Annotated in this window: 57 protein-coding genes, 1 tRNA gene, 1 pseudogene and 1 other annotated feature (1 of these 60 running past the window's edge); of the genes and pseudogenes, 36 read left to right on the top strand and 23 right to left on the bottom strand. The window is 41.0% G+C overall.

Going from position 1 to position 57,671, the window contains the following annotated elements; all coding sequences use genetic code 11:
- Positions 1-144: 144 nt before the first annotated feature.
- Positions 145-1,500 (bottom strand): MATE family efflux transporter, encoded by a 1,356-nt coding sequence (locus B5F08_RS01195; protein ID WP_087376008.1) that lies wholly within the window; start codon positions 1,498-1,500, stop codon positions 145-147.
- Positions 1,501-1,619: 119 nt separating this feature from the next.
- On the opposite strand from B5F08_RS01195, the gene B5F08_RS01200 reads away from it, so the two are divergent.
- Complete coding sequence (locus B5F08_RS01200) at positions 1,620-2,510, top strand: LysR family transcriptional regulator (RefSeq protein WP_087376009.1); 891 nt, start codon at positions 1,620-1,622, stop codon at positions 2,508-2,510.
- Here B5F08_RS01200 and bioA read toward each other — a convergent pair.
- From bioA to B5F08_RS01220, 4 genes are read right to left on the bottom strand one after another with little or no spacing between them, the layout of a single operon-like run.
- Positions 2,507-3,850: an adenosylmethionine--8-amino-7-oxononanoate transaminase gene (gene bioA, locus B5F08_RS01205; RefSeq protein ID WP_087376010.1), complete on the bottom strand. Its 1,344-nt coding sequence runs from the start codon at positions 3,848-3,850 to the stop codon at positions 2,507-2,509. The genes B5F08_RS01200 and bioA overlap by 4 nt on opposite strands.
- Position 3,851: 1 nt before the next feature.
- The gene (bioD, locus tag B5F08_RS01210; RefSeq protein ID WP_087376011.1) at positions 3,852-4,529 is read right to left on the bottom strand and encodes a dethiobiotin synthase; all 678 of its coding nucleotides are present in this window, start codon (positions 4,527-4,529) and stop codon (positions 3,852-3,854) included.
- On the bottom strand, positions 4,522-5,493 hold the full coding sequence (bioB, locus tag B5F08_RS01215) for a biotin synthase BioB (protein ID WP_087376012.1): 972 nt from the start codon (positions 5,491-5,493) through the stop codon (positions 4,522-4,524). The genes bioD and bioB overlap by 8 nt, the downstream gene beginning before the upstream one ends.
- Positions 5,494-5,498: 5 nt before the next feature.
- Entirely contained in the window at positions 5,499-6,059 is a 561-nt protein-coding gene (locus B5F08_RS01220) for a biotin transporter BioY (RefSeq protein WP_087376013.1), read from the bottom strand.
- A 225-nt stretch (positions 6,060-6,284) separates the two neighbouring features.
- On the opposite strand from B5F08_RS01220, the gene B5F08_RS01225 reads away from it, so the two are divergent.
- Positions 6,285-6,599, top strand: a complete 315-nt coding sequence (locus tag B5F08_RS01225; RefSeq protein ID WP_087376014.1) for a hypothetical protein — start codon at positions 6,285-6,287, stop codon at positions 6,597-6,599.
- Positions 6,499-6,984, top strand: a complete 486-nt coding sequence (locus tag B5F08_RS01230; RefSeq protein ID WP_442856046.1) for a hypothetical protein — start codon at positions 6,499-6,501, stop codon at positions 6,982-6,984. The genes B5F08_RS01225 and B5F08_RS01230 overlap by 101 nt, the downstream gene beginning before the upstream one ends.
- A 47-nt stretch (positions 6,985-7,031) precedes the next feature.
- Here the strand turns inward: B5F08_RS01230 and B5F08_RS01235 are convergent, their stop codons facing one another.
- Entirely contained in the window at positions 7,032-7,781 is a 750-nt protein-coding gene (locus B5F08_RS01235; protein ID WP_087376016.1) for an EFR1 family ferrodoxin, read from the bottom strand.
- 159 nt (positions 7,782-7,940) lie between these two features.
- Between B5F08_RS01235 and B5F08_RS01240 the strand changes: the two genes are divergently transcribed.
- The 5 genes from B5F08_RS01240 (at position 7,941) to B5F08_RS01260 (ending at position 13,452) form a co-directional block, all read left to right on the top strand.
- Entirely contained in the window at positions 7,941-8,828 is an 888-nt protein-coding gene (locus tag B5F08_RS01240; protein ID WP_087376017.1) for a YihY/virulence factor BrkB family protein, read from the top strand.
- A gap of 125 nt (positions 8,829-8,953) precedes the next feature.
- Positions 8,954-9,739, top strand: a complete 786-nt coding sequence (locus tag B5F08_RS01245; protein ID WP_087376018.1) for a Cof-type HAD-IIB family hydrolase — start codon at positions 8,954-8,956, stop codon at positions 9,737-9,739.
- A 105-nt stretch (positions 9,740-9,844) separates the two neighbouring features.
- Positions 9,845-10,090: a binding site (T-box leader), on the top strand.
- Positions 10,091-10,145: 55 nt separating this feature from the next.
- Positions 10,146-11,813: a biosynthetic-type acetolactate synthase large subunit gene (gene ilvB, locus B5F08_RS01250; RefSeq protein ID WP_087376019.1), complete on the top strand. Its 1,668-nt coding sequence runs from the start codon at positions 10,146-10,148 to the stop codon at positions 11,811-11,813.
- A 36-nt stretch (positions 11,814-11,849) separates the two neighbouring features.
- The gene (gene ilvA / locus B5F08_RS01255) at positions 11,850-13,055 is read left to right on the top strand and encodes a threonine ammonia-lyase (RefSeq protein ID WP_087376020.1); all 1,206 of its coding nucleotides are present in this window, start codon (positions 11,850-11,852) and stop codon (positions 13,053-13,055) included.
- 13 nt (positions 13,056-13,068) lie between these two features.
- Complete coding sequence (locus B5F08_RS01260) at positions 13,069-13,452, top strand: RidA family protein (protein WP_442856047.1); 384 nt, start codon at positions 13,069-13,071, stop codon at positions 13,450-13,452.
- A gap of 123 nt (positions 13,453-13,575) precedes the next feature.
- On the opposite strand, the gene B5F08_RS01265 is transcribed toward B5F08_RS01260, so the two are convergent.
- The 5 genes from B5F08_RS01265 to B5F08_RS01285 form a co-directional block, all read right to left on the bottom strand.
- Complete coding sequence (locus tag B5F08_RS01265; protein ID WP_087376022.1) at positions 13,576-14,088, bottom strand: CarD family transcriptional regulator; 513 nt, start codon at positions 14,086-14,088, stop codon at positions 13,576-13,578.
- Positions 14,089-14,304: 216 nt separating this feature from the next.
- A complete protein-coding gene (gene nadE, locus B5F08_RS01270) occupies positions 14,305-15,051 on the bottom strand; it encodes an NAD(+) synthase (protein ID WP_087376023.1) in 747 nt (248 codons plus the stop codon).
- 62 nt (positions 15,052-15,113) lie between these two features.
- Positions 15,114-16,556: an amidophosphoribosyltransferase gene (gene purF, locus B5F08_RS01275; protein ID WP_087376024.1), complete on the bottom strand. Its 1,443-nt coding sequence runs from the start codon at positions 16,554-16,556 to the stop codon at positions 15,114-15,116.
- A 20-nt stretch (positions 16,557-16,576) separates the two neighbouring features.
- Positions 16,577-17,167 (bottom strand): ANTAR domain-containing response regulator, encoded by a 591-nt coding sequence (locus B5F08_RS01280; protein ID WP_087376025.1) that lies wholly within the window; start codon positions 17,165-17,167, stop codon positions 16,577-16,579.
- Positions 17,168-17,209: 42 nt separating this feature from the next.
- Positions 17,210-18,415: a glutamine synthetase family protein gene (locus B5F08_RS01285; RefSeq protein WP_087376026.1), complete on the bottom strand. Its 1,206-nt coding sequence runs from the start codon at positions 18,413-18,415 to the stop codon at positions 17,210-17,212.
- Between the two features lie 406 nt (positions 18,416-18,821).
- Between B5F08_RS01285 and gltB the strand changes: the two genes are divergently transcribed.
- The 6 genes from gltB (at position 18,822) to B5F08_RS01315 (ending at position 30,161) form a co-directional block, all read left to right on the top strand.
- Positions 18,822-23,345 carry a glutamate synthase large subunit gene (gltB, locus tag B5F08_RS01290; protein WP_087376027.1) on the top strand — a complete coding sequence of 1,508 codons (4,524 nt, stop codon included), beginning with the start codon at positions 18,822-18,824 and terminating at the stop codon, positions 23,343-23,345.
- A gap of 11 nt (positions 23,346-23,356) precedes the next feature.
- The gene (locus tag B5F08_RS01295) at positions 23,357-24,844 is read left to right on the top strand and encodes a glutamate synthase subunit beta (protein ID WP_087376028.1); all 1,488 of its coding nucleotides are present in this window, start codon (positions 23,357-23,359) and stop codon (positions 24,842-24,844) included.
- Between the two features lie 117 nt (positions 24,845-24,961).
- Complete coding sequence (locus B5F08_RS01300) at positions 24,962-25,399, top strand: potassium channel family protein (protein ID WP_087376029.1); 438 nt, start codon at positions 24,962-24,964, stop codon at positions 25,397-25,399.
- Positions 25,400-25,537: 138 nt separating this feature from the next.
- Positions 25,538-27,439 (top strand): ribosomal protection-like ABC-F family protein, encoded by a 1,902-nt coding sequence (gene abc-f, locus B5F08_RS01305; protein ID WP_087376030.1) that lies wholly within the window; start codon positions 25,538-25,540, stop codon positions 27,437-27,439.
- A 235-nt stretch (positions 27,440-27,674) separates the two neighbouring features.
- A complete protein-coding gene (locus B5F08_RS01310; RefSeq protein ID WP_087376031.1) occupies positions 27,675-29,963 on the top strand; it encodes a hypothetical protein in 2,289 nt (762 codons plus the stop codon).
- Positions 29,964-30,085: 122 nt separating this feature from the next.
- Positions 30,086-30,161: transfer RNA gene (locus tag B5F08_RS01315), tRNA-Ala, on the top strand.
- Positions 30,162-30,199: 38 nt separating this feature from the next.
- Here the strand turns inward: B5F08_RS01315 and B5F08_RS01320 are convergent.
- Positions 30,200-31,528 carry an MATE family efflux transporter gene (locus tag B5F08_RS01320; protein ID WP_087376032.1) on the bottom strand — a complete coding sequence of 443 codons (1,329 nt, stop codon included), beginning with the start codon at positions 31,526-31,528 and terminating at the stop codon, positions 30,200-30,202.
- An 88-nt stretch (positions 31,529-31,616) separates the two neighbouring features.
- On the opposite strand from B5F08_RS01320, the gene B5F08_RS01325 reads away from it, so the two are divergent.
- Both B5F08_RS01325 and B5F08_RS01330 read left to right on the top strand, forming a co-directional pair.
- On the top strand, positions 31,617-32,438 hold the full coding sequence (locus tag B5F08_RS01325; RefSeq protein ID WP_087376033.1) for a MerR family transcriptional regulator: 822 nt from the start codon (positions 31,617-31,619) through the stop codon (positions 32,436-32,438).
- Between the two features lie 75 nt (positions 32,439-32,513).
- Positions 32,514-32,888 (top strand): PH domain-containing protein, encoded by a 375-nt coding sequence (locus B5F08_RS01330; RefSeq protein WP_087376034.1) that lies wholly within the window; start codon positions 32,514-32,516, stop codon positions 32,886-32,888.
- A gap of 94 nt (positions 32,889-32,982) precedes the next feature.
- On the opposite strand, the gene B5F08_RS01335 is transcribed toward B5F08_RS01330, so the two are convergent.
- Positions 32,983-33,528, bottom strand: coding sequence for a hypothetical protein (locus B5F08_RS01335; RefSeq protein ID WP_087376035.1), 546 nt, complete (start codon positions 33,526-33,528; stop codon positions 32,983-32,985).
- A gap of 299 nt (positions 33,529-33,827) precedes the next feature.
- Between B5F08_RS01335 and bcp the strand changes: the two genes are divergently transcribed.
- The 5 genes from bcp (at position 33,828) to B5F08_RS01360 (ending at position 41,918) form a co-directional block, all read left to right on the top strand.
- On the top strand, positions 33,828-34,289 hold the full coding sequence (gene bcp / locus B5F08_RS01340) for a thioredoxin-dependent thiol peroxidase (protein WP_087376036.1): 462 nt from the start codon (positions 33,828-33,830) through the stop codon (positions 34,287-34,289).
- A gap of 53 nt (positions 34,290-34,342) precedes the next feature.
- Complete coding sequence (locus B5F08_RS01345; protein ID WP_204245146.1) at positions 34,343-35,272, top strand: alpha/beta hydrolase; 930 nt, start codon at positions 34,343-34,345, stop codon at positions 35,270-35,272.
- A gap of 11 nt (positions 35,273-35,283) precedes the next feature.
- Entirely contained in the window at positions 35,284-35,868 is a 585-nt protein-coding gene (locus B5F08_RS01350) for a sugar O-acetyltransferase (RefSeq protein ID WP_087376037.1), read from the top strand.
- A 189-nt stretch (positions 35,869-36,057) separates the two neighbouring features.
- Positions 36,058-37,146: a SpoIVB peptidase gene (gene spoIVB, locus B5F08_RS01355; RefSeq protein ID WP_087376038.1), complete on the top strand. Its 1,089-nt coding sequence runs from the start codon at positions 36,058-36,060 to the stop codon at positions 37,144-37,146.
- Between the two features lie 170 nt (positions 37,147-37,316).
- Positions 37,317-41,918, top strand: coding sequence for a lamin tail domain-containing protein (locus B5F08_RS01360; protein WP_158096174.1), 4,602 nt, complete (start codon positions 37,317-37,319; stop codon positions 41,916-41,918).
- Between the two features lie 90 nt (positions 41,919-42,008).
- On the opposite strand, the gene yaaA is transcribed toward B5F08_RS01360, so the two are convergent.
- Both yaaA and B5F08_RS01370 read right to left on the bottom strand, forming a co-directional pair.
- Positions 42,009-42,752, bottom strand: a complete 744-nt coding sequence (yaaA, locus tag B5F08_RS01365) for a peroxide stress protein YaaA (protein ID WP_087376040.1) — start codon at positions 42,750-42,752, stop codon at positions 42,009-42,011.
- Positions 42,753-42,761: 9 nt separating this feature from the next.
- Positions 42,762-43,172, bottom strand: a complete 411-nt coding sequence (locus B5F08_RS01370) for a peptide deformylase (protein ID WP_087376041.1) — start codon at positions 43,170-43,172, stop codon at positions 42,762-42,764.
- A gap of 192 nt (positions 43,173-43,364) precedes the next feature.
- Here B5F08_RS01370 and B5F08_RS01375 point away from each other — a divergent pair, with 192 nt between their 5' ends.
- The 3 genes from B5F08_RS01375 to B5F08_RS01385 all read left to right on the top strand — a co-directional run bounded on the left by B5F08_RS01375 (position 43,365) and on the right by B5F08_RS01385 (position 45,741).
- Entirely contained in the window at positions 43,365-43,739 is a 375-nt protein-coding gene (locus B5F08_RS01375; RefSeq protein WP_087376042.1) for a YccF domain-containing protein, read from the top strand.
- Between the two features lie 31 nt (positions 43,740-43,770).
- Positions 43,771-44,859, top strand: a complete 1,089-nt coding sequence (locus tag B5F08_RS01380) for a DUF5131 family protein (RefSeq protein ID WP_158096175.1) — start codon at positions 43,771-43,773, stop codon at positions 44,857-44,859.
- Positions 44,860-44,997: 138 nt separating this feature from the next.
- Entirely contained in the window at positions 44,998-45,741 is a 744-nt protein-coding gene (locus B5F08_RS01385; RefSeq protein WP_087376043.1) for a transglycosylase domain-containing protein, read from the top strand.
- 43 nt (positions 45,742-45,784) lie between these two features.
- Here B5F08_RS01385 and B5F08_RS01390 read toward each other — a convergent pair whose 3' ends face one another.
- From B5F08_RS01390 to B5F08_RS01415, 6 genes are all read right to left on the bottom strand, one after another.
- Positions 45,785-46,174 carry an arsenate reductase/protein-tyrosine-phosphatase family protein gene (locus B5F08_RS01390; RefSeq protein WP_087376044.1) on the bottom strand — a complete coding sequence of 130 codons (390 nt, stop codon included), beginning with the start codon at positions 46,172-46,174 and terminating at the stop codon, positions 45,785-45,787.
- A 1-nt stretch (position 46,175) separates the two neighbouring features.
- Entirely contained in the window at positions 46,176-46,496 is a 321-nt protein-coding gene (locus B5F08_RS01395) for a thioredoxin family protein (protein ID WP_087376045.1), read from the bottom strand.
- Positions 46,497-46,516: 20 nt separating this feature from the next.
- Positions 46,517-47,479 carry a permease gene (locus tag B5F08_RS01400; RefSeq protein WP_087376174.1) on the bottom strand — a complete coding sequence of 321 codons (963 nt, stop codon included), beginning with the start codon at positions 47,477-47,479 and terminating at the stop codon, positions 46,517-46,519.
- Positions 47,480-47,606: 127 nt separating this feature from the next.
- The gene (locus tag B5F08_RS01405) at positions 47,607-47,891 is read right to left on the bottom strand and encodes an ArsR/SmtB family transcription factor (RefSeq protein ID WP_087376175.1); all 285 of its coding nucleotides are present in this window, start codon (positions 47,889-47,891) and stop codon (positions 47,607-47,609) included.
- Positions 47,892-47,988: 97 nt separating this feature from the next.
- Positions 47,989-48,894 (bottom strand): DNA/RNA non-specific endonuclease, encoded by a 906-nt coding sequence (locus tag B5F08_RS01410; protein ID WP_087376046.1) that lies wholly within the window; start codon positions 48,892-48,894, stop codon positions 47,989-47,991.
- Positions 48,891-49,301, bottom strand: coding sequence for a hypothetical protein (locus B5F08_RS01415; protein ID WP_087376047.1), 411 nt, complete (start codon positions 49,299-49,301; stop codon positions 48,891-48,893). The genes B5F08_RS01410 and B5F08_RS01415 overlap by 4 nt, the downstream gene beginning before the upstream one ends.
- 125 nt (positions 49,302-49,426) lie before the next feature.
- Here B5F08_RS01415 and B5F08_RS01420 point away from each other — a divergent pair.
- The 3 genes and pseudogenes from B5F08_RS01420 to B5F08_RS01430 all read left to right on the top strand — a co-directional run.
- Positions 49,427-49,927: pseudogene (locus tag B5F08_RS01420) on the top strand (NAD(P)H-dependent oxidoreductase); the annotation flags it as partial.
- 27 nt (positions 49,928-49,954) lie between these two features.
- Positions 49,955-50,698, top strand: a complete 744-nt coding sequence (locus B5F08_RS01425) for an NAD-dependent protein deacylase (RefSeq protein WP_242968165.1) — start codon at positions 49,955-49,957, stop codon at positions 50,696-50,698.
- A 23-nt stretch (positions 50,699-50,721) separates the two neighbouring features.
- Positions 50,722-51,834 (top strand): SLC13 family permease, encoded by a 1,113-nt coding sequence (locus B5F08_RS01430; RefSeq protein WP_087376049.1) that lies wholly within the window; start codon positions 50,722-50,724, stop codon positions 51,832-51,834.
- Positions 51,835-51,882: 48 nt separating this feature from the next.
- Here B5F08_RS01430 and B5F08_RS13725 read toward each other — a convergent pair whose 3' ends face one another.
- Positions 51,883-52,266, bottom strand: a complete 384-nt coding sequence (locus B5F08_RS13725; protein ID WP_442856048.1) for a hypothetical protein — start codon at positions 52,264-52,266, stop codon at positions 51,883-51,885.
- Positions 52,260-52,778, bottom strand: a complete 519-nt coding sequence (locus B5F08_RS13730) for a LysR family transcriptional regulator (RefSeq protein ID WP_442856049.1) — start codon at positions 52,776-52,778, stop codon at positions 52,260-52,262. Before B5F08_RS13730 ends, B5F08_RS13725 begins: the two co-directional genes overlap by 7 nt.
- Positions 52,779-52,895: 117 nt before the next feature.
- Between B5F08_RS13730 and B5F08_RS01440 the strand changes: the two genes are divergently transcribed.
- The 9 genes from B5F08_RS01440 to B5F08_RS01475 all read left to right on the top strand — a co-directional run.
- Positions 52,896-53,207, top strand: a complete 312-nt coding sequence (locus tag B5F08_RS01440) for a flavodoxin (RefSeq protein ID WP_442856050.1) — start codon at positions 52,896-52,898, stop codon at positions 53,205-53,207.
- Positions 53,208-53,367: 160 nt separating this feature from the next.
- Positions 53,368-53,730 (top strand): hypothetical protein, encoded by a 363-nt coding sequence (locus B5F08_RS01445; RefSeq protein WP_087376050.1) that lies wholly within the window; start codon positions 53,368-53,370, stop codon positions 53,728-53,730.
- 3 nt (positions 53,731-53,733) lie between these two features.
- A complete protein-coding gene (locus B5F08_RS01450) occupies positions 53,734-54,030 on the top strand; it encodes a DUF4314 domain-containing protein (protein WP_087376051.1) in 297 nt (98 codons plus the stop codon).
- A 12-nt stretch (positions 54,031-54,042) separates the two neighbouring features.
- Complete coding sequence (locus B5F08_RS13195) at positions 54,043-54,183, top strand: hypothetical protein (protein WP_158096176.1); 141 nt, start codon at positions 54,043-54,045, stop codon at positions 54,181-54,183.
- Positions 54,173-54,874: a hypothetical protein gene (locus tag B5F08_RS13360; RefSeq protein ID WP_204245147.1), complete on the top strand. Its 702-nt coding sequence runs from the start codon at positions 54,173-54,175 to the stop codon at positions 54,872-54,874. The genes B5F08_RS13195 and B5F08_RS13360 overlap by 11 nt, the downstream gene beginning before the upstream one ends.
- A gap of 14 nt (positions 54,875-54,888) precedes the next feature.
- Positions 54,889-55,545: a hypothetical protein gene (locus B5F08_RS01460; RefSeq protein WP_087376052.1), complete on the top strand. Its 657-nt coding sequence runs from the start codon at positions 54,889-54,891 to the stop codon at positions 55,543-55,545.
- Between the two features lie 61 nt (positions 55,546-55,606).
- A complete protein-coding gene (locus tag B5F08_RS01465) occupies positions 55,607-56,230 on the top strand; it encodes a hypothetical protein (RefSeq protein WP_143256341.1) in 624 nt (207 codons plus the stop codon).
- The gene (locus B5F08_RS01470; protein ID WP_087376054.1) at positions 56,227-56,943 is read left to right on the top strand and encodes an Imm51 family immunity protein; all 717 of its coding nucleotides are present in this window, start codon (positions 56,227-56,229) and stop codon (positions 56,941-56,943) included. The genes B5F08_RS01465 and B5F08_RS01470 overlap by 4 nt, the downstream gene beginning before the upstream one ends.
- 24 nt (positions 56,944-56,967) lie before the next feature.
- Positions 56,968-57,671, top strand: partial view of an LPD28 domain-containing protein gene (locus tag B5F08_RS01475; protein WP_087376055.1) — the 5' end (the start) only. 886 nt of this gene lie beyond the right edge of the window; the window shows 704 of its 1,590 coding nt (coding positions 1-704); it begins with the start codon at positions 56,968-56,970; its stop codon lies beyond the right edge, outside the window.

Genomic DNA, 57,671 nt, shown 5'->3' on the forward strand with positions numbered 1-57,671 from the left:
TCTGTTTTTTCTGTTTTTCTCTATCATTTTTATCACCTGCTTCTATTTTACCACTTTTATCGAAAAAAGCCCAGCGAAAGCTGAGCTTTTTCGACAGGCTGAAGCTTCGCAGTTTTATTTCTGCGAAGCTTTTTTATCTGTAATTTAATTGGTTTCTTTGTGTAGGTGAGAGCTTTTATGCTTGTACCAAATTCCTGAATAGTAGAAGAATGCGCTCATTGCGGTGGAGATTATCCAGCCAACAGGCCATGAAAGCCACAAGCCCTCAACTCCGATTATTGCGTTAAAGATATAGCAGAGGATAACTCTTATGAGCAGGTCTGCGAAAGTTGCCGCCATAAACGGTATCATACTTTCCGTACCTCTCAGAACTGCGTCGAACATGAGTTTTGATCCCACAACCACATAGAATGGAGCTACAATGGTTAAAAAGTTACTGCCTGTGCTCAAAGCCATTGGACTTAAATCCTGAGCGAAAATCTTGAGAGCAGGTTCCTGGAAGAACACATAAAGCAACGAAAAGGGAATTGCAACTGTCAATACCATGAAAATTCCGGAAGTCATACCTTTTTTGATTCTGCCAATTTCTCCTGCACCCATGTTTTGCGCCGCAAAGCTTGAAAGTGCTCCTGCAACTGTTGTCAGTGTTGTGACAACAAAGGTGTTAAGCTTGATAGCTGAAGTATATCCTGCGATTACCTGAGAGCCGTAGCTGTTTACAAGACCCTGGATGAAGAGATTGCCTACAGAAACAAAGCTCTGCTGTAAAACGCTTGGGATTGCCACAACGCACATTTGAACAAGAAGAACCTTTGAAAAGAATTTAGCTGTTCCCTCAAATGTAAGCTTTTTAATTGCATGAAACAATCTAAATATGCAGAGTATAGCGGCAATGCCCTGTGCTATAAATGTCGCCCAGGCAAGGCCGGCAACACCCATGTTAAAACAGATAACAAAAACAAGGTCAAGGGCGATGTTTCCCAGACTGGAAGCAATCAAAAAGTACAGCGGTGTTTTTGAGTCACCCAAAGCTGAGAAAATACCTGTGCATACATTATAGAGAAGAACAAAGAGGAAACCTCCGATGTATATATAAAGATATGCAAGGGCGTCATCAAAAATATTTGCAGGTGTCTGCAAAACATTCATAATTGGAACGCTGATGAGAATTCCCACTATTGTGAGGAAAATTCCGACTGCTGAAATTGCTGTGAGAATTGTAGTTACACATTCTCTAACTTCTTTGTAATGCTTGGCGCCGAAGTGTCTTGAGATTACAACAGAACAACCTAAGTTGCATCCCAAAGCCACAGCCATGAAAATCATGGTTATAGGATAGGAAGAACCTACCGCCGAAAGGGCGTCCTCACCGATAAACTGACCGGCTATTACTGTATCCGCCATATTGTACATTTGCTGGAATATTACACTGCCCAGCAGGGGAAGAGCAAAGAGCCACAAAATTTTTCCTGTACTGCCTTTTGTCAAATCCTTGACCATTTCCAAACCTCCATTGACTTTTAATCCGTTGTCTATTATACTACAGTTATGGCTATCTGTTTTATATGTATTTTAAAAATTTGTTATATGATAATTAGATAATAAAAGGACGATATAAAATGAATATAGAGCACATGAAAAATTTTTTGATAATGGCGGACAGCGACAGTATTTCCCATGCTTCCAGAAGACTTTTTATAGCTCAGTCAGCACTGAGCAATCAGCTTAAAACCCTTGAAAAAGAGGTGGGAGCCCAGCTTATAAAAAGGGACTATCACAGCTATGAGCTTACGGAAAGCGGAAAGACGTTTTTAAAGTATGCCAGAAAAATTGTTGAAACAATGGAACAGGCAGAACTTGCAGTATCCGACTTGCAGGACGGAACAACAGGAACCCTGAGAATATCCTCTACACCGTCAGTGGCAACAGGTTTTCTCATGGAATACATAAGCGAAAATACAAAAAAATACCCCCGGGTAAAGCTCAGAATAAACGAGTGCAATACACCGGAGGTTATTGAAAAGATAAAGGACGGAATTTCGGAGGTGGGATTTATAAGAACACCTTTCGGAAATCACGGAGAATTTGTTACAAAATTTCTTGTAGCAGACCAAATGGCTGCGGTTTATAAAAAGGGCAGTTATAGTTTTGAGGACAATTTCAGTTTGGACCTTTTGCAAAACATGCCGCTTATATCAATTTACAGATATACAGAACTGCTGGACGCAATAGCAGAACACAGAAATTACAGAATATACTATGCCGCCCAATGTACAGAGGTTTCCACAGCCCTTTCCTTGGCTCAGTTAGGTATAGGTATTGCCCTGGTTCCTTATTCCGCATATAAAAATAATATGGGACTTTTTACAGGATTGGAAGCAAAAATTATCGGCGACAGTGAATGCGGAACAAAATGTCTTATGATTTATCTTAAAAACCGTTCTCTTTCAGCCACCGCTCAAAACTTTATAAAGCTTATAGAAAATATAATTGAAAGCAAAGAAATTTAATTTCCGAAATATTCCTCAATGGAGCTTACACACCTGTCAACGGCGCAGTCGATTTCCTCTTTTGTTATTATAAGGGGAGGATTGAAGTAAAGCACATTTCCCAAGGGACGCAGAAGCAGTCCCTTTTTTAATGCAATTTTGTAGATCTCATATCCCACACGCTTTTCGCTTTCAAAGCCCTCCTTGGTTTCCTTGTCTTTCACAAGCTCAATTCCGTTTATAAGTCCTATGTGTCGGATTTCACCCACGTAAGGCTTTTGCAAAAGCTTTTCCGTAAGCTTTTGGTGGAGATATTTTCCGGTTTCTGCGGCGTTTTCCAAGATATTATCTTCTCTCAATATTTTTTGAACGGCTAAAGCAGCGGCACAGCCTAAAGGATTTCCGCTGTAGGTGTGGCTGTGCATAAATGCCTTGCCTTTGTTGTAGTCGTCGTAGAAAGCGTCGTAAATTTCCTGGGTGGTTATGGTTATAGCCATTGGCATGTAGCCGCCGGTAAGTCCTTTGGAGATGCACATAATGTCCGGTGATATGCCGGCGTGGTCGCAGGCAAACATTTTTCCAGTTCGTCCGAAACCGGTAGCGATTTCATCTGCAATAAGTAAAACATCGTACTTATCGCAAAGCTCTCTAAGCTTTTTAAGATATACAGGAGGATAAATTCTCATGCCTGCGCTGCCCTGAAGCAAAGGCTCCACAATAAGTGCACAGCATTCCTGGGCATGTTCCGCAAAGGCTTTTTCCGCATGACAGATACATTCGCCGCCGCAGCTGTCTCTGTTTTTTCCTAAAGGACAGCGGTAGCAGTCCGGAGATTCAATGTGAATTGTGTCCATAAGCATTGGACGGTAGATTTTAGCGTACAAATCCATGCTTCCCACTGATAAAGCGCCGATTGTCTCACCGTGATAACCCTCTGTAAGGCACATGAATTTTGTTTTTTCGGCTTTGCCCCTTTGGTATTGATATTGAAAAGCCATTTTCAAGGCACATTCAACAGCGGCAGAACCGTTGTCGGAAAAATTAAATTTGCAAAGACCTTTAGGAATAATCTCCATAAGCTGCTGACAAAGCTCTATTGCCGGCTTGTGGGAGAAATTCGCAAAAATAACATGTTCCAGTTTATCAAGCTGATTTTTAATAGCTTCGTTGATTTTGGGATTGCAGTGTCCCAAAAGATTGCACCACCAGGAGCTTACAACGTCTATGTACTCGTTTCCGTGTATGTCGTAAAGATGAACGCCTTCGCCGTGGTCGATAATAATGGGGGGCAGTTCCTCATAATCCTTCATCTGTGAACAGGGGTGCCATATATATTTTAAATCAAGCTCTTCCAAAGTCATTTCATTCATCTCCAAAATATAATTTTATAGGGTCGCAAAGATAGTCTATATTTTCAGCATTGCTTGAAACAGTGCCTATAACCTTTACATCTGTGAGCTTTTCAATCATAAAAAGATTGTCTTTGTGCATAAGGCTGTTTTCATTGTAATTGTTGAGAATAATTCCTCTTACCTTTATGCCTTTTTCACGGAGATAAGAAACGGTGAGAACAACGGCGTTGATTGTTCCCAAGCCTGCGTCTGCCACTATAAGTGTGTCAAGCTCTAAAGATTTTACTATGTCCTCAAGCATAATAAAGCATTTTTCATCAAGTCTAATGGGACAGACAATTCCTCCGCTGCCCTCAACAAAAACATATTCATGGGATTTTAAAACAGTTTCAAAATCCTTTTTGACTTCCTCAAGCTCCACAGGATTTCCCTCTATCCTTGCGGAAAGATGAGGGGAAAGGGGGTTTTTGTAGAGATAGGATAAAAGTGTTTCGGTTTCCTGATTTATTCCGGAAATCTTTTTAACATAGCCTGCGTCGCTTTCCTCAATGGACTCTGCGCCGCTTATGGCGGCCTTGTAGTAGCCTGCGTTTATTCCCTTTTGTACCAAGCTTTTTGCCAAAAGGGCGGTAACGTAGGTTTTTCCTATGTCAGTTCCGGTTCCGGTGATAAAAATTCCCTTAGCCATTGCATAACCCCCTTTCATAGCCCAAAGCTTCAATAGTTTCAATGTCCTTTTTTATGGTAATTCCGGCAGTTGTCAGCATATCTCCGGAAATTGTGGCGTTTGCGCCTGATTTAAAGCAATCATATCCTTTATGCTCCATAAGTCCTCTGCCTCCAGCAAGTCTTATGGAAGCGTCGGGGAGAATAAATCTGTACACAGCGGCAATTCTTCTCATGTCGTCTTCCGTAAGGGGTGAAAGATTTTCATAGGGAGTGCCCTTAATCGGGTTTAACATGTTGATTGGAATAGATTTAATTCCCAGTTCCTTTAATGAAAATGCCATGTCGATTCTGTCCTCAGGGGTTTCGCCGATTCCCATAATACCGCCGCTGCACACGGAAAGACCTGATGACTGCGCCGCTTTTATTGCATTGACCTTATCTTGAAAGCTGTGGGTTGTGCATACATTGCTGAAATTCTTTTCTGAGGTTTCAAGGTTGTTGTGCACTCTTGAAGCGCCAGCCTCTTTCAGCTTTGAGAATTGTTCTTTATTCAAAAGTCCGCAGGATATGCAGACCTTAATATCACATTCATTTTTTATGGCTTTTATAATTTCGCAGACCTTTTCAACTTCGCTGTCGCTGAGTTTTTTTCCTGATGTGACGATAGAAAATCTCAGCACACCTCTTTCAAAATTTTCTTTAGCCTGTTTTGCTACCTCCTGGGGTGAAAGCAGTGGGTATTCCTGAACACAGGTGCTGTAAAAGGATGATTGGGCACAGTATTTGCAGTTTTCCGAGCATTTGCCGCTTTTTGCATTTATAATTGTGCAGATATCAAATTTGTTGGAGCAAAAATGATTTCTTATTTCATCGGCACATTGGCACAGTTCATCTAAAGGTGAATTGTAAAGATTTAAAGCATCCTCTTTTGTTATAGCTTTACCGGAGAGGATTTTTTCCATATAGTCACGGGGACTTGTCATTTTAATCAGACCTTTCTTTTGTTAAAAACAGGAATAAGACGTTTTCCAAGCATTGCCGCAAAGAAGCACATAACAATATCGCCTGGAACAACCAAAAGGAAGCAGTAAAGAAACAGCGGCCAAAGTCCTATTCCGGTTCCCAAATAAAAGTTGCTTATTATGTAGTAGTAAATCATTCCGAAAAGATAAACCATAGCAAGTCCTGCAAAACAGGCGAATAACAGTTTACAGTAGGAGGGATTTGCTTTCTTGTGGGCTATTGTTCCGGTGAGAAGAGCTCCCACGGCAAAGCCTATTATATAACCGAAGCTTGGCTGGAAAATATATCCGGGACCGCCGCCGGAAGCAAATATAGGAAGTCCTATCAAGCCCAGTACCATGTAAACACAGACACAGAGAAAACCTTTTTTGCCGCCTAAAAACAATCCGGCAAGGGTTGTGAAAAGTGTTTGCAGAGTAAAGGGAACAAAAGGAACGGGAACTTTTATAAAAGCGCCGATTGCGATAAGAGCCACAAAAAGTCCGCATATAACAATGTCGTTGATTTTAAGGGTATTTTTTGTCATAAGCCACCTCTTAGAATTTATTTCATATGAAAGTATAACAGACTAAAAGAAGATTGTAAACCTAATTTTAAAATAAAGTTTACAATAGCGTATAATTGTTGAATTAGAAAAATATCGTGGTATAATAAAAAATAAATTCTTCAAAGTGAAAGGAAACGACCTTCTAAATCGTATTGTATATGAAAGGACGTTGATAAGTCCTGAAAATACAAGGAGGTTTTTATTATGAAGAAAAAGATTATGGTTATTATAGCTGCTTTATTTGTGATTACAGCGGCAGTTGCAACAGTAGGAGCGGCAGGAAGAGGAAAGGTTGGCAATCCTTCAGCGGCTGTATCCGGTATATGCGACGGAGTACCGGCACAGGACGGAACAGGAATGCAGTACGGTAAAAATGAAAACGCAAGTCAGGGAAATGGAACAGGCGACTGTATCTATAATGAGGAATGCCCAAACGATGGAGTGCCTGCCCAGGACGGAACAGGTATGCAGTACGGTAAAAATCAAAACGGTGGAAACGGCAAAGGTAACAGTGGATAATCAGGAAGAAATTATCACAGGAATAGAAAACACACAGTGTTATCAAAAGTACGGCTCAGCCTGCGTGGGCGCCGGATATGAAACAAGGGAAGAAGCCCGGGAATACGGAATGTCCTTCGGAAAATACAAAGCCTATCAGGAGCTTTTAAAATATTATCCCGACATAACACCTGAGGAATGTAACGAGCTTTCCATGAACGAGATAAAAAATCTTATTTTGGAAAACGGCGGAGAATGGATTGGAAATTCACAAAATAATTCCCGGTGTACAAACTCAACCGACGAAACAAAAGGACAAAACAGCGGAAATTCCGGTAAAGGAGAAAATTCCGGAAACGGAAAAGGAAACGGCAATAAAGGCGGAAATCAAAAAGGCAAAAACTAAAAGAAAAAGCGTATTACTGACTGAACTCTAGTAATACGCTTTTTGCTTTATTTATAAAAATATCTTCCGGAAGTTTTGCTCTTTTTTCCGTACTGTATTGCCTCTTTAGGACAGCGGTGCAGGCATCCAAGGCAGATGTTGCACTGCTTTTTTACCCATACAGGTTTGCCCTTTTCGATTTTTATAGCTTCCGACGGACAGATTTTTTCACATAATCCACAGCCGATACAGCTGTCCTCAACATAGAACTTTTTTGTAAAACGTCTGTGCTTGTAAAAAGGATAGGAGAAAAAGGTTACTGTTTTCGGGAAATGACCGGGATTTTTATTTTGATTTCCCGAAATCTTTTCATCAATAGCCTTTTTAATTTTTTCAAGCTCACGGTCAGCCTTGCTGTTTATTTTTTCCTGTTCAGCCTTATCTGCTATCTTAAATAAAGGCACATATGTGTCCACCATTTTTACAGAATAAACTGCATTTACGGAAATCCCCTTTTTTTCAAGGGCTTCTTTTACAAATTTATCTGCATTGGCGGTAGAAGCTCCGCAGGTCATCAGTATATACACATAGGTTTTTTCTTTAAGATTTATAACTGCGCTGTTGATAAAATCCATTACAGCCTGAGGCACTCCGAAAAAATAGACCGGAAAAACAATTCCAAGCTTTCCGTCGTGAATATTAAATTCTGTGTTTTTTGTTTTTAAAGCTTCAGAAATCGAAACAATATTTTCGTTGATATCCGCTGTTTTATGGGCGGCGTGTCTGCTGTTTCCTGTGGCGGAAAAGTAAAAAATCATTTATATCACCTGATTTTAAATAATTTTACACATAGAGTATAAAATATATTAGCGGTACAGTCAATAGATAAAAATGGTTAAAGATAGCTCTTTGATGTTGTTTTATGGCCGTTATTGTGGTAAAATTTATTTATATTTGAGAAAAGCGGGCGGTGATGTATGAAAAATAAATTTTTATTATTTTTTATAGAAGTAAAGGAATTTATAGACATCTTTTTCGGCTATAAGGTTATGAGGGCAGCCGCCGCAATTTCATATTATCTTACCCTTTCGTTTTTCCCATTTCTTATCTGTCTTAACTGGCTGATAGCCACAATAGGAATTGACATGGGAACAATAGTGAGCCTTACGGAAGGTTTTATTCCTCAGCCGGCTATGGACTCTTTAAACCAGTATTTGGAGTATATTGTGAACCAGCAGTCGCCAATATTGCTGATAACGGGAATTACATTCCTTGTAACCAGTGCCTCGGCGGCGTTTAGAAACCTTGTAACAATTATGGGAGAAATCCACGGCAAACAGAGATTTAACGGCATAATAAAATATATTCTAAGCTTTGCAGGTTCTACGCTTTTTCTTTTTGCAATCTACTTTTTTATGCTTATTTCGGTTATTGCAAAGTCGATTATTTCCATAATTGACCAGTGGCTAAACACAAATCTTTCTATTTTATTTCAGTTTGAGTGGATGCATTCATTTTTGATATTGATATTCCTTACAGTTATGCTTTACGCATTGTACAGAACCTATAATATCAAAGGCAGAGCCTTTAAAGCTCTTATTTTCTCATCGGTGGGAGCTGCTTTTCTCCTTGTTGCAGTGAGTTATGTTTTTTCTGAAATAATGAAATTTTCGGCAAAATATTCACTGGTTTACGGTTCCCTTACTTCCGTAATCTGTCTTATGATGTGGATTTTTATCTGCGCCAATATAATAATCGGCGGAAGCGTTTTGGGAAGAGTAATAGGTTATCACTGTGAGGACGAATCAGAGGAAGAAAAAAAGTATGAAAACGCAAGAAAAAAGAAAAAACTAAAAAAGAAATAATTTTACGGGACAGGATTGTTAACAACCTGTCCCTAATTTTTTTCACAACGGATATTGACAAATTGCAGTTTTACATGTTTAATTAGGTTGGGAGAAATCCTAAAAGAGCAGGGAGGAATTTCAAAATGATTAAAGCTGTATTTTTTGATATTGACGGAACTCTCGTACCATTCGGCGAAAAAAGAATGCCGAAAAGTACCGTTGAAGGTCTTGACAAGCTTAAAAGCAACGGTGTTAAGGTGTTTATTGCCACAGGAAGATCTCCTGGAAATTTAAAATATCTGCAATCAATACTGGATTATGATTTTGACGGTTTTATTGCAATGAACGGACAGTATTGTTTTACAAAAGATTTGGTTATACGTGAAAAGTGTTTTGATACGGAAAGTTTTCCAATGCTGTTAGAATATCTTGAAGAAAACGATGTTTCCTGTAGTTTTGTGGAGCTAAACTATGTTTACATAAACAGAATAAGCGAAAGGGTTATGAATATTAGAAGGTCTTTGGGCGCTTCTGTAATTTACGAACCAATAGATAAACCGGAACGTGCATTGACCCATAAAATATACCAGCTCAGCGCATATACAGACAAAGAGCAGGAAAAGGAACTTGTAAAACATTTTCCGGGTTCCAAGGCTGTGCGCTGGTCTCCGGTTTTCGCCGATATAATCCCCGAGGACGGCGGAAAAGATGTGGGAATAAGCAAGGTTATCGAGCATTTTGGAATTAAAAGAGAGGAAACAATGGCTTTCGGCGACGGCGGAAACGACATGGATATGCTGAAATACTGCAACATAGGCGTCGCTATGGGCAATGCCGGAGATGAGGTAAAAGCCATTGCAAACCATGTTACAGACAACACAGATAAGGACGGAATTTACAAGGCATTAAAGTATTTTGAACTTATATAAAATATATGGAATGTATAAATGTGAATATTTAGTGAATAAAAAATGTAAAAAAATTCACTTGACAAAGAGAAAACTTTGTATTATTATATGTTGCAAAGAAATAAAACAAATGCTTTGACAGGGACAGCTGATACATAAAGCGATTTCAGAGAGTCGTCGGTTGGTGCGAGACGATAGGCAGTGTTGATAGAATCACCCTCGAGCAGACTGGTGAAATTTTCTTTTTGGAAAAACTAATCAGTTCCGGAAGCTCACCGTTATCATGGGGCGCACGTTGTTAGACGTGGCAGAGTGGCCGTTTTTCGGCAATTAGAGTGGTACCACGGAGTATATTTATACCTCGTCTCTTTTTTGGAGACGAGGTTTTCTTTTTATATTTGACTTAATTGAATGGAGGCTTTTTATTATGAAATTGACAGGAGCGCAGATAATAATGGAATGTTTGCTGGAACAGGGGGTTGACACTGTTTTCGGTTATCCGGGCGGAGCGGTTTTGAATATATACGACGCTTTGTATGAATATAAGGATAAGATAAGACATATAACCACTTCCCACGAGCAGGCGGCTTCCCATGCTGCTGACGGATATGCAAGATCAAGCGGAAAGACAGGCGTATGTATTGCAACATCAGGCCCGGGAGCCACAAACCTTGTTACAGGTATCGCTACAGCCTATATGGATTCAATCCCAATGGTTGCAATTACAGGAAACGTAAACAGAAACCTTTTGGGAAAAAGCAGTTTCCAGGAAGTTGACATTGCCGCAATCACAGCGCCGGTTACAAAGAAAAGTCTTATTGTAATGGATATTGCAGACCTGGCAGACGCAATCAGAGACGCTTTTTATGTTGCAAATAAGGGAAGAAAGGGCCCGGTTCTCATAGATATTCCAAAGGATATCACAGCTTTGACCTACGATTTCGAAAGAAAGCCATTAAAGGAGCAGAAACACAACTTTGACCACAATGAAAAGCAGTTTAAGAAAGCAGTAGAGCTTCTGCTTAAATCCGAAAGACCATTCCTCTATGCAGGCGGCGGAGTTGTGGCTTCGGAGGCGGAAAAGGAATTTGCAGATTTTGCAGAGAAGTTTGACGCTCCTGTTTCAGCTTCACTTATGTGTCAGGGCGCATACGACCAGAAGCTTCCAAGATATCTGGGAATGCTCGGTATGCACGGAACAAAGGTTTCCTCAATGGCATTAAAGGAATGTGATTTGTTTATCGCAGTCGGTTCAAGATTTTCCGACAGAGTTACCTGTGATACCGGTGTTTTTGCAAGAAACTGTCCGGTAATTCATATTGACATAGACGCAAAGGAATTCAACAAGAACATCAAAGCCGCAGCAGCATTGAGAGGAAACGCAAAGGATGTGCTTGAAGAGCTCAGCAGAAGAATTCCTCAGCAGAACCACAGCGAGTGGATGAATAAAATTTACGGCTGGAAAGAAAAAAATCCTTTCCTTAAAAAAGACGACGGAATGTATGTGACACCTCAGTATGTTATGGAAACACTGGGACGTCTTACAGACAATAAGGCTATGATTACCACAGAGGTTGGACAGCACCAGATGTGGGCGGCACAGTATTTCTATTACCGTTATCCACGCCAGCTCTGCACATCAGGCGGTTTGGGAACAATGGGATACGGTCTTGGAGCGGCAATAGGCGCAAAGCTTGCAAATCCCGACAAAACGGTTGTAAACATTGCAGGCGACGGAAGCTTCCACATGAATTGCAGTGAGCTTTCCACACTTTCAAAATACAACATTCCTGTTATAGAGCTTCTCTTTAACAACGAGGTTTTGGGAATGGTAAGACAGTGGCAGAAGCTTTTCTACGGCGGAAGATTTTCCGAAACAGACCTTGATAAGGTTACAAATTATGAAAAGCTTTCAGAAGCATTCGGTGTAAAAGCCTATACAATCAGCAAGAGCAGTGATGTTGAAAAGGTTCTCAAAGAGGCAATCGAGTCCGGAAAGCCTGCATTTATCAACTGCATCATCAATAGAGATATGAATGTTCTGCCGATGGTTCCGGCAAACGGAGCAGTAACAGACCCGATAATGGAAATGTAAAGAAATTTGTAATATAAACAGGAAGGATGAAAAAAGATGTTGACCCTTGATAAAATCTACCACGCTTCATATGTGCTTAAAAATGTTGTGAGATGTACAGACCTTATTCATGCGCCACTTATCAATCCTGAGGCACAGGTATTTTTAAAGGCTGAAAACCTCCAGATTACAGGTTCATTTAAGGTGAGAGGTGCTTACTATAAAATATCCCAGCTTTCCGACGAAGAAAAGGAAAGAGGTGTTATCGCATGTTCAGCAGGAAACCATGCACAGGGCGTGGCTTTGGCTGCTACTAAAAACGGCATTAAATCACTTATCTGTCTGCCTGACGGAGCTCCTATTTCAAAGGTTGAAGCTGCTAAAAGATACGGCGCAGATGTGTGCCTTGTTAAGGGTGTTTACGACGATGCATATAACATGGCTGTAGAGCTTCAAAAGGAAAGCGGCGCAACATTTATTCATCCTTTCGACGATGAAGAGGTTATTGCCGGACAGGGTACAATCGGTCTTGAGCTGCTGGAGCAGCTTCCGGAAATGGACGCGGTTATCGTTCCAATCGGAGGCGGCGGACTTATCTCCGGTATCGCATATGCGGTTAAATCCCTTAATCCAAGATGTAAGGTGTACGGTGTACAGGCACAGGGCGCACCGTCCATGTATAATTCCGTAAAGCACCACTGCAACGAAACACTGGACAGCGTTTCAACCATTGCAGATGGTATCGCAGTTAAGAAACCGGGCGATATCACATATGATATCTGCTGTAAATATGTTGACGACATCGCAACAGTTACAGACGACGAGATTTCCTGTGCAATTCTTTCCCTCATGGAGAAGCATAAGCTTGTTGCAGAGGGCGCAGGTGCGGTATCCGTTGCGGCGGCAATGTTCAATAAATTCGACATCAAGGGCAAAAAGGTAGCCTGCATAGTTTCCGGCGGAAATATCGACGTTACAATTCTTTCAAGAGTTATCACAAGAGGACTTCTCAAGGGCGGAAGAAGCGCAGATATCACTGTTGCTTTACAGGATAAGCCGGGACAGCTCAAGGAAATTTCTGCAATTATTGCTGACCTGGGCGGAAACGTAACATCAGTACAGCACAACAGAGCCAACGAGGGAATGGATGTAACAGGATGCTTTTTGCATATTGTTATGGAAACCAGAGATTATAACCATATAGAAGAGATTAGAAAAGCGTTAACAAACGCAGGATTTAAGATAGTTAGGTCTATGAATTGAGATATAGGAGGAAATGAAAATGAAATATGTAAAGACAGATAAAGCACCGGCAGCTATCGGCCCGTATTCCCAGGGAGTGGTAGCAGGAGGATTTGTATATGTATCAGGTCAGATTCCACTTGACCCTGCAACAGGAGAGCTTGTTGGAGGAAGCATAGAGGAGCAGACAGAAAGAGTTATCGCAAACCTCAAGGCAATTCTTGAGGCTGCGGGAACAGATATTTCCAAGGTGGTTAAAACCACATGTTTCTTGAAAGATATGGGAGATTTTTCAAGATTTAACAGTGTTTACGAGAAGCATTTTGTTTCAAAGCCGGCAAGAGCCTGCGTTTCTGCGGCGCTTCCTAAGGATGCGGCTGTAGAGGTTGAGGTTATCGCTTTGGCTCAGGATGCGTAAGATTTGATAAAAAGCCTTCAAAATTATTATTCTGCAAAACAAAAAACACCACGGTATAAACTGTGGTGTTTTTTGTTTATCTTAGTCTTTTTCAGAAAAATAAAATCATCATACTTTTTTAGATTATGCGCAGAAAATACGGCTTTCAACCTTTTTTCTGACTTCTTCCTTTGAAATGTGCAAAACAACTGCAAATTCACCGTATACAATATTTTCCGCATTTCGAAGAAAGTCCATGTCCATCTGACTGAATTTTTTATGATTTTCTTTTGCGTCCTCAAATTTGCCGTTAAGTGATTTAATAAGCAAAAGTATATTTATGCAGTTGCATGACTTGATAATTGCTTTATACTTTTCGGCAAGCTCTCTTTTGTTTCTGCAATTAAGTCCCTCTGTCTTTTTATGAGAAACGGTTTCTATGCAGTCTTCAACTTCACTTGGAGAAATAAGATTGCGTATAAACACATTTGTATCAACAGGGGAATAGATTTTCTCGCCCTCTTTTCCAAAGAGAGGTGAGAGTGTGTAATAAAGCTTGTCTGTAGCAAGACCGTCTGATACCGATAAATGCCCTACACTTTCAACACGGCAAACGCCTTTTGTTCCGTAAATAATGATATCTCCCGCACTGTACATTTTTATCGCCTCCAATTACTTTGATTTAGAGAGAGCAATAAATTTTAATTTTAAAATATTGTTCTTTCATATCTCTATATTAGTATTTTAACATATTTAAAAGAAAAAAGTCAAAGGCAAAAGTACACAAATTGTAAATTTGTGTACTTTTGCGCAGGCGATAGGGGAGATTTTTGAAATTTTTATATAGTTATAAATTTTTAGAAGTAAAAAAGATTATTTTAAATCTTCTTCAAAGCAGGCGTAAACCTCAGGCATTTTTCTTTTGTGAAGATTTCTCAGATGATATCTGTTTATAGTTTCCACATCCTCGGGTTCTCCTTTGCCTTCGGTGATGTATTTGTCAATGGCTTTGTAGGTGACGCCCATTTCTTTTTCGTCTGTCTGACCCTCAAAAAGACCTGCTGAAGGTGCTTTTTCGATGATTGAAGAAGGAGCGTTCAGGTATCTTAAAAACTCAAAAACTTCTGTTGCAGTCAAATCTGCGATAGGGTTAAAGTCGTATGCGCCGTCGCCCCATTTTGTAAAATAGCCCATGTAAGCTTCGCTTCTGTTGCCGGTTCCGGCAACAATTCTGTTTTCAGAGGCGGCAATGGTGTAGAGAGTTATCATTCTAAGGCGAGGAGCTATGTTTGCTGAAGCGGCGTCGGTAATGGTTGTTACATTTTCCAAAACCCCAAGCTCTTTGTTTTTAACATCGGTAAGGTCAACAACCCTTGTTTCTATGTTGAACTGCTGGCTCAGCTCTTTGCCGTCGTCCATGTCTTCGCCGAAGTTTCTCTGTGAACAGCAGGGCATGATAATTCCAACTGTGTTTTCACAGGCGGCTTTGCAGAGGATGCCCACAAGTGCGCTGTCCTTGCCTCCGCTGTTTCCGAAAACAATACCTGTTGCCTTTGTTTTTTCAAGCATATTTTTGATAAATTCAACTCTGTTTTTAAATTCAAGTTCATAGTTACGCATAATAATACCTCCCGTTTGACTGTATAATTGACAGTACTTTATTTGTTTAAACATAAATGTTTTTATATGCGCTCACTGAGTTTTTTGGAATAGTCAGAAACCGCTTTGTATTCGTCCTTTGTCTTTGTGGGATATTTTCCGCCGAAACAGGCTGTGCAGTAGCAGTTTGTGTTTTTGCTTCCGTTAAGATAGGTGACATATTCCGGATTTAAAAAACCGAGGCTGTCTGCACCAATCATTTTGGCTATTTCCTCAACTGTGTGATGGTTGGCAATAAGGTTTTCCTTTGAGTCCACATCGGTTCCGTAATAGCATGGATTTATGAAAGGCGGTGCGGAAACTCGCATGTGAATTTCCAATGCGCCGGCTTCACGGAGAAGCTCAACAATCCTGCGTGATGTGGTTCCTCTGACGATTGAGTCGTCTATAAGAACAACCCTTTTTCCTTTTACCACAGAGGGGATAGGGTTTAATTTAATGTGAACCTTGTCCTCACGGGATTCCTGACCCGGTGAAATAAAGGTTCTTCCGATGTATTTATTTTTTACAAGTCCTATTCCGTAGGGAATACCGGACTCCCTTGCATAACCTATGGCGGCGTCAATTCCCGAATCGGGAACACCGATAACTATATCTGCGTCAACGCTGTGTTCAAGTGCAAGAAAAATTCCCGACCTAATTCTTGCCTCGTGTACTGAATATCCGTCAATAACGGAATCCGGTCTGGCAAAATAGATGTATTCAAAAATACATTTTGAATGTTTTTCCTTGCCGCAGTGGTCTTTAATTGAAGAAACACCGTTTTTGTCTATTACCAGAATTTCGCCCGGCTCAACATCACGGATAAGCCTTGCTCCCACTGCGTCAAGAGCGCAGCTTTCTGAAGCCACAATATATCTTCCGTCAGGGGTAATTCCGTAGCAAAGAGGTCTGAAACCCTTTGGGTCTCTGACGGCTATAAGCTTTGAGGGCGACATAATAACAAGGGAGTATGCGCCCACCAGCTTGTCCATGGCTCTGTTTATAGCTTCTTCAATGGAAGCGGCGGTAAGCCTTTCCTTTATAATAAGGTAAGAGATAACCTCCGTGTCGCTGGTCATGTGGAAAATTGCTCCGTTTAATTCCAGCTCCTCTTTAAGGGTATCTGTGTTTACAAGATTTCCGTTGTGAGCTAATGCAAGTCTTCCTTTAATATGGTTTACAACTATGGGCTGTGCGTTTATTCTGTCGCTGTCCCCTGTGGTGCTGTATCTCACGTGACCTATAGCCATGTTTCCGTTTCCCAAGTCCTGTAAAACCTGAGGGGTGAAAACATCGTTTACAATTCCTGTGTCCTTGTAAGTTCTGAAAATGCCGTCATCGTTTACAACTATTCCGCAGCTCTCCTGTCCTCTGTGCTGTAGTGCAAAAAGACCGTAGTAGACAGTGGAGGCGACAGCTGTAGGTTTGTTTGAATAAACGGCAAAAACACCGCATTCCTCATGTATTTCTGAAGAAAAATCCATGTATATACTCAGCTCCTTGATTACTCTTTATCCAGTTCATCTATAATTTCCAGCGCAATAACTTTTTTCCTTACACATCTGTCCATTGCGTTTTTCTCTATATATCTGTGGGCGTCAGGCTCACTCATTTTCTTTTTGTCCACCAAAAGCCATTTAGCCCTGTTCAAAATTCTTACCTCTTTCATTTTTTCCTGCAAGTCGGAGTTTTTTTCATAGAGATTTTTAAGCTTAGCCCTTGTGGCTATTATAAGCCTTAATGACTGTGAAAAAAGCTGGGGAGAAACAGGCCTTGACATTGTTAAAACTCCCGCCGACTCAACCTTATATGAAACAGCTTCATAATTTTCGCTTTTTACAAATAAAAGAACTCCTGTGCCGCTGTTGTTTGCCACATCGAGGGCAAACTGAGTTCCGAATTCATCGGAAAGAGGGGTATTTATAAGAAGAATATCTATTGGAATATCCGAAAGAATTCTCCTTGCTTCTCCTGCGCTGCTGCCGACAAATATCTGAGAAAACTGATTTTTTTGTAAAAGACTTTTGATTGATTCGCAGGTTTTTGGGGAAGAGGATACGACCAATGCGTTCATCGGTTCAGGTCCGGCAAACAAAACTATCACTCCTTCATTTTTGTCTTTGCAAACTGCTTAGTTTCAGATATTGTCAAATTCAAAATAGCAGGCGGGAAGAATCCTTTTAAGCCAGCTGCTGCTCTTTGCGATTGATACCGCCTGGTCTAAAGAATAGGGCAGAGCTTTAAGCTTGTCGGTAACCGCTTTTTCCGCAGTGAAAAGATTTATATTTTCCGGTATACCCGGCTTGAGATTTCTTCTTATTCCGTCAAGTCCGGCATTTATAAGTAATGTATATGCGATATATGGGTTTGTCATTGGGTCTGGAGAGCGCAGCTCAATTCTTCTGTACTCGCCGTGAGCCGCAGGAATCCTGATAAGCTGGGAACGATTTTCCGGTGACCATGTGATGTATTTCGGAGCTTTTTTCTCACCTAAACGGAGATAGGAGTCCTTGCATGGGTTTAAAAATGCTGACATTTCTTCCACATGCTCCAAAACTCCTGCCATAAAGCTTTCCCAGTAATCGTTGTTGTCATCGCTTCTTATAGACATATTTATATGCATACCGTTTCCGCTTTTGTCCTTTAATGGCTTTGGTGAAAAGTCGGCGTAAAGACCGTTGCCCATGGCGATAGCTTCAACCACGGATTTAAAGGTTGTTGCATTGTCGGCGGCGGTGAGAGCGTCGCTGTAACGAAAATCTATTTCATTTTGACCTGGGCCTTCCTCGTGATGAGAGCTTTCCGGTTTTATTCCCATGTCAAGGAGAGTAAAGCAGATTTCTCTTCTCACATTTTCGCCCTTGTCCAGAGGGGCAATGTCCATGTATCCGGCTTTGTCAAATGGGGTGTCGGTGGGGTTTCCTTTTTCGTCGGTATGGAAAAGATAAAACTCAAATTCTGCGCCGAAGTAGCAGTCAATGCCCATTTCCTTGGCTGCTTTTATTGATTTTTTCAAAATATATCTGCTGTCCTTTTCAAAAGGAGTTCCGTCAGGGTAGGAGATATCGCAGAACATTCTGATAACCCTGCCGCTTTGGGGACGCCATGGGAGAATTGCAAGTGTTGACGGGTCGGGGTGAAGAAATAAATCGGATTTTACTTCATCTCCGAAACCGTTTATTGCAGAAGCGTCGAAAGAAATTCCGTGAGAAAAAGCTCTGTCAAGCTCGTCGGGCATAATGGCAATATTTTTTTGTACTCCGTTTTTGTCGCAGAAAGCCAGTCTTATAAACTTTACATCCTCTTCCTGCACAAATGTTTTTACTTCTTCTAATGAATACATTGCATAAACCTCCGTATTTAAGGAAAATAAGTAAATAATTTTCTTCCCGCTGTCAACAATACAATTATTATTGTTTGTATCAGCGATAAACCTGTAAAAAGAAAACGCTCATAAAAAAGGGCATAAAAACCCCTTTGTATGAACGCCTTTGCTCAACTTTATTATTACTATTATACATCCGGCAATAGAAATGTCAAGAATTATTCTGTTATATGCAGGATTAAAAAGGAAATTATTCATAATTATTATTTTTATATTGACAAACAGGGGATAATGGAGTAAAATATGCAAAGTGAAACGGCAAAGGTGTCGCAGATAGTATCTGTATACCTGTGCCGTTTTTTGTTTTTTAAAAGTAAAATTACAAAGTATTTCAGAAAAATGCACGAGAAATGAGGTTGTTATTATGGCAAAAACCGGTCAGACTCTTTACGACTCACGTTTTGAACATGATGCCTGCGGTATCGGTGCGGTTGTAAATATAAAAGGAAAAGCGTCACACAAAATAGTTGACGACGCTTTAAAGATTGTTGAAAGACTGGAACACAGAGCCGGCAAGGACGCATCCGGAGAAACAGGAGACGGCGTCGGCATTATGGTCAATGTTTCCCATAGCTTCTTTCAGCCTGAATGTAAAAGCCTTGGAATAAATCTTCCGGAAAAGGGAGATTACGGAGTGGGAATGTTTTTCTTCCCACAGGAAAAGCTCGAGAGAAATCAGGCTAAAAAGATGTTCGAGGTAATCGCAGTCAAGGAAGGCTTGGAGTTTTTGGGCTGGAGAGAGGTTCCCGTATGTCCGGAGATTCTCGGAAACAGAGCGAGAGACTGTATGCCTTTTATTATGCAGTGCTTTATCAAACGCCCTGAAAACACAAAAAGAGGTATTGAGTTTGACAGACGCCTTTATATTGTGAGAAGGGTTTTTGAACAGAGCAACGACAACACATATGTGGTTTCACTTTCCTCAAGAACTGTAGTTTATAAGGGAATGTTCCTTGTAAATCAGTTGAGACTTTTCTATCCTGATTTGCAGAGGGAGGAGTATCAGTCCGCTATAGCAATGGTTCACTCAAGATTTTCCACAAACACAAACCCAAGCTGGGAAAGAGCACATCCAAACAGATTTATTCTCCACAACGGAGAAATCAATACAATAAGGGGCAACGTGGACAGAATGTTGGCACGTGAGGAAACAATGTTTTCACCGGTTATGCCGGAAGAGGACATGGACAAAATTTTCCCTGTTGTAAACGCCTGCGGTTCTGACTCTGCAATGCTTGACAATACAATAGAATTCCTTGTAATGAACGGCGTGGAGCTTCCGTTGGCTATGATGATGACAATTCCGGAGCCTTGGAGCAAAGACCAGATGATGAGCAGAAGCAAAAGGGATTTGTACTGCTACTACTCAACAATGATGGAGCCTTGGGACGGCCCTGCCTCAATTCTTTTCTCCGACGGTGAAAAGGTGGGCGCAATCCTTGACAGAAACGGTTTAAGACCATCAAGATATTATATTACCGAGGATGACGAGCTTATTTTGGCTTCCGAGGTCGGCGTTCTTGATATCCCAGAGGAAAAAATTCTTTTGAAATCACGTTTGCAGCCGGGCAAAATGCTTTTAGTTGACACAAAAGAGGGCAGACTTATTTCCGATGACGAGTGCAAGGAGTATTACGCCCAGAGAAATCCATACGGCGAATGGATTGATATGCATCTTGTTCGTCTTGAGGATTTGCCTATTCCAAATAAAAGAGTTGAAAACTACAGCCAGCAGGTGAGAGACAGACTTTACAAGGCTTTCGGTTACACCTATGAGGACATCAAAAACATGGTTCTTCCAATGGCTAAAGACGGAATTGAGCCAACATCCTCTATGGGTATCGACACACCGCTTGCAGTGCTTTCCGATAAGCACCAGCTTCTTTTCAATTATTTCAAACAGCTTTTCGCACAGGTTACAAACCCGCCGATAGACGCTATCAGAGAGGAAATCGTAACCGATACCACCGTTTACGTTGGTTCAGACGGAAACCTTTTGGAGGAAAAGCCTGAAAACTGCACGGTTGTAAGCATTAAAAATCCAATCCTTACAGCCGTTGACCTTATGAAAATAAGAAGCATGAACAAGCCGGGCTTTAAGGTTGCCACTTTGTCACTGCTTTACTATAAAAATACTTCCCTTGAAAAGGCTTTGGATCATCTTTTCATAGCCTGTGACAGAGCCTATAAAAACGGTGCAAATATTATGATTTTGTCCGACAGGGGAGTTGACGAAAATCATGTTGCTATACCGTCACTTTTGGCAGTATCCGCAATGGAGCAGTATCTTGTAAGAACAAAGAAGAGAACAGCAATTTCCATTATTCTCGAAAGTGCAGAGCCGAGAAATGTTCATCACTTTGCCGCTTTGCTGGGTTACGGCGCAAGAGCCATAAACCCGTACCTTGCCCATGAGAGCATTACCGAGTGCATAGAAAAGGGAATGCTTGATAAGGATTATCATACAGCTATAAGGGATTACAACCTTGCAGTGCTTCACGGAGTTGTAAAGGTTGCCGCAAAGATGGGTATTTCTACCTTGCAGTCCTACCAGTCCTCACAGATTTTTGAAGCTGTGGGAATTGAGAAAAGTGTTATAGATAAGTACTTTACCAACACAGTAAGCCGTGTGGGCGGTATCGGTCTTAAAGATATAGAGGACGATGTGGAGTACAGACACAACCACGCTTTTGACCCATTGGGACTTGGCGTTGACACAACCTTGGATAGCCTTGGACTTCATAAGTTCAGAGGCGGCAGTGACACAGAGGAACACCTCTACAGCGCAGAAACAATAATTGCCTTGAGAGAAGCCGCAATGACAGGAAATTACGAGAAGTTTAAAGATTATACAGATAAAATCGATAACACTGAAACACCATTTAATCTCAGAGGTCTTATGGAGTTTAACTTCCCTGAAAACGGAGAAATCTCAATAGATGAGGTTGAGCCGGTTTCTGAGATTGTAAAGAGATTTAAAACGGGAGCTATGTCCTACGGCTCTATTTCTAAGGAAGCCCACGAGTGTATGGCGATAGCCATGAACATGCTGAAAGGCAAGTCAAATTCCGGCGAGGGCGGCGAAGAGCCTGAAAGACTTGGAACAGAGCGTTCAAGCGCAATTAAGCAGGTTGCCTCAGGACGTTTCGGCGTTACCAGCGAATATCTGGTAAGCGCAAAGGAAATTCAGATTAAAATGGCACAGGGCGCAAAGCCGGGCGAGGGAGGACATCTTCCGGGCAAAAAGGTTTATCCATGGATTGCAAAGACAAGATATTCAACACCGGGTGTGTCCCTTATCTCACCTCCTCCTCACCATGATATTTATTCCATCGAGGACTTGGCTCAGCTTATTTACGACCTTAAAAACGCCAACAGAAAGGCGAGAATTTCCGTAAAGCTTGTTTCTGAGACAGGTGTAGGAACAATCGCCGCAGGTGTTGCAAAGGCAGGCGCACAGGTTGTGCTTATCTCCGGCTATGACGGAGGAACAGGTGCAGCTCCTCAGACTTCAATTCACAATGCAGGACTTCCTTGGGAGCTTGGTTTGGCAGAAGCACACCAGACACTTATCCAGAACGGCTTGAGAACAAAGGTTGTCCTTGAAGCCGACGGAAAGCTTATGAGCGGAAGAGATGTTGCCATTGCCGCAATTTTGGGCGCAGAGGAATTTGGTTTCGCTACAGCTCCTCTTATCACAATGGGATGTCTTATGATGAGAGTCTGCAACAAAGACACCTGTCCTGTGGGAATTGCCACACAGAATCCTGAGCTTAGAAAGCGTTTCTGCGGCAAGCCTGAGTATGTTGTAAACTTTATGACCTTTATCGCAGAAGAGCTGAGAGAGCTTATGGCAAAGCTTGGAGTGAGAAAGGTAGATGAGCTTGTGGGACGCACAGACCTTATAAAGGTAAAGGAGAACATGAGCAGTGAAAAATCCAGAAAGATTGATTTGTCCGCAATCCTTTACAAGGGCGAGGAAAACGCTGTGCATTTCAACCCGGAAGATGTTTACGACTTTAAGCTTGAGGAAACATTGGACGAAAGCGTTATTTGCAAGAAGTTCAAAAGATCAATTAAAAACGGAAATCCCGATAAAATAGATATAAAGGTAACAAGTATCAACAGAACCTTGGGAAGCATCTTCGGTTCTGAGATTACAGAAAAGTATAAGAACACATTGCCTGACGACACATATGTTGTAAACTGTCACGGCGGCGGAGGTCAGTCCTTCGGAGCATTTATTCCAAAGGGACTTACAATGGTGCTCGAGGGCGACAGCAACGACTATTTCGGAAAGGGACTTTCCGGCGGAAAGCTTGTTGTAAAGCCTCCAAAGGAGAGTAAATTTAAAGCAGAGGAAAATATTATTATAGGAAACGTAGCTCTTTACGGAGCAACAAGCGGCGAGGCATATATAAATGGTATAGCCGGTGAAAGATTCTGCGTAAGAAATTCAGGAGCTTTTGCGGTTGTAGAGGGCGTGGGCGACCACGGCTGTGAGTATATGACAGGCGGCAGAGCGGTAATTTTAGGTAAAACCGGTAAAAACTTTGCAGCAGGTATGAGCGGCGGTATCGCTTATGTGCTTGATGAGGACCATACACTTTATCTCAAGCTCAACAAAGAGATGGTTTCAATGACAGCCGTTAAGGAAAAGCACGATATTGCAGAGCTTAAAACCCTTATTGAAAATCACGTAAGGGAAACAGGCTCAAGTATCGGTAAGAAGATTTTGGACGATTACGAGGGATATCTTCCTAAGTTTAAAAAGATTATTCCAAATGATTACAGTAAAATGATGAAAGCAATAGGAAAAATGGAAGAAAAGGGAATGTCAAGAGAACAGGCAGAGATCGAGGCATTCTATTCCATAGCAAACAACTGAGGAGGGATATTATGGGAAAGCCAACAGGATTTTTAGAGTTTGAAAGAAAGAATAATTCCACACGCAGTCCCCTTGAGAGAATAAAGGATTTCTCTGAGTTCCATCCTCAGCTTTCAAAAGAGGACAGAGAACAGCAGGGCGCAAGATGCATGAACTGCGGCGTGCCCTTCTGTCAGTCGGGAATGATGCTGGAAAGCGGTTTTACAGGCTGTCCGCTCCACAACCTTATACCGGAGTGGAACGATGAGATATACAGCCACAACTGGGAAAACGCATTGTCAAGACTGCTCAAAACAAACAATTTTCCGGAATTTACCGGAAGAGTTTGTCCGGCTCTCTGTGAAGCCGCCTGCACCTGCGGACTTGATTCAGACCCTGTAACAATCCGTGAAAACGAATTGGCAATTATTGAAAACGGCTACAAGCAGGGATATATCAAGCCAAGAATTCCAAAGGTTAGAACAGATAAAAGGGTAGCCGTTATCGGTTCAGGCCCTGCGGGACTTACCGTTGCAGATATGCTTAACCAAAGAGGTCACAATGTCACAGTATATGAAAAAGAGGACAGAGTGGGCGGACTTCTGATGTACGGTATCCCTAATATGAAGCTTGACAAAAAAATCGTAAACAGAAAAGCAAGGCTTATGGCTCACGAGGGAATAAGATTTATTGTAAATACCGATGTGGGCAGAGATGTTTCCGTCCAGGAGCTCATGGATAATTACGACGCAATTGTGCTGTGCTGCGGAGCAAAACAGCCAAGAACACTGAATGTTTCCGGAATGGATGCAAACGGTGTATACTTTGCGGTGGACTTTTTGACTTCCGTTACAAAAAGCCTTTTAAACTCCAATTTGCAGGATAAAAAATGTGTAAGTGCATCAGGCAAAAATGTCGTAGTTGTAGGCGGCGGTGACACAGGCAACGACTGTGTGGGAACCTGTATCCGTCAGGGCTGTAACAGCGTTGTACAGCTTGAAATGATGGAGCCCCTTCCAAAAACAAGAAGCAAAAATAATCCATGGCCTCAGTGGCCTAAGGTTTTGAAAACCGATTACGGCCAGGAGGAAGCTATAGCAGTTTTCGGAAAGGACCCGAGAGTTTACTGCACCACAGTTAAAAACATCATAGCCGACGAGAGCAATAATATAAAGCAGATTGTCACAGTAGAGCTTAAATGGGAAAGAAATCCGGAAACAGGCAGATTTTCACCGGTTGAGATTGAGGGCAGTGAAAAGGTTTTGGACTGTGATTTGCTTTTAATTGCCGCAGGCTTTACAGGCTGTGAGGAATATGTTTCACAGGAATTTGAAGTTGAAACAACGGAAAGAAACTGCATTAAAACAGGAAAAGGTTCCTACAAAACTGAAAATCCAAAAGTATTCGCCGCAGGTGATGCAAGAAAAGGACAGTCACTTGTAGTGTGGGCAATAGCCGAGGGCAGAGAATGCGCTAAAGAGGTTGACCGCTTTCTTATGGGTTACTCCAATATGATTTGATGATTGATTGTAGATAAAGAGAAAACAGGGGAAGAAACAATTCCTCTGTTTTTTCTTGCGTAAATTTGTTTTGTAAGCTATAATAAAAAACATTACAAATTTATTGGGGTGTTGATAATGAAAAAGGCAAAGGTTTTTTGGAAGATTATGAAATACACAAAGGCGGACAAAATAATTTTCGGATATCTTTTGTTTTTTGTTGCGGCGGCGTTTGTTATCTGGCTGTTCGAGCCGGAGATAACCAGAATTTGGGACAGCCTTTGGTATTGCTATGTTACATCAACCACAATAGGCTTCGGAGATTTTGTGGCTGTGACAATAGTGGGAAGAATAGCTTCAATAGCTTTGAGCATTTACAGTATAATAGTAATAGCCTTGGTTCCCGGAATTGTAGTTAGCTATTTTCTGGAGTACACAAAGGTTAGAACAGACGAGAGTATGCTTCTTATTACAGATAAGCTTGAAAACCTGGATAAGCTGTCAAAAGAGGAGCTAAAGGAGCTTTCTACCAAAATAAAAAAATTCAGAAAGAACAGAGGAAACGAAGCTAAATAAATATGTAGAAAAATCGGGTATTGTTTAATATCCGATTTTCTTATACATCGGCATAAAAACGGGAAAAATAAAACAACTTGCTAAATTTATCCTTATATTGTAAAATATAAATAGAAATATAAAGAAGGAGTAACAGACATGGCTGTACTGAGTGTTCATAATCTGGAAATGAGTTTTTCTGAAAGGGTCTTGTTTTCTCAGGTTAGTTTTGATATTGAAGCTTCCGACAAGGTGGGTTTTATCGGTGTAAACGGAGTGGGAAAGACTACACTGTTTAAAATTCTTTGCGGTAAAATGGAGCAGACCGGAGGAGACTTCTTTACATCCAAAAATCTCAAAATAGGATATATGGAACAGCATGCCTGTTCAAATTCGGAAAATACGGTTTATAACGAGCTTTTAAGCGTGTTTCCTCACCTTATAAGAATGGAAGAGGAGATAGACAGACTCAATCTTGATTTGGAAATGGGCAGGTCAGATGAGAAAACTATAATGCGTCATACGGAGCTTTCGGAACAGTTTGCGGCTATGGACGGACTTGTTTATAAAAGCCGAACAGCCTCAGCTCTCACAGGCTTGGGATTTAAGCAGGAAGATTTTAATATGCCTGTTAAAAAATTAAGCGGAGGACAGCGTTCAAAATTAAGCCTTGCAAAGCTTCTGCTTTCCGGTTCTGACATAATACTTCTTGACGAGCCTACAAACCATTTGGATATAAATTCTGTAGGCTGGCTTGAAAGCTTTATAAGGGACTTTAAGGGAGCGGCGATTATAATAAGCCACGACAGATATTTCCTTGATACGGTTACAAATAAGACAATGGAACTTGAACACGAAAAGCTCCAGATGTACAAAGGAAACTACACCGAGTTTATAAGAAAAAAGGAAGAGGCAAAAAAGGCCGCTGAAAATAAATACAAAAAAGACATGGCGGAAATAAAGAGAATAGAGGGAATCATTGAACAGCAGAAAAGATGGAACCGTGAGAAAAACATTAAAACCGCCGAAAGCAAACAGAAAGAAATAGACCGCATAAAGGAAAACCTTGTTGTACCTGAAAGCGAACTGGAAAACATAAAGTTCAAGTTTCAGCCAAACACTGAAAGCGGAAACGACGTTTTGATGTGCGAGGGAGTTTCAAAGACCTTTGGAGAAAAGAAGATTTTTGAAAATGTGAACATGCACATAAGAAAAGGAGAAAAGGTATTTATTGTGGGCAGCAACGGCTGCGGCAAGACCACACTTTTCAGAATAATAATGGGAACCGTGCCTGCGGACAGGGGAGAAATAGATTTCGGAGCAAAGGTTGAAACGGAATATTTCGACCAGATGCAGGAAAACCTAAATATGGAAAAGACCGCAATGGATGAAATATGGGATGAATATCCTAAAATGACCCAGACACAGGTTAGAACCTCCTTGGGAGCTTTCCTTTTCAAAGGCGACGAGGTATTCAAGCCCATAAATCAGATGAGCGGCGGCGAGAGAGCCAGAGTTTCACTTTTAAAGCTTATGCTGGGAGGAGGAAACTTCCTGCTTTTGGACGAACCTACCAACCATTTGGATACAACCTCAAGAGAGGCGCTGGAAGAGTCCTTGAAGTCTTATGAGGGCACAATGCTTATCATAAGCCACGACAGATATTTTATAAACAAGCTTTCAGACAGGATTTTGGAGTTAAAGCCCGAGGGTATGACAGAGTATCTTGGAAACTATGATTACTACATGGAAAAACGCCTTGAAAAATCCGGACAGGACAGCGGCAAAACTCATACAGAAACAAAAAAATCCGCAGGCGCTATAGATTATAAAATGAAAAAGGAAATGCAGGCACAGGAAAGAAAACGCCGTTCCATGCTAAAAAAGACAGAACAGGAAATAGAGGAAACCGAGCTTGAAATGGAAAAGGTAAATGAACAGCTTGCAGACCCTCAGGTAACAAGCGACTATCAAAAGCTTATAGAGCTTTCCGGAAAGCTTGAGGAGCTGAAAGCAAAGCAGGAACAGCTGTACGAGCAGTGGGCGGAGCTCAGCGACTGATTATTTGTGTTTTGTGCATTTTATAACTTATTGGCTTTGAGTTTACTGCATGTGTGTTTCTAAGGTGAATTGAAAATACAATACAAAAGGATAATTTACCAAAATAAGTGAAATAATGGGATTTTCTATTGTAAAAAAAAAGAATTGCAAAAAAAACGTCGAAATGTTAATATGTTAGTGTAAGCAAGTATAATAATAAGGTGTAATAAAAAGGGTAGGAAATGGAGGAATGACGATGTTTTGTCATAAATGCGGCAGAGAACTCAACGACGATGTTTCCAGATGTCCTTTTTGTAATGCAGATACTTCCGCATATTTAAAAGATGATGACAGCTCACTTCGTGAAATTTTAAGACTCAGCGAAGAGTTGAACGAAGAAAGCGACACTGCCACAGACTCCTCTGGGGTTGAGATTGATACAGACGGCGAAGGTTTTACCGAACCTTTGACAGAGCCTTTGGATACTCCAGACGATGAGGGAGAGGAATGGCATGACTGTTCTGTTACAGAGAGTTTAGAGGAAGATGCTCATCAGCTCAGAAAAGAGTTTGACACAAGCGACGGTTTCTATATTCCTAAAGTAGCAGCCATTAAAGCGGGAATTTTGCCCAGTGAAGAGGAGCAGACAGAAGTTCTTCAGGAGGAAACTGCTGAAGTTGTTGATGACAGCCAGGAAGAAATTCAGGAAGAACCGGAACAGCAGGAAGATATTCAAGAGATTGAAACTATCGACGCTGAGGAAGAACCGGAAGAAGAGGAATATGTTGATGAGACAGAGGAATTTATCAGCAACTATGTTCCCATAAATGAAATACCGGAGGAAGAGCCGGAAGAAGAAAGAGAAATCGACGAAGATATAGATTACGAAGACGGATTTGTAGCAAGCTATGATGATGGATTTACAGATAACGGCTACAGCGAAGAAAGAGTTCCTGAAGAAGAATTCTACGATGAAGAGTTTGAAGAAATCGAAGAGGAAGAACCTGAAAAGCCGAAAAAGAAAAGCGGTTCAAAAAAGAGATATGTAGTTATCCCTGTTTTGATAGTAATAGTAGCTGCGGCAGGATGGTTTGGACTTTCAGAGTTTGTTATAAATTCCTCAGCCAGCGAAGCTATATCGGCCTTTGCAGATAAGAAATACGACACAGCGGCGAGCATTTATAATGAAAGCGTAAAAAATTCACCTATACAGATGTGGATTTTTGAGGGCAAAATGAACTCCTATATAGATGAAGTTTTAAATGAACATCGTGATAAGGTGTTAAGCTATGATGAAGCTAAAATTGCTTTGAACAGCGTTATTGCCCTTGATGACGACAGATTTATCGAAAAGGCAAAAGAAGCCCTTGAAACTATAGAGGCTTTGGAAGAGTCAAGAGCGGCTTATGCGGCAGGACAGAAGTATTTCACAAACGGTGATTATATTGCCGCCGCAAAGGAATTTGACAAGGTAATTGAAAGCGACCCTGACTACAGCAAGGCGGTTGCGTCAAGAGACCGTTCATATGAAAAGTATAAGGAAGATATTCTTTCAAGAACCAGCGGATGTGAAACAGTTGAGGAATACAGAGCAGCTATTGAACTTCTCAATGAAGCAGTTGAAAATCTTCCTAATGATACAGAGTTAAAAGCAAGACTCGACAACTGTAAAGAGGGTCTGGAAGAGGCAGTTATTTCAGAAACAGTTGAAAGCGCAAATTCTCTTATAGATTCAGGAAACTATAAGGATGCATTGAGTTTGATTGATGAAACTCTGAAAGAGTATCCGGACAACAGCACACTTTTGAATCTCAAGTCAAGCTGTACAGACAGTTATATTTCATCTTCGGTATCTCAGGCACAGCAGCTTGTAGCTTCTGAAAAATATATGGACGCTATTGACCTTATGGATTCAATGCTTGCCCAGTTCCCGGACAACGAAACACTTACAAATTGCAGAAACGAATGTGTAAACGCCTACGTTAACGCAGCAGTAAGCAGTGCCGATGAATTTATGGATGCAGGAAATTATGAAACTGCCCTTACTGTAATAAACAAGGCATTGAATGATTTGCCGGACAATTCAACGCTTCTCAATAAGAAAGAAGAAATTGAAACCAATATGCCGGTGAGCCTTATGGAAGAGTGTCCGCCAACTGACGGCACAAACCTCAAGACCTTTACAAACAGCTCAACCAGCAGCTTCAAAATTGACGGCAAAACCTACCGTGAAGGCTTTACCCTTTACAGTTCAAACGGTTGGTTTGCAAGCGGAAACGGTGTAGCTAATATGAAAATAGGCGGCGGCTATTCAAGACTTACTTTCAATGTGGGTAAGGTTGACGGAGGAAAAGATGTAAACGGTGTTCTCAATGTTTATGTTGATAACGAGCTTGTGGACACAATCACAATTTCCAGTGACAGCGGTTTGCAGTCCTTTGAAATACCACTTAATTACGGTTCAAACCTTAGATTTGAACTTTCCCCAGAAAGCGGAAGCTCAACACCGACTTACGGATTTACAAACCTTACTTTGTACAAGTAATTAAAAAACGGGATGCGGATTATTATCCGTGTCCCGTTAACTTTTTCAATTAAAAACTCAAAAAATATATTAAAACAGCTTGCAATTTTTTTATCTGTATGATATAATAATCAACGTCTTATGGGGGCGTAGCTCACCTGGGAGAGCGCTTGAATGGCATTCAAGAGGTAGTCGGTTCGATCCCGATCGTCTCCACCAATAAAAGGACTTCGTTTTGAAGTCCTTTTTTGTTTTGTCTATTTTTCAAACATGGTTTTTTGTTTTGCTTTTAAAAATATAATGCTTATCACAAATGCGCACAATTCGGCAAATGGTATAGACAGCCACAAACCGTCGATTCCTAATATGGCCATCATAAGATAAAGGCCGGCTATGATAAATAAAAAGGTTCTTGAAAAAGAAACAATGGCAGAGGTTAAGCCGTCTGAAAGTGCGGTAAAAAACGCCGATGTGAATATATTAAAACCTGAAAAGATAAATCCCACAGAAAACAGCATCATTCCGTGCTTTATAAGCTCGTGTACATTTTGATTGTTTTCGGAAAACAAACTTGCCAGCGGATTGCTCATGGAAAACGCCAGTACAAAGGACAACACCGATGTGGCTAAAACAAACTTATAGCAAATTCTTTTCAGCTTATTGAGATATGCGCAGTTTCCTGCCCCGTAGTGATAGCTTAGAATAGGTGCAACTCCCACGGAAAATCCCAGATACAGCGCAGTCAAAAGAAACTGACTGTACAAAACAGCTGTAATAGCCGCAACACCGTCGTTTCCCAGGTGTTTCATCATTGTGATGTTAAAAAGCATTGTGGTGATGCTTGTGGAAAGGTTTGTGACCATTTCAGAAGAGCCGTTTGTACAGCTTTTTAATAAGGCTTTAAAGTCTGCCTGCGGAAGAGAGAAGCAAAGGCCATTTCTGTTTTTAAGGAAAAATATCACTCCGCCTATTGCAGGAATAAAATATCCTGCCGCAGTGGCAAGGGCGGCGCCTGAAATACCGCTGTTGAAATGAGCCATAAAAACATAGTCTAAAATCATATTTGAAATACCTGCGGAAACAGTTAAAATCAGACCCAAAGCAGGTTTTCCTGCGGCAACAAAAAAGCTTTGAAAAAGTATTTGAAGAGTAAGCACGGGAGCAAACACCAAAAGAACCGACAAATAGCTTTTGCATAAGGGCATAAGTGTTTCACTGCATCCCAAAAAGGTGAGAAGTGGTTCTAAAAAAATAAAACTGACAACTGCTAAAGCCGCAGTGACCACAAGAGCTGACAAGGTAATAAAAGCAAAGAGCCTGTTAGCTTTTTTGGAATTTCCTTCACCAAGCTGGATTGATACAACTGCGCATCCGCCTGTAGAAAACATAATACTTATGGCATAAAAAAGACTTAACAGGGGATAGCATATGTTTATTGCCGACAGTGCGTCGGTACCTACAAGGTTAGAAACGAACATTCCGTCCACTATTGTGTAAAGAGATGTAAATACCATCATTGCAATGGACGGAGCAGAAAATCTGAGCAGAGATTTTAAATCAAACTCCTTTGCAAGATTGTTGTTCATGTCAATACCTCCGACAATTTATTTGATTTTTCTCTTTGCAGATGATATTATAAAGTATAGGGTAACACAATAGTCAATAGGTGATTTGATGAAAAATAAAAAAGTATACTTTACAACAGGTGAATTTGCAGCCCTTTGCAATGTAGGAAAGGATACGCTTTATCATTACGATAAGGTGGGAGTTTTTTCACCTCAGTACATAGGCGAAAACGGGTACAGATATTACCATGCAATGCAGTACGATACTTTTCTTGTGATAGATGCGCTCTGTGATTTGGGAATGACCTTAAAGGATATAAAGGAATATTTAAACAACAGAAGTCCCGAAAATTTTGCAGAGCTTATGGAACGTCAGATGCCTGTTATAGACGAAAAAATTAGAAAGCTTGAGAATATAAAGAAAATCTTCATAGAAAAGAAAACCAATATAGCCTCTTTTGAAGAAAAAAGAGGAGTGGTGTTTGAAACATATCAGGAAGAGGACGAGGAATATTTCTGTTCGGAAGAGCTGGGTTCCTTTGACGATGTGGAAATGGTTACGAAGATATCACGTCTTATAGATAAAAACCTGTTTACGGCAACATACAACACAGTGGGTTTTGTAAGCGAGCCGGTTTTTTCTGAAAATGAAATCAGATTTGAAAACAGCAGATTTTATCTTAAACCCATAAACAGAGCCTTTCACACAGGTTCCGAAAAGCTTGTAAAGAAAAAAGGAAAATACCTTTCCGTGTATCACACAGGCGGTTATGAAAAAATAGAAAAATCATACAGGATATTATATAATTATTCTCTTGACAATGGTTTGGTGTTTGAAAAAGAATTTTTTGAAGAGGAAACAGTGGATTTGCTGGCGGTAAAAACATATAAGGAAACAGTGGTGAGAATTTCGGTAAAAGTTTTGGAATAAAAATAAATATTGACTTTTTATTTCTAAACTGATAACATTTGATTATGATATTAAGATTTAAGGAGGGTTTATTGAATGATAGACTTTGAAAACGGCGACGTGTTTAAGCTTAGAAAAGTCAAAGATGAAAAGGTTGACAATAATATTTTAGCTTTGCTGATTCCTAAGGAAGAAATAATAGGTGTTTACAAAAGCGTTCGTGATTATGTTGTATTTACAAACAGAAGATTTATATCTGTGAATATTCAGGGAGTAACAGGAAAGAAAAGAGATTACACCATTATGCCTTACAGTAAAATATCTGTTTTTTCAATAGAAACCTCCGGTGTTCTTGATATGGACAGCGAATTGCAGCTGTTTTTCAGCGGAGTAGGAAGAGTTACTTTTGAGTTTACAGGAAACTCTGACATAGTGGAAATTGGACAGATGATAAGCAGACATATGCTTTGATACAAAAAAGACACGGTTTATTCCGTGTCTTTTTCTTTATGAGTCAAAAAGAAATGCGGCTGAAAACAGCCGCACGAATTATCATATTATTTAATTAAACTATAGACAGAACGATTGTAATTCCTGTGTCAGGGTCTGTAGCTGTAAGTGTATTTTGAGCTTTATCATATGTGTACTGAGTTTCAACACCGTCAAAGGTTGTGGTGAGAACAGAGTCACCGTTAAACACATATGTGCCGCTGTTTTCCTGATCGCCCATTGAAGCTGTAACTGTGCCGTCATCGTTAAACACATACTTGGCCTCGCTTGAAGATACAAAGGAGTTGTAATCCTCTGAGCCTTCTTCAAAACCCTGAGCGATTGCCGCCTGAGACACATATTCCTCGTAGGTCATTTCAGTACCTTCTGAATCGGTAACGGTCTTTGGAGAATATGTACCTGTGAAAGAAGCTTCGTCAGCGTTGCTTTCGGAAATATTCTCTGCTGTTTTGTCTTCGGTTGTATCGGTTGTAGAAGCTTCGGTTGAAGTGATTTCTGTAGTGTTTTCTGTAGTTTCTGTATCGTTGCCTGAGCAGCCGGTGAAAGCGAACATAGCGATAGCGCAAGCGCAGAGAACTGCAAAAATTTTCTTAGCCTTCATAATAATTACCTCTCTTTAAATTTAGTCTGAATTTGTTTTTGTGGTAAACACTTATACATATGTAAAAAACCAGTGTCTAATCACAGGGTGGATTATATCATCTGAAAACATGGCAGTCAATTAAGTTGTGGCTAAATGCATTTTGATGTGGCGAAACACTTGTATACGACAAATAAACATAATTTTCTCGGAGGTTTCAAAAAAATAAAATCTGTTAATTTTGTTTTATTTTTTAATAAAATACTGTACGTTTTTAGATATTTATGATATAATGAAAAACAAAAACGGAGGAGATAATTATGCTGCAAGCGGGAATGAAAGCACCTGATTTTACTTTAAGTGATAAAGACGGAAACATGGTTTCACTGTCAGATTTTATGGGCAAAAAGGTAGTAGTTTATTTTTATCCAAAGGACAACACACCGGGATGTACAAGACAGGCATGCGCTTTTTCTTCATCATATGATAAATATACCGAAAACGGAATTGCCGTTATAGGAATAAGCAAGGACAGTGTAAAATCTCACGGAAACTTTGCATTGAAGCACAGTCTGCCTTTTATTCTTTTAAGCGACCCTGAGCTTTCCGCCATAAAAGCATACGATGTATGGAAGGAAAAGAAGCTCTACGGAAAAGTTTCTATGGGTGTTGTCAGAACCACTTATCTTATAGATGAGAAAGGTGAAATCGAAAAGGTTTGGGAAAAAGTAAAACCTGACAACAACGCCACAGAAATTCTTGCATATTTGGGAATAGAATAAATTATAATAGATTATCCTTGCGGTTTTAATGCTGCTGTTGGGAGTGACATAATTTGAAAATAGAAAGACTGTATTTTACTGTTGAATCGCCCTGCGACGGACTTCCCCTTTCGGCTATAATGACAAAGCCGGAAAATCCAAAAGCACTGGTGCAGATTTCTCACGGAATGTGCGAACACAAAGAGCGTTATCTGCCGTTTATACGATTTCTCAACGAAAACGGTTTTGCCTGTATAATACATGACCACAGAGGACACGGAAAAAGTGTCCGTGGATATGACGACCTTGGTTATTTTTATGAAAACGGAGCGGACTCTTTGGTTGAAGACATCCACGCCGTGACAGAATACGGAAAAAATTCTCTGCCCGGTTTAAAGGTTTTTCTTTTGGGTCACAGTATGGGTTCTTTGGGCGCAAGATGTTACCTGAAAGAAAATGATAAGGAACTGTCGGGTCTGTTTGTATGCGGCAGTCCAAGCAATAACCCATGGGGAAGATTTGGGAATATGTTTGACGATTATCTCATAAAAGCACACGGAGATCACGGAAGAAGTGTTGTTGTGAATAATGTGTTTGTAAATGCCCTTCAAAGGAATTTCAGAAAGGATAACATTCCTAATTCCTGGATTTGCAGTGATTTGGATGTTGTGCATGAGTATAACGAAGACCCTCTTTGCAATTTTTCCTTTACCTTTAACGGATACAAGGCATTGCTTGAACTGCTTTCAAAAACATATTCTAATGATGGCTGGAAAGTTCAAAATCCTCATTTGCCAATACGCTTTTTATCCGGCAGAAACGACCCATGTATGGTAAACGAAAAGCTTTTCATCTCATCCATTGAACATCTAAAGGCTATGGGATATGAAAATATTACATACAGAATATTTGAAGATATGCGCCATGAGATAATCAACGAAAAGGGAAAAGAAGCTGTTTACAGTGATATTCTCGATACGCTGAACCTGTGGCTGAATGAATAGGAGAACTTTAAATGACTGAAAGAGAAAAAATGCTTGCCGGTGAGTTTTACGACGGCTCAGATCAAGAACTTTTGGAAATGTGGCATAGAGGAAAGAACCTGGTAAGAAAATACAATAATACCGATTCAGAGAAAAGGGAAGAAAAACTTAGTATATTAAAAGAGTTGCTGGGTGGTTTTGGTTCTAATCTATGGATTACATCTCCTTTCTATGTGGATTACGGAAACAATATTTTCTTTGGCAATAACTGCGAAGTCAATATGAACTGCACGTTCCTCGATGATAATAAAATAATTATTGGAGACAATGTGCTTATAGCTCCAAACGTACAGCTTTATACAGCTTTTCATCCGTTAAGCGCAAAAGAACGCTTCGGCGAGATGAAAAACGACGGTTCTGTTGAGTTTTGCAAAACCCAGACGGCGCCTATTATTATAGGAAATAACGTGTGGATTGGCGGAGGAGCTATTGTTCTTCCGGGAGTGACAATAGGTGATAATGTTGTAATCGGCGCAGGCAGCGTCGTTACAAAGGATATACCGGATAATGTCATAGCATACGGAAATCCTTGCAGAGTTGTAAAGGAAAATAAGTGATATCCGTGCAATAATATATTAACCGCTAATATGAAAAACTTGGTAATGAAAAACAAATAAAAATATAAAAGATTTTAGAAAAGCTGATGATTATTTTCATCGGCTTTTTTCATTTTAAAAGAAAATAATACTAAGAGACAATTTCCTTTTCTATTTGATTTAAAAAGGGAAAAATATAATTGAAAGAAGGTGATTAAAATTTTTAATAACGAAAAAATTAAAGATGCGAGAAAACTAATTGCCGCCATGTACCTTGTAATAGCTTTTTCATTTTTTCCTGTTTTTTATCCAATGGAAAATCAGGCTGACCCGGTGGGAAAAAATGTAATAGCCGAAGAAACATCCTCAAGACAAGTGATTCTTGGAGGAGATGCTTTCGGAATTAAGCTTTATTCAAAAGGGGTGATGGTGGTTGAAATATCAGAGGTTGAAACCGACTCAGGCAAGAAATCTCCGGCAAAGGAAGCCGGAATACAGGAAAGCGACATTATAACCTATGCAAACTCCCAAAAGCTTCAGTCCAATGAACAGCTGTCGGAAATTATTTCCCGGGCAGATGAAAAGGGGATAGCTTTGCAGATACAGCGTGGAGATGAAGAATTTGAAACAACACTGTATCCTGTAAAGGACAGCCAAGGTATAACACGTGCCGGAATGTGGATAAGGGACAGCGCCGCAGGACTGGGAACTATAACCTATTATGATACGGAAAACTCATCCTTTGGTTCATTGGGTCACGGTATCTGCGACACCGACACAGAGGAGATAATACCTGTAGAAAAAGGTCAGATTATGTCAGCCACAATAACCGACGCTGAAAAATCCGTAAAAGGAGAAGCCGGAGGGCTTAAAGGCTATTTCAATTCCGACATAATAGGCGAGGCAGCAGTAAACTGTGAGCTTGGACTTTACGGAATATGCGAGATAGACCCCACATATAACAGACAGGCAATAGAGATTGCAGGTAAGGAAGAGGTACAGCAGGGACAAGCTCAGATTTACTGCACCATAGAGGGAACAACTCCCCAATACTATGACGTATATATTGAAAAGGTCAACTCCGGTGATGAAAAGACCAAAAACATGGTAATAAAAATAACAGATACAGAGCTTTTGGAAAAGACCGGAGGAATAGTTCAGGGAATGAGCGGCAGTCCCATTATTCAAAACGGGAAGCTTGTGGGCGCAGTAACCCATGTATTTGTAAACCAGCCGGAAAAAGGCTATGGTATATTTATAGAAAACATGCTTGAAATATCCGATGAAGTAAATCAGTAAAAATAAAAGTTTCCGTGGAGAGTCTGCGGAAACTTTTTTATGTTAATAAAATTTTTCAAACACTTTACAGTAATTGGATAGATGAAGAAAATTCACTTTGCTAAAATAATAAAGGATTGAATATCCTGAGAAAAATGATGTTAAGAACTGAAAGGAGAGTAAACAAAGGTATGAAACTGATGTTTGCAAAGAATATTAAACATCTGAAAAGAAGATTTGTAAGCTGTGTGTTGGCTGTTCTTATGGCTTCAACTTCAGCTACAGTTGCGGTATCTGCCAATGAAACAAAAGATACCGGTATGCGCACACCTTTGATAATCACAGAGGTAACGCCGGATACAGATAATGTAAATTCATCCGACGCTTATGAGTTCTTCGAGATTTACAACACATCCGATAAAACTCTTTCAATGGACGATTTTACAGTTAGGTACAACAACACCGACATATGGACTCCCGACCAGAGCGGTCTTAAAATCGAGCCGGGTGAAACACTGGTATTTTGGATTTTAAACGGAAAAAATTCAGAGCTTACAGCAGATGATTTTAACGCTTACTACGGCACATCCTTTGTATTGGGTGAAAATCTCGCCACAATTCACAGCGACGGTTTCCACAACAGCAAGGAAAGAGTTTTAGAGCTTCTCACAAAAACCGGAACACAGCTTGCAAGCGTAAAATACAACGATAATGATGTAAAGCTTGTAGAGCTTAACAACGGTATAACCTTTGCCTATGATGAAAACAGCATAGAGGAAACAAGACTTGGTTACAGCACAAAGGCAACACCCGGTGAAATCTCAGAGGAACAAAAGCCTGATGTATCCTATAGCTTTTCCGAAAACTTCAGCGTGACTGTATCTGCTTCCAATGTACAGGAATTTAACAAGGCATGGCAGGCAGAGGTTGTTTCTGAAAATAATGAAGCGGTATTTTCAGCAGAGCTTTTTGTAAAAGCGGATGACTGGGAAGAATATAAATCCTATGATGTAAAATATCAGGACAGCAAACTTGTGGGAGAAGTTCCTTACACAGATGTAAACGGATGTGCTTCTTTCAGTTGGTATGTACAGTGCAGCAACGGTATTGAAATCGTAAAAACCGATAAAAAAACAGTAAAGGTTCTTGACGGAGAGATAGACAAAAGTACAATCCCTGTACTTACAGTTACAGAGATTCTTCCGGACAGCTCCAATGTTGACGGCGCCGACGCATACGAGTTTATAGAGATTTACAATAACTCCAATGAAAATGTAAATCTCAAGGATTATATCCTCTACTACAATTACCCGGACAACGGCGACGAAAGCGATGTTCAGTGGGCAAGCTTTGATGAGGATACAATAATAAAATCCGGAGAATGTGCAGTTCTTTGGGTTAAAAACGGCAAGAATGACAGCCTCACCGCAGATGATTTCAACCAGAAATTCGGAACAGATTTAAAAGAAAATGAAAATCTCTTCTGCATTGAAAGCGGCGGTATGGCAAACAGCGGAGCACGTGCTTTGCGTCTTACCTCAGCTGTACATGATGAGCTTGACTTTGTAGCATACAACATGAACGGCGAGGACAACACAAACGCCGACAAAACAATAACTTTTAAATATGACATTTACTCAGGTGAAAGCGTAATGACAGCAGACGACGCTGTACCGACACCGGGAACAGTTGCAGACGACCAGAAGCCGGAAATGGCAGAGGTAAAGGTTCCTGAAAATGAGCCTTCATACACAGACCTTACACCTGACACATTTACAGACGAAGAAGCCCTTACATTCGCAGTTGAAGCAAAGTCAGAGGAAACAACAATAAAATCAGTTTCCCTTTACTATCATGACAACACAACTGAAAACTTTGAAAGATACAATCTTTTCAGAACAGAGGGCGACAAGTTCACACAGACTCTTGAGTCTATCGACCTTACAGCAAAAAGATATTTTGAATACTATTTTGTAATCAGCGACGGATTTAACACAGTTACAACACCTGTTGCAAAGACAGTTTCAACCTCAGTTTCACAGGAAAGCTTAAAGTTCAATGTTGAGGACGGGGAGTATATCTCAGGCACAAAACAGGTTATAACAACAGGTACAAAGATGACTGTTGATGGCGAGGATGTTACTTCACTTGCATATCCGTCAATAGAGAACAATGCAAAGTTTGTCTTTGAAGTAAGTCAGACAGATACATTCTTCAAAAATGCAGTTGCAATAGGCGACGATGTTCTGGGAATTTTCAACGAGGGAACATATGAGAACTGGCAGACAATAGTTTACGATGTAGACCCTCAGTATTTCACCAAAGGCGAAACAATTCAGATTGACATTCACGCAGGAAACAAAGCAAATGCCCTTGAGCACAACGAGGAAAACAACGACGACTTTGTTGTAAAGAATATAAGACTTATTCTTCCTGACGGAAAGACACTGAGAGCGGCAGGCTTTGAAGAACCGGCAAAGGTTATAAGCATGGGCGACTCCTCAGGTAAAATAGAAATACTCAATGCAGTGTTTACAGTGGATGACTCATCCTTTAACAGCCTTGCATATGATTTCGATACAAAGTCCGCTGAGGATGGCGAGCACACAGTAACCGCCGAACTTAACGGAGAGACAAAGACAGTAAAAGTAAATGTTGATAACACAGCTCCTCAGGTTGACTGCAATATTGAGGATGGCAAGACCTATAAGGGCAGCTTCACAATTTCCGCAGATATCACAGACGCAGGTTCAGGAATTGCCGCATCAACCGTAAAGCTTGACGGTGAGGCTGTAGAGCTTCCAATGGACATAAACGGAGTGGACATGGAATCAGGCGAGCACACACTCCAGTTCAATGTTACTGATAAATGCTCAAATACCACAGATAAAACAATCACATTTATAATCCCTGAGGAAAATCCGGATATCTCAGACGGTAAGCCTGAGGACGGTTCAGAAACAGACACTGACCCTGTACTTTCCGTAAAGGTTGACGACCCAACAGGGGATGACATGAATGTTGTATTTAAGCAGGGCGAGCTTTATAGTCTTGGCGACAGTAACATAACAGGTTCAGAGGGAATAAGCGATACAGCAGGAACTTCCGAAAATGTTTTTGAAGAGAATACAGGAGACGGTTTCCCTTACCAGCAGTTTGAAATTTCACTTCCAAAGGGAATTGAAGCTGACGAAAACATCAGAATAAGCTGGAGCGGAGAAACAAACAATAACGCAACTTACCTTTATGTATACAATACAGACACAAACAGCTGGGACAAGACAGATGCAGAGCTTATAACAGAAAACGGAACTTCAACTCTTGAAGCTACAATACCTGCCGCAGCTCACGTGTCAGATAATGTTGTAAAGGTAATGGTACAAAACGGCGAAGGCTATACACCTACTCAGTACGCTGAGGGAGAGCCGGCAATACCTTCCGACAATGAAAATATAACAACATCAAACCCTGACGATTTGGACAGAAGCCTTTACGACTTCACATTCGCAATAGAAAGCGATACACAGTATTACAACGAGGATACACCGGATAACCCTGGTGCAATAGGAAAATATCAGTATCAAAACGATATACACGACTGGCTTATTGCAAACCGTTCAAGAATGAATATTCAGTATCTTTTCCATGACGGAGATATTATAGACGACGAGCCTATCGACTCAGAGTGGATAAATGCAGACAATGCATACAAGAAGCTTGATGAAACAAACTTCCCCTACGGAATACTTGCAGGTAACCACGACGTAGGACATTTAAGCGGCGACTACTCAAAATTCTCCCAATATTTCGGTGAGGACAGATACAGCTCAAATCCTTGGTACGGCGGAAGCTACAAGGACAACAGAGGACATTACGACCTTATTACAGTTGACGGAATAGACTTCATAATGATATTTACAGGCTGGGGAATAGGCGACGAAGAGATTAAGTGGATGAACGATGTTCTTGCACAGTATCCTGACAGAATAGCAATACTCAACTTCCATGAATATCTCCTTGCCAGCGGCGGTCTTGGCGAAGAACCTCAGAGAGTTTATGACGAGGTTGTTTCAGTAAATCCAAATGTACGCATGGTGCTTTCCGGACACTACCACAACGCACAGACAGTAGTTTCTCAGTTTGATGACGACGGAGACGGAGTAAACGACAGAAATGTTTACCAGATGCTCTTCGACTATCAGGGACTGACAGAAGGCGGCATGGGATATATCAGACTTATGCACTTCGACTGCGAGGGCGAAAAAATAATTATAAAGACTTATTCACCGTCACTTGACGACTACAATGCAAAGGATTATCCGGGAATAGGCGGAGAAGGCATTGTAGGTGAAGAGGATTTTGAAATCAGCTTTGCAGATTTGGGAATAACTCCTGAAACAAAGACAGTTTCCACAAGCGGATTTACCGCAGAGGTTCTCACTAACGATGTAATCGGTACAGTTGAAAATGTTAAGAGCGGTGAAACAGCTTCCGTAGTTTGGGAGAATGCACCGGAAGGCAGAAACGGCTGGTACGCAGAGGTTACAGACCAGTTCGGAGGAATTACAAGAAGCAAGGTTTCCTATGTAACTGTAGGCAATGAGAAGCTTTTGGGCGACCTGAACAATGACGGAAAAGTCACAGTTATGGACGCAACAATAATTCAGCTCCATCTTGCAGGCTCTGATAAGTACGGTGACTTGGATACAGCAATAGCTGATATAAACAAGGACGGAGTTGTCAACATAGACGATGCAAGTAAAATTCAGAGAATTGCAGCAAAAATGGAGTAATTGAAAATAATCAAAACCATTCCTAATTCATTATCTTTTATACTGCCATTAAAAAACGCTGTCGGACATCAGTCCGGCAGCGTTTTGAGTTTATTCCTTGATAAAAACATAGGTGTTTTTGTCCGAATGGTTTTCTGAAAATTTATATCCCAAACGGTCAAAAGCCTTTATTTCCTCAGGATTTTCTATGTAGTTTTCAGCCATAAATCTCACCATTTCACCTCGTGCCATTTTGCAGAAGGTTCCTTTTTCCGCAAGCCTGCCCTTAGAAAATTCCGCAAATGAACAGGTTATAAAATCAACATCTTCCCTAATATAATCGGTAATACATTTAGAGTATTCTTTGGAGGCGAGATTTATTATGGTGCGGTCATTGCTGGTTATTTCCTTATAAATATCGTCTTTCCAGAACTTGTAAAGATTTGAAAAATTATCTGTTTTAAGCTTTGCCTTCATTTCCAGACGATAGGGAGTTACCCCGTCAAAGGGCTTTAAGACACCGTAAAAGCCGGAGATAATTCTCAGACTCTGCTGTACATACTCAAGCTGTTTTTCTGTAAATACAGAGGGCGCCATGTATTGATATTGTATTCCCTCGTAAGCGATAATAGCCGGAGTCAGATTCTTTCTTAAATCCATTTTATTAAGTCTTTCATAATTGAGGTTTGCAATATTATCATTGCATTTCCAGAGATTTTTAAGCTGTTCATTGGACATGGTTTTTAAAATACTTAAAAGCTCCTCAGTCCTGTTAAGAAATATCGGATAATCAATAAAGGAAAAACTGTCCGTGTCAGTGTTCATCTTTTTTGCAGGTGAAATAATTATTTTCATAAAATCTCCTTATATTAAAATCCCGTTGCAGTGGTCTATTTCGTGCTGGATAATCTGTGCTGTCCATCCGGTAAATGTTGCAGTTATGTATTTGAATTTGTTGTTTTGATATTTCACGGTGATTTTTTCATATCTTTTTGTAGGTCTTGAACCCTCAAGGGAAAGACAGCTTTCCTCGGTTTCGTACTCTCCCGACTTTTCAATAATCTCGGGATTAAACATAACGGAAATCATTTTGCCGTTGTCAAAAGCGATAATTCTCTTTTTAACGCCTATCATATTGGCAGCCATTCCAACGCATATTTGGCTGTTGTGTCTTAAAGTGTCCACAAGGTCATTGGCTGTTTGCATGTCATCTTTGGTGGCTTCTGTGGATTTTTGACCAAGAAAAAACGGGTCTTTAACTATATCTTTAACCATAACTTGTTCCTCTTTTCATGTTTTGCGAATAGTATATTTTATCTGTTAAAGAAATAATACGATATTTATCATCAAATATCAAGTGTATTGATTTTTATTAAAGTGTTGTTTTCCTGTCGTTTTAATAAAATTTCGGCGAAAACAGTTGAAAGTTTAATTTTTATGATATAATTTATTTTAAGGAGGGATAATATGGGCTGTTTAGGTAATGTATTATGGTTTATATTCTGCGGTTTATGGCAGGGCCTTGCATGGACTGCTGCAGGAATACTCTGGTGTATAACAATAGTTGGAATACCTATAGGTATGCAGTGCTTTAAGATTGCGTCGCTGGTGTTTTTTCCTTTTGGAAAGGACGTAGTGTACGGCGGCGGAGCGGTTTCCTTTATTGAAAATGTTTTTTGGATAATTATAAGCGGAATACCTTTGGCACTGGGCGCAGTTTTAAACGGTCTTTTGCTTTGCTGTACAATAATAGGAATACCATTCGGTATGCAGTGTTTTAAATTTGCAAAGCTTGCACTTATGCCGTTCGGCGCAATGGTCGTAAATAAACCTATGTTTTGATAAGTAAACTGAGGCTGGGTTGGTGTAATTTATGAATATATGGAACCCGTGGCATGGATGCAGTAAAATATCTCCGGGATGTAAAAATTGTTATGTGTACAGGCGTGACGCTATGTACGGCAAAGACAGTTCTGTGGTTTCTAAAACAAAGAATTTTAATTTCCCTTTGGCAAAAGCCAGAAACGGCGATTATAAACTTCAAAGCTGTGACGGAAAGGTTTATACCTGTATGACCTCTGATTTCTTTTTGCCTGAGGCGGACTGCTGGAGGCGTGAGGCCTGGAGCATGATAAGAGAAAGACCGGATTTAGAATTTGTTATAATAACAAAAAGAATAGAAAGATTTTACGAGGAGCTTCCTTTGGATTGGGGGCAGGGATACAAAAACGTCACAATAATATGCACCTGTGAAAACCAGGAAATGGCGGATAAACGTCTCAAAATATTTCTTGAGCTTCCAATAATAAACCGTGAAATAATCGAAGAACCGATGCTCGAAAAAATCAACATTGAAAAATATCTGGCAACAGGAAAAATAAGCTGCGTCACCTGCGGAGGAGAGTCGGGAGATAATCCCAGACCCTGCGATTACGGCTGGATATTAGACACAAGGGAACAATGTGTAAGGCAAAACGTAAGCTTTCATTTTAAACAGACCGGAGGAAAATTCATAAAGGACGGAAAGGTTTATTTGATAGACAGAAAGTATCAGCAAACCCAGGCAGAACGTGCCGGAATAGATTTTACACCTGTAAAATTTTCCGAAAGCGAATTTCAAGAGCTTTTTGAAAGGCTGAAAAAATCAGAATTTCGCAGCAGTTTTAAGCTTAAACAAAGGGACAGAGAGTATATTGAGTCAAAAGGAATTGAAAAAATAGAAAGTCACTGCCGTGATTTCATAAGGGAAAGGCTTGCTCCGAAAGATATTTCAAATGACGGAAAACAGACTCCCATGAAAGGTCATCCGGTTTTTATTGCCCAGCATGCAACAGCTACCTGCTGCCGTGGATGTCTTTATAAATGGCATAGGATTGCGCCGGGCAGAGAGCTTACCGCCTGTGAACAGGATTATGTGGTTTCAGTTATTATGGAATGGATAAGAAGTCAGATTGAGCAGTGAGCCTTAAAGAATTTCTTACAAAAAGGTAAGAAGTTTTGAGAAAATGTAAGCAGGTTAGATTGGTTTTAGGGTTTCTTTTTTGCTAAAATAAATTCATAAGATGATATCTTACATTTTGGCATTAAGGGGAGAAAAAATATGAAAAAAGTGATAAAAACTCTGTTAAAGCTTATTTCATCGGTAATTTGTCTGTTGCTGTGTGTTGTTCTGATTGTAGGAGTTATCTTCGGAGTTCAGGGCTACAATATGTACAGCGAAGCCATAAAGGAAGAGTCAATAGAAAACAGGGTAGAGGAAATCCAAAGTGCAGATAACTATGTTACCTTTGATGAACTTCCCGATATTTATGTGGACGCCGTTATCTCTGTCGAAGACCATAGGTTCTGGAATCATGGGGGAATAGATGTAATAGCGATTTTCCGTGCGGCGGTAAACGATATAAAAGCCATGGACTATGTTGAGGGAGGAAGCACAATAACTCAGCAGATTGCAAAAAACATGCTTTTTACCCAGGAAAAAGAGCTTGAAAGAAAATTTGCGGAGGTATTCGCCGCTTTTGAAATAGAATCCCTTTACACAAAAGAAGAAATATTTGAAATATATGTAAACACAATTTATTTCGGCAGCGGTTATTATGGAATATACGACGCCGCAATGGGATATTTCGGAAAAGAGCCGAAAGAACTTACAAATGCCGAAGCGGTAATGCTGGCAGGACTTCCAAACGCTCCGTCAAATTATTCGCCTGATGTAAACCCGGAGCTTGCAGTGGAGAGAATGAAACAGGTTCTTGAAAGTATGGTGGAAAATAATTTGATAGACCAGACTTTATCCGATGAATTGGTAAGTCAGTGGTATAATGAAAACACTCTATATGTATAAAACAAAAAGGATACGGCTGAATGAACCGTATCCTTTTCTTGTATCAGTATTGTTCTTTAAGGGCTTTAACCCTTGTTTCTATTTCCTTTATAATTTCAATAAAGGTATTATCATCGGAGCCGGTGGGGTCTTTGAGTCCCCAGTTTTGGTCAAATTCTCTTCCGATAAATGGACAGCCCACATCACAGCCCATGGATATTGCAATATCCGGGTTCGGTATCTTGTCAAAGGTTTTGCTGTACTGTGTTTTCTCCATGTCTATATTGTAAAGGCTTTTAATAAGTCTTACAGCGTCCTGATTTATCTGTGGTTTTGTCATTGTGCCCGCTGAATAAAAGTCAAATTTATCATTTAAAAAATGTTTTCCGAGAGCCTCGGCTATCTGACTTCGGCAGGAGTTGTGAACGCAGACAAAGGCGATTTTCTTTTTCATATTATTCACCTCTGTCGAATTTAACTATAAGCTTTTCAATATCGCCGGACTTTAAAACCTTTCCGGTTGATACTACTTTGTCGTTGATTACAAGGGCAGGGGTGGTCATAATTCCGTACTCTGCAAGCTGTGCCATATCGGTAACGTGGACAGTATCTGCCTTTATATCCAAATTTTTTACTGCGTCCTGAAGATTACTAAAAAGTGTCTGACAGGATTTACAGCCTGAACCCAAAACCTTGATAGTGTAATCTCCCTTTACCTGAATTTCATCCTGTGATGAATTTTCGCTCTTATTTTTTCCAAAATTAAAAAATGCCATAATAAAACCTCCGAAATTTTTTATATAAATAAATATTGAAATGCGTTGAAAAAGTATCCTACAATTATTATGCCTATAGTGCAGATGGCTATAAAAATACCCAAAAGCTTTGGTTTAACCGCTTTTCTAAGCATAATAATAGACGGAAGGGACAGGGTGGTAACAGCCATCATAAAGGACAGCACAACTCCCAGCAAAGCTCCTTTTGAAAGCAAAGCTTCCGCAATAGGAATAGTTCCGAAAATATCGGCATACATGGGAACGCCTGCAACTGTTGCCAAAATTACACCGAAAGGATTGTTGTCACCTAAAATCTGAACGATTATATCCTGTGGTATCCAGTTGTGAATAACAGCTCCAATTCCCACACCTACAAGTATATAAAGAATTACTTTTTTAACTGTGTTTTTTACCTGCTGAAAACTGTAGGAAAGTCTGTCGGATATTTTAAGCTTTTCCTGCTCAATATCCACTGATTTTCCGGTTCGTATAAAGTCCTCAACGTAATTTTCAAGGTGAAGCTTTTCAATGAAAGTTCCGCCAAGTACGGCGATTACCAAACCTAAAATAACATAAACCACAGCAATTTTCCAGCCGAAAATGCTTGTGAGAAGCATTAAAGAGCCTAAATCAACCATAGGCGACGATATCAGAAAAGAAAAGGTAACGCCAAGGGGAAGACCTGCACTTGTAAATCCTATGAATAAAGGAATTGAAGAACAGGAGCAGAAAGGTGTGACAGTACCTAAAAGTGCCGCTAAAATATTTGCAGGCAGACCTTTAAATTTTCCCAAAATTCTTTTGGTGCGCTCCGGCGGGAAATAGCTTTGAATGTAGGAAATAATAAATATCAAAACACCCAGAAGAATTAAAATTTTAATAACATCATAAATAAAGAAATGAATACTTCCGCCCAAAGGACTGTTTATATCAAGTCCTATTGCGGTCAAAAGTGATGCCACCAGCCTGTTAAGCCAAGCCATGCCTAAAATTTCGGTTTGTATAAAATCAAGTACACCCAAAATATACGCCTCCTATATATTGTTATATTTACATATATCTATATGTTTGCCTTAAAAGAACCGTGGATTATTTCCACGGCAATATAGCTTATTGATTTTTTCCGAAAACATCGGAAAGGTAATTTGATATTTCGTTAATGCCCTCCTGTGAAAGGGAATAGTGCATCCATCTGCCCTCTTTGCGGGCGTTTACAAGTTTTGCGTCGCACAGTATTTTCATGTGGTGAGATAATGTGGGCTGTGAAACCTCCAGCTCCTCTAAAAGCTTACAGGCGCATTTTTCACCTTTGGAAAGCATAATAAGTATTTCCACACGGTTTTCATCGCTTAAAGCCTTGAATATCTCTGCAATTCTTTTTGTGTCTGAGTTCATAAAATCACCAGCCTTTATTTTTATTATATGCAATACATAGATGATTGTCAATATATAATTTTTAGAAAAGCCGGCACTTTTAAAATGCCGGCTTGTTTTACGGATTACATCTGCTGCATGGTTTATATCCCTCATCAATCAGTTTATCTCTTGAACCATTAAATTCCTCTTTGTTTTTGTCACTCATGGAACTTACGCTTGAACAGTCCGAAAGATGAAAAACACGGGAGTTTGTGTTTAAGATATATGTCTGCTGTTGGTTTGAATCGGTTGCTTTTGTATCAGCAAGTGAACTGGTTCCGTCGCTGTAGTTTATATCAATTCCCGGCTGAACATTATAGCAGAACACATGGAAGCAAATGCCCTCGCCGTCGTCCTCAACGGATTTTGCCTCCATTCTCACGCCGTAAGCCACCAAGTCATCGTCAAAGAAAATAGGAGTTACTCTGTAAAGCACATGGTTTCCTGTTTCCTTTATGTAGTCTGCAATCATATTTTCAAAGGGAAGCATACCGTCAACATTGAGATAGCGTGTTCCTGTGATGATGTTTTCCTCGTTGGCGTTTTCTGCGGTGAGCTGCCAGCCTATCAGATGACAGCGGTTATAAAGATAGCCGCCGTCCACATTGTCGTATTTTGTGCTTTGCCAGCCTGTAGGCTTCACCTGACTTATTGAACCTCTGTCCTCGGTGGGCATTGTGTCCGTTGACACATTGGCATAAGCCATGGTACATCTTCCGAGACTGTCAAGGGGACTGTATGCTTCAAAGGATTCCGTTGTGTAATCGGATTCCTCAAAATACGGCTCGTTGTTGTTTACTATTGTATATGGTGAGTCGTAATAATATGGTATTTGGTCATTGCGGTCGGGAGATATAAAGTTGTCCACAACAACCACCTGAGAATTATCAGGCTCATTTAATGATATGCTAAATGAACATCCGGTAAAAATCATTGTCGCCGAGATAAACAGGGCGGCAAATCTTAAATATAGCTTTTTCATCTTTTGTATACCTCCATTGTAATTTTTTCGTGGGATTTTCCTGCAAATTCCTTAGAAGATATGAGCTTCCATCCGCTGTTTAAATTTATATCAAAGTGAATATCCCCGGGGTAAGCTCTGTTCCAGCGAAACAAAATTATTTCGTCAGCAGATTTTTCAAAAACCGACGGGGCAGCGGTTTCGTTAAAGAAATATGAGTTGTCGGGAAAATCCAAAGAACTGTCGTCATGAATTATAAAATCATTAAATCCCGCCTCTTCAAAAAGCTTCTTTGAATATGGATTTATGAACAATTTTCCGTTTTTAGCCAGATTTATAACGACGTTGGTAACCTCTATATCACGGCTTTGACGTCTTTTGTTAAAGGTCATTCCCATGTTATCGTCAACACAGCAAATTAAAGTCATTATTTCACCACCGATTTATTATTTTAATGATATTATATATCTTTTTGATTAAGGATACAATAACTAAACCCGGTTATTCGATGAGCAAAAATAAATTGTTGAATATACAGGATTTTTATTCTATAATGTACGATGACAGACAGTTCTGTAACGGACACAGAACCGTAACCGAGGGTATGCCTATAGGATATCTTATCTGTGGAGATTACGAAAGGGAACAGAACCTGAAAACAATAATCGAAGCCAGAGCGGATGTGGGACATAATTTCCTTGCAGGTGTTGGCTGTGATTTCAGCGGTATTGAAAACATGTCAAAGAAGATGTGTTATTCCCTGGAAAACTCCTATGTGCTTCCCAGAAGCTTTTACGGTGTTGGAGGAATGAAGATATTCCGTGACCTTATATATGTTATGAGGGGTATTATGAAAGCCGACCATAAGTTTTATAAAAAACATGGTGTATACGATTTCCCTCAGAAGCAAAGGGGCAGAATGTTGTTTATAATGCTTATAGGCGGATTGGCGTCAAATCCTAAAATGCAGAAAAAAATGGGAAATAAGATGAACGAGGGAATGTTAATGCCCTATAAAAAAGTCCTTGAAAAAGCCGATACAGACGGAATTTAAAATATAAAGAACAGGAGGTCAAAAGCCATGAAAGCTGAAAACATGGAAAAATCTAAGCAGTTAAAAGAGATAATTAAAAACAGCAAAAAAATCTGTGTGTTTACAGGAGCAGGAATAAGCTGTCCCTCAGGTATTCCTGATTTCCGTTCCGCAGACGGACTTTACAATCAGAAAAGCGGATATAACTACAGTCCGGAGGAGATTATTTCCCACAGCTTTTTTGTGAGAAATCCCGACCTGTTTTATGACTTTTATAAATCAAAAATGCTTTATCCAAATGCACAGCCTAACAAAGCTCACAAGTATTTTGCAGACCTTGAAAAACAGGGAAAGGATGTTTCTGTTGTAACACAGAATATAGACGGACTTCATCAAAAGGCTGGAAGCAGTAAGGTGTTTGAGCTTCACGGAAGCGTTGCACGAAATTACTGCACAAAATGCAAAAAGAGCTATAGCCTTGAATATATTGCAAATTCTCAGGGTATACCACGCTGTACAGAGGACAAGGCAATAATAAAGCCGGATGTAGTTCTGTATGAAGAGCCGCTGGACGGAGATGTAATTGAGGGTGCAATAAATGCAATTGCCAATGCCGATACGCTTATAGTTATAGGAACCTCACTGGTTGTATATCCTGCGGCGTCATTTATAAGATATTATAAAGGTAAAAATATGATACTTATAAATAAATCAAAAACCTCCTATGACACCATCGCAAATATGTCAATAAACGAGGATGTTATAGAAGTGGTTGAGTATCTGGAAAAATAAGAAAAAATGAGGAAGTATGAAGAATGACAAAAATTAAAAATTTCATAAAAAACGAGGCGGTTCTCTGTATTGCCGCCGCCTGTACGGTGATTTCGGCGTTTTTTTCTCCGCCGTCTTTGGACTATTTCGGTTACATAGACTGGAGAGTGCTTTCGCTGTTGTTCTGTCTTATGGCGGTGGTTGCGGGGCTTAAAAAGTGCGGCTTTTTTTCGTCGGTGGGAGCGAAAATGCTGAAAGGTCAAAAGTCATTGGGATTTGTGTCACTTTTACTTGTGTGGCTGCCATTTTTTGCCTCAATGCTTATAACAAACGATGTTTCCCTGATAGTTTTCGTGCCATTTGCGGTTATGATTTTGGGAAATCTCAAAGAGAAAAAATATCTCATGAGGGTTGTGGTTATGCAGACAATAGCCGCAAATCTGGGAAGTATGGCAACTCCTGTGGGAAATCCTCAAAACCTGTTTATCTATTCAGCTTTCGAGCCGGATTCTTTGGAATTTATAATGACACTTTTGCCGGTGGTTGTAGCAAGTTTTGTTCTCGTGACAGTAACCACATATTTTCTCTGTAAGGGCGACGGTCAGCAGGTAACTTTCGATGATGAAACCCACTGCAATAAGCTGTCGGGATGGTTGTATTTTCTGCTTTTTGTTTTGTGTTTGCTGGCGGTTTTCCGTGTGGTTCATTATCTGATAATTCTTGGCGTGGTTACATTTTTCCTTATCGCCTATGACAGGAGAATACTTTTAGATATCGACTATTTTCTTTTGCTCACATTTGTGTGCTTCTTCATATTTGCAGAGAATATCGGAAACATTCATCAGGTTTCACAGTTTCTTGGAAATCTTATGAGCATTTCGCCTTTCTTTACCTCTGCCGGCGCAAGCCAGATTATAAGCAATGTGCCTTCCGCAGTTTTGCTTGCCGGATTTACCGACAATTGGAGAGCACTGCTTTTGGGAACAGATATAGGAGGACTGGGAACGGTGGTTGCCTCCCTTGCAAGCCTTATATCCTTAAAGCTTTACATAAAGACAGAGGGCGCACAAACCGGAAAATATTTTGTACTTTTCACCATACTGAATTTCCTGTTTCTCGCTATACTTTGCGTGGGAGCGGTGCTGTTTTTACTTTAAAAAATATAAAAGAGAGTCTATTCAAAATGGATAGGCTCTCTTTTTGTGTTAAGCTTTATTTGTAAAATCTTCCGCCGCTTTTACAAAGCGCAGTACATCCTCAGGCGGGTCAAGACTGTAAAGTAAACCGTAGGGAATACTGTAATCCCAGTTTACCGGAATGGAAACAAGACCCGGGTGTACATCCTGCCAACATTCTATTGTGAGCAGTACGTTTCCGGTTTCTGCACAGCGGTTAAATACAGACAAGTCGTAAAAATGCGGTGTATCTTCAATTTTTATTTGAGGATGATTTTTTTCTAAATCGCTTCGTATAAAGTCGTTTGCACCGGAATCTCCGGGACTTACCATCATCAGAGTTTCTCCGTACAAGTCCTCAATGTTTATGAGCTTTTTTGAAGCCAGACGGTGTTCCCTTGATACAGCTACCATCTTTTTATATCGTCCAAGGGCATAAACTGACATAGGGAGAGCCACATTTTTGAGTCGCATACCCCTATAAGAAAATCAAATTTTTCCCCCAGTTTTTTTATCTCAGACAATATTCCCTCATGGTTGTCCTCAAAGGGAACAAGATGAAGCTTATAATCCGGAAAGCTTTGATTTATGCGGTACCATAAATCCATAAAAGGTTTCGCCGGATTAAGCAGGGAAGTCCCAACACAAAAGGTGGTGTCGTGGGCGTGAGCCATGTTTTGAGCGGCGGCAATAGATTTTTTTGAATAGTCTATAATAAATTCAGCGTCACGGTAAATCATCTCCCCGGCAGGAGTTAAGCTGACACCGGAGGGGCTTCTTTCAATAAGCTTTAAATTGAGGTGATTCTCAAGTGTATTCATCTGTTTCATAACCGCAGTCGGTGAAATATAAAGCTTGTCGGCGGCTTTGGTAAAGCTTTTGCAGTCTGCCACAGCGATAAAAGTATCAAGCAAAGGATTATACATACGTACCTCCTTGAATCTGTATAAACTTTAAGTTAATACGATGATAACATATCGGAAATTCCAAGTCAATGGAGAAAGTGTTATACTGTAATCAGAAAACAAAACGGAGGGATTAAAATGTCGAAAAAGTTAATAGCTTTTTATTCAAGAGCAGACGAAAACTATGTTAACGGACTTATAAAAGAACTTGAAGTTGGCAATACGGAAATTGCCGCAGGTATAATCCAAGAGTTGACAGGAGCTGATTTGTTTAAAATTGAACAGGTTAATCCCTATTCAAAGAGCTACAACGAATGTATAGCCCAGGCTCAGGAGGATCAGAGAAAAAATGCCAGACCGGAGCTTAAAAGGTATCCGGAAAGCATAGATGATTACGACGTTATTTATCTTGGATATCCTAAAATGGAGCAGGGTTATATCTGTGTATAGCGGTGTATTGCGTGGAGGAAGGAGGGCGAATAGGTACAGGAAACACAACAGAAAGAAAAAGTGTGTATAGAGTAAGGTAGGAACGACCATGAGAGTGGTCGCTTTTTTTATGGGAAAAATCCCCCTATCCTACAAGCTATAAGGAAAGGAGGTCATATCCATGAACACCAAGATCTGCTATCTATATCGGGATGCAGGTAACTATAAGGTTCATAATGAGTGCGTTATCCAGGGGGAATTATCCAAGGAGCAAATCCAAAGCATTCTTGATTGCTGTGACATGGGGGAATATTTTATCCCAAGACAGGTCGGGATGCCGGAAAGGAGATTCGATGAGTATGATACCGAGGTCGATCATTGCTGGTTTGAAATCAGCGAAGATGGGTTTGAGCGCACAAATCAGCCTGCGAATATTCCTTTAACGCCCAGACAGCTTGTGGAGAACTTTGCCCTTCGTAAAGATAATTGGGATGACACGGAGTGTATCGATTCAGAAAATAGTGATTTAGGAATGGAGATGTAGCTGATGAATGAATGGGAACGCCTGCACCAGCAGGCCAAACGGTACCAGACAGAGTATCCTCCCGGTACCCGGATCATGTTACTGAGCACGGGCAGAGATCCGAATCCTGTCGAGGATCAGACAAGAGGTACTGTCAAAGTAGTGGATGATATCGGAACACTGCACTGCTCGTTTGACAATGGAAGGTCTCTCGGAGTTGTGCCTGGTGAGGACTCGTTCCGCAAGCTGACGGAGGAAGAATTGGCAGAGGAACAGGAATCCGGCATGACTGAGGATCAAGGCCCCGTCATGGGAATGTAGGAGGTAAATCATTTGGAAATGGAAATTGAGATTCCAGAGGCGCTGGTGGAGCCGCTTTTGATCCAGGCTGCCATTGAGGAAGTGCCTGTGGAGGAAATTGTAACAAGGGCAATTCAGAAATTCATGGAAAGAGGTGAACACAGTGGCTGCTGACGGGAAGAAAGGCATTACGGTCAAAGTCGATGCGGCTTTGCATGCCGAGATTACACAATATCTGCAAGACCACGGGATGACGATGACGGAGTTTGTCACACTGGCATTGCAGGATGAACTGCATCCTAAAATTGATGAAAAGGAAGGGAAAAACATGGAGAAAATGAGGACACTGGCGTTTCAGGTGCCGGAAAGCCTGTTCCAGCGGATCAAGGATTATCTGCACCGCAATAACATGACACAGAAAGACTTTGTCATCGGCCTGATTGAGCAGGAGCTGGATCGGGATCTGGCTGAGAGTCAGGAAACCGGCGAGGCCCAGGGTGACTTCGAGGATACAGAGGAACTGGAGGATACTGAGCAGTTGGACGCTGATCAGGAGTTACTGGAAGATGCGGAAACTGCTTCTTCTGCGGAGGGAATGGATGAAGCGGAACCGTCTATCTCCGATCAGGAAGAACCGGAGACATCTGAGGAAGGCCCTGATGCCGAAGAACTGGATGATGAGATGTCTCCATTAGAGGAAACCGGCGAGTCAGAGGATCAGGACGATGAAGATATGTCAGAGGATGCCCTGGAGGATGAGGGCGAGGAAGAAACCGAAGAAGCCCTGGAGGACGAATACGAGGATGAATCCGAGATTGAGGATGAATCGGAAGATGAACATGTAGGTTTCGCCATGGGAATGTGAGGTGAATACAGCCTATGACAATCTATCAGGCAGAATTGCTCCGCCGCCTCCCTCAATTAGACTGTACTGGGTATTATGGTTATCGGGATGGTCTGCTCCACATTTTTCACGGAGACGATCCTTTCTGTCGTCAGACACCCGAAGGCTTTCTCCGGTTTTATGAGGATCAGTTTGAGGCACTAAGCCAGACGGAACTCTATGATAAAATTCATCAAGAGGTCAGAGCCATCCGTGAGTATGTGGGCCTCTATGAAGCAGCCCCGCAGATGGAGGCAGAGGGCGTCCATGATTACCGGAAACTGGCGGAGTATGGGAATATCGTCCTGGCCGGAACGTATAATGAAAACCATGGTTTCATGTTTACCACATGGGATCAGGATAAAGAGCGCAGCTATGTATCCGGCGGCGATTATTCTCCCAATTATGCATATGCAAAAGAATCTTTCGTCCGACGTTCGGGGCTGATCCAGGAACAACGCCTGTTCCAGCCGGAAGAAGCAGAAAATCTCTATCGTTGTGTGGACTACGCCAGAAATCACTGCGGCTCCCTCACCTTTGAGCAGTCGAAAGCGCTGGATGAGCTGGCGGAAAAGCTGTCGTTTGGCTATCCGGAGATTGAGAAAAATCCCCCCACCTTTGAACCGGAGGATGGCCCACAACTGAATCTGTAACTGAAGTGGCACCCTTGCTTTGTTGATGAAGCGAGGGCTTTTTTTATGAAAGGAACCATGAATGATGTATTTTACCGAAACCGAAGCCCTCCGTGAGCTGGAGATCCTCATGCAGATGATCCCCGGTTTCCAGCCCAAGGGCTATGGGAGCATGGTCATGCCGGATCAGATTTATATCTGTCTGCAGGAACCGTCCCCTCCCACTTATCAGGAGATGATCGCGGATACCATGCATGCTGTCCGATACCGCCCCTTCCTGCAAAGAGTGGAGGAACTTCTAATCGAAAGCGAGATGAGGCCCATGAACTATCTAAGCAATCACCATCAGAAACTTTTCCAGATAGCCATCCAGAAAAAAGACAGGAAAAATTATGCCCTGTTGTCGGCACTCTATCTTTTTACCGCCGATCCGAGGCTCTGGCGCATCATGAGGCATCAGGTGGATGGGAACCTCATCCGGTTTGACCGCAGGAAACTGTGCGGTTTGAATGAATACACCTATCCCCTCTACTGTGCGGCCAAGGATTTATATATGGGAACCAGGCATCTTACCATCCGGGATCTGGCTGACAGGGAGCTGATCTCCCCAAAGCAGTTTGCCGCCATCTGCGATGCCATGGCAATCCGCAGATTCGGCCTGAAAGCCATAGAACCGGCAGAAAAAAAGGAGGAATGTGAACCATGAACATCGAAGAAAGATATCCCCTTCTCATTGGGCATTCCAGCCAGGGAAATCATGAACTGCACAGCATTCAGGAGGTGGCGGATTTTATCTGCACCCAGGGGCTGGAAAGCGACCTGCTGATTACCCAGGAGGATGGCTCCTATTTTTTGAACACCTTCGGCATCTACATTGACCGGATTGCCGACATGGAATATCGTGAGGCGCTGCTGAAGGTGCTGATCCCCATGCAGATGGAACTGGACGGTACAGCAGAGATCGATGAGGAACCCAGCCCGGAGGATGAGCGGCTGGAAGAAGTCAATAAGAGGCTGGAGCCATTTGAACTGTACCAATGCGGCAACGGGAAATATGGGCTGTCTCTTCCTTTTTCTTTTCTGCAGGAACCCTATGAGAATTACGGACAGGCGGCGTTTAACCGGTTCGCGGAGGAACATGGCGAAGAAGCAAAGAATTCCTTCGGCCTGTATACCCATGGGAGCGGCTACGAATGGGAAAAAGTTTTCCAGGCCGCCTTTCAGGATGATGCGGGCTTGCGAAGAATTTCGTTTGACAGTGAGGCCGGAGGATTTTACTGCTACTGCCCGGATGCCGAACTGCTGGAACGCATGGGGCTTGCGTTCAAGGCTATCTGCGATGATCCGGAGCGGTTTCAGGAAATGGTAAACCGCGCGCTTTCGGATGGGCAGGACGAAATGCCGGGGATGCAGCTATAAGAAAGAAGAAATGGAGATGGAACAATGGAATCCGATAGAAAAACCTTACAGATTGAAGTAGTCACAGAAAATGCTGACCAGAGCGGCGTTTATTTTACAGCCTTAGACCTTCCTGCCATGGGCGGCCGCATTCAGGACGCTCTCCAGAGACTCCGGGCTACAGAAAATCCGGCCCCCTCTTTCAACGTGAGCATCCGGGAAAGCCCAAAACTCCCGGAGCTGGCCGATACTATCCTGATCGCTCCCACGCTTCCGGAGCTAAACTTTTTTGCCCGCCGGCTGGCGTCCATGCCGGATGAGGATATCCTGCTTCTGAAAGGCGTATTCCGCTACCGGATGGAAGATGTCCGGTATGAGAACGGAATCCCCATGAAGGATCTGATCAACCTGACCTATGGACTGGAAGCGGTCATGATCGCCTCGAATGTCGGCGATGATGAAGCCTTGGGGCGGTTTGTCATCGAGAATGAGCTGAATGAAGATGTAAACGCCATCCCTGAGTCCTCCCTCTATCTGCTGGATTTGGCTCAGATCGGGAAAATGCAGAGGGAAAATGATGGCGGCGTGTTCGTGGAGGGCTGTTACGTGGTAGCCGGGGCATATGAGCTGGCTGAGATTTATGATGGAACCCATCTGCCGGAAATAAAGGAAGAACCGGAGGATACTGTGTTCCGGCTTTTGGTCGCTCAAACGCCCATGGACGATCCGGAAGAAACCATTGGAAGTGC

Source organism: Anaeromassilibacillus sp. An172, assembly GCF_002160515.1.
GTDB lineage: Bacteria > Bacillota > Clostridia > Oscillospirales > Acutalibacteraceae > Limousia > Limousia pullorum.

What these genes read in the sequence shown, in the direction of transcription:
- B5F08_RS01385 (WP_087376043.1), top strand. Translation starts at nt 44,998, where the DNA reads ATGAAAAAAGTGATAAAAACTCTGTTAAAGCTTATTTCATCGGTAATT.
- B5F08_RS01330 (WP_087376034.1), top strand. Translation starts at nt 32,514, where the DNA reads ATGATAGACTTTGAAAACGGCGACGTGTTTAAGCTTAGAAAAGTCAAA.
- yaaA (WP_087376040.1), bottom strand. Translation starts at nt 42,752, where the DNA reads ATGAAAATAATTATTTCACCTGCAAAAAAGATGAACACTGACACGGAC.
- B5F08_RS01245 (WP_087376018.1), top strand. Translation starts at nt 8,954, where the DNA reads ATGATTAAAGCTGTATTTTTTGATATTGACGGAACTCTCGTACCATTC.
- B5F08_RS01240 (WP_087376017.1), top strand. Translation starts at nt 7,941, where the DNA reads ATGAAAAATAAATTTTTATTATTTTTTATAGAAGTAAAGGAATTTATA.
- B5F08_RS01310 (WP_087376031.1), top strand. Translation starts at nt 27,675, where the DNA reads ATGTTTTGTCATAAATGCGGCAGAGAACTCAACGACGATGTTTCCAGA.
- B5F08_RS01380 (WP_158096175.1), top strand. Translation starts at nt 43,771, where the DNA reads ATGAATATATGGAACCCGTGGCATGGATGCAGTAAAATATCTCCGGGA.
- B5F08_RS01300 (WP_087376029.1), top strand. Translation starts at nt 24,962, where the DNA reads ATGAAAAAGGCAAAGGTTTTTTGGAAGATTATGAAATACACAAAGGCG.
- B5F08_RS01295 (WP_087376028.1), top strand. Translation starts at nt 23,357, where the DNA reads ATGGGAAAGCCAACAGGATTTTTAGAGTTTGAAAGAAAGAATAATTCC.
- B5F08_RS01470 (WP_087376054.1), top strand. Translation starts at nt 56,227, where the DNA reads ATGAACATCGAAGAAAGATATCCCCTTCTCATTGGGCATTCCAGCCAG.
- B5F08_RS01235 (WP_087376016.1), bottom strand. Translation starts at nt 7,781, where the DNA reads ATGATTTTTTACTTTTCCGCCACAGGAAACAGCAGACACGCCGCCCAT.
- B5F08_RS01220 (WP_087376013.1), bottom strand. Translation starts at nt 6,059, where the DNA reads ATGACAAAAAATACCCTTAAAATCAACGACATTGTTATATGCGGACTT.
- B5F08_RS01415 (WP_087376047.1), bottom strand. Translation starts at nt 49,301, where the DNA reads ATGACTTTAATTTGCTGTGTTGACGATAACATGGGAATGACCTTTAAC.
- B5F08_RS01445 (WP_087376050.1), top strand. Translation starts at nt 53,368, where the DNA reads ATGAACACCAAGATCTGCTATCTATATCGGGATGCAGGTAACTATAAG.
- bcp (WP_087376036.1), top strand. Translation starts at nt 33,828, where the DNA reads ATGCTGCAAGCGGGAATGAAAGCACCTGATTTTACTTTAAGTGATAAA.
- B5F08_RS01265 (WP_087376022.1), bottom strand. Translation starts at nt 14,088, where the DNA reads ATGTACAGTGCGGGAGATATCATTATTTACGGAACAAAAGGCGTTTGC.
- B5F08_RS01350 (WP_087376037.1), top strand. Translation starts at nt 35,284, where the DNA reads ATGACTGAAAGAGAAAAAATGCTTGCCGGTGAGTTTTACGACGGCTCA.
- B5F08_RS01400 (WP_087376174.1), bottom strand. Translation starts at nt 47,479, where the DNA reads ATGGCTTGGCTTAACAGGCTGGTGGCATCACTTTTGACCGCAATAGGA.
- B5F08_RS01225 (WP_087376014.1), top strand. Translation starts at nt 6,285, where the DNA reads ATGAAGAAAAAGATTATGGTTATTATAGCTGCTTTATTTGTGATTACA.
- B5F08_RS01410 (WP_087376046.1), bottom strand. Translation starts at nt 48,894, where the DNA reads ATGAAAAAGCTATATTTAAGATTTGCCGCCCTGTTTATCTCGGCGACA.
- B5F08_RS01320 (WP_087376032.1), bottom strand. Translation starts at nt 31,528, where the DNA reads ATGAACAACAATCTTGCAAAGGAGTTTGATTTAAAATCTCTGCTCAGA.
- B5F08_RS01375 (WP_087376042.1), top strand. Translation starts at nt 43,365, where the DNA reads ATGGGCTGTTTAGGTAATGTATTATGGTTTATATTCTGCGGTTTATGG.
- B5F08_RS01390 (WP_087376044.1), bottom strand. Translation starts at nt 46,174, where the DNA reads ATGAAAAAGAAAATCGCCTTTGTCTGCGTTCACAACTCCTGCCGAAGT.
- B5F08_RS01285 (WP_087376026.1), bottom strand. Translation starts at nt 18,415, where the DNA reads ATGTATTCATTAGAAGAAGTAAAAACATTTGTGCAGGAAGAGGATGTA.
- B5F08_RS01360 (WP_158096174.1), top strand. Translation starts at nt 37,317, where the DNA reads ATGAAACTGATGTTTGCAAAGAATATTAAACATCTGAAAAGAAGATTT.
- B5F08_RS01425 (WP_242968165.1), top strand. Translation starts at nt 49,955, where the DNA reads ATGAAAGCTGAAAACATGGAAAAATCTAAGCAGTTAAAAGAGATAATT.
- B5F08_RS01405 (WP_087376175.1), bottom strand. Translation starts at nt 47,891, where the DNA reads ATGAACTCAGACACAAAAAGAATTGCAGAGATATTCAAGGCTTTAAGC.
- bioD (WP_087376011.1), bottom strand. Translation starts at nt 4,529, where the DNA reads ATGGCTAAGGGAATTTTTATCACCGGAACCGGAACTGACATAGGAAAA.
- B5F08_RS01230 (WP_442856046.1), top strand. Translation starts at nt 6,499, where the DNA reads ATGAGGAATGCCCAAACGATGGAGTGCCTGCCCAGGACGGAACAGGTA.
- B5F08_RS01370 (WP_087376041.1), bottom strand. Translation starts at nt 43,172, where the DNA reads ATGGTTAAAGATATAGTTAAAGACCCGTTTTTTCTTGGTCAAAAATCC.
- bioA (WP_087376010.1), bottom strand. Translation starts at nt 3,850, where the DNA reads ATGACTTTGGAAGAGCTTGATTTAAAATATATATGGCACCCCTGTTCA.
- abc-f (WP_087376030.1), top strand. Translation starts at nt 25,538, where the DNA reads ATGGCTGTACTGAGTGTTCATAATCTGGAAATGAGTTTTTCTGAAAGG.
- B5F08_RS01325 (WP_087376033.1), top strand. Translation starts at nt 31,617, where the DNA reads ATGAAAAATAAAAAAGTATACTTTACAACAGGTGAATTTGCAGCCCTT.
- B5F08_RS01430 (WP_087376049.1), top strand. Translation starts at nt 50,722, where the DNA reads ATGACAAAAATTAAAAATTTCATAAAAAACGAGGCGGTTCTCTGTATT.
- B5F08_RS01450 (WP_087376051.1), top strand. Translation starts at nt 53,734, where the DNA reads ATGAATGAATGGGAACGCCTGCACCAGCAGGCCAAACGGTACCAGACA.
- bioB (WP_087376012.1), bottom strand. Translation starts at nt 5,493, where the DNA reads ATGACAAGTCCCCGTGACTATATGGAAAAAATCCTCTCCGGTAAAGCT.
- gltB (WP_087376027.1), top strand. Translation starts at nt 18,822, where the DNA reads ATGGCAAAAACCGGTCAGACTCTTTACGACTCACGTTTTGAACATGAT.
- B5F08_RS01335 (WP_087376035.1), bottom strand. Translation starts at nt 33,528, where the DNA reads ATGAAGGCTAAGAAAATTTTTGCAGTTCTCTGCGCTTGCGCTATCGCT.
- ilvB (WP_087376019.1), top strand. Translation starts at nt 10,146, where the DNA reads ATGAAATTGACAGGAGCGCAGATAATAATGGAATGTTTGCTGGAACAG.
- B5F08_RS01200 (WP_087376009.1), top strand. Translation starts at nt 1,620, where the DNA reads ATGAATATAGAGCACATGAAAAATTTTTTGATAATGGCGGACAGCGAC.
- B5F08_RS01195 (WP_087376008.1), bottom strand. Translation starts at nt 1,500, where the DNA reads ATGGTCAAGGATTTGACAAAAGGCAGTACAGGAAAAATTTTGTGGCTC.
- B5F08_RS01260 (WP_442856047.1), top strand. Translation starts at nt 13,069, where the DNA reads ATGAAAATGAAATATGTAAAGACAGATAAAGCACCGGCAGCTATCGGC.
- B5F08_RS13730 (WP_442856049.1), bottom strand. Translation starts at nt 52,778, where the DNA reads ATGTATAATCCTTTGCTTGATACTTTTATCGCTGTGGCAGACTGCAAA.
- B5F08_RS01440 (WP_442856050.1), top strand. Translation starts at nt 52,896, where the DNA reads ATGTCGAAAAAGTTAATAGCTTTTTATTCAAGAGCAGACGAAAACTAT.
- B5F08_RS01460 (WP_087376052.1), top strand. Translation starts at nt 54,889, where the DNA reads ATGACAATCTATCAGGCAGAATTGCTCCGCCGCCTCCCTCAATTAGAC.
- nadE (WP_087376023.1), bottom strand. Translation starts at nt 15,051, where the DNA reads ATGCGTAACTATGAACTTGAATTTAAAAACAGAGTTGAATTTATCAAA.
- B5F08_RS01465 (WP_143256341.1), top strand. Translation starts at nt 55,607, where the DNA reads ATGATGTATTTTACCGAAACCGAAGCCCTCCGTGAGCTGGAGATCCTC.
- B5F08_RS01395 (WP_087376045.1), bottom strand. Translation starts at nt 46,496, where the DNA reads ATGGCATTTTTTAATTTTGGAAAAAATAAGAGCGAAAATTCATCACAG.
- purF (WP_087376024.1), bottom strand. Translation starts at nt 16,556, where the DNA reads ATGGATTTTTCTTCAGAAATACATGAGGAATGCGGTGTTTTTGCCGTT.
- ilvA (WP_087376020.1), top strand. Translation starts at nt 11,850, where the DNA reads ATGTTGACCCTTGATAAAATCTACCACGCTTCATATGTGCTTAAAAAT.
- B5F08_RS13725 (WP_442856048.1), bottom strand. Translation starts at nt 52,266, where the DNA reads ATGGTAGCTGTATCAAGGGAACACCGTCTGGCTTCAAAAAAGCTCATA.